We start from the raw sequence: 45,015 nt of genomic DNA on the forward strand, positions 1-45,015 counted from the left end.
TCCGTCAGCATAATGAATCCCCCTCTACAGTTTATAGTATCATATTCGTCTCAAAAAACAATCTAAAACGTTCAAAAACATTCACAATCATTCAGGAAATCGATGAATGATTTACCATCCTGGCAAGCTGCAAAATTGGATGGTTTCCTCTTATGGATGACCGTTTGCCCCATAGCAAGCCGAGAAGCGTCGAAACATCTCATAAACGTTTGTAACCTGCTGCCTCTACGCTATATACTGGTAACTAGGAAACTCTCACAGTATAGAAGAGGTGACATGAATGGACCAACTGAAAGAAGCCTATGAGCGGCTCGGTCTGCCGGAGGATGCAACCAAGGAACAGCTTGACGACCGGTATACGCTGCTCATGCGCCAAACCCGTTCGCATCAAAGGCGGGAGCCGGACCGGGCGGAAGAGATCGAAGCCGAGTTTGCCGAAATCACCAAAGCCTATAAATTCATCCTGGAAGAAGAGAACCGCAAAGCTTTGGAAGAGATGAATCAGAAACGGTACGGCAAATACAAGAGGTTTGCCGGGACGGCGGAGAAAACCGACCATTTCTTCCGTTATTATAAATTCCACGTGCTCGGCGGCATTGCCCTGGTAGGCGTTCTCATTTATATCGTGATCAGCATTTTCAACCATCAGGCAGAGAAGGAACGGCTGGCCAGCCTGCCCCCGGTTGACCTGGAAGTCATGTTCCTCGGTTCTTATATGAGCCAGGATGGCGGACAGGACCTTAAACCGATCGAAGACGCGATTTTGGCCCAATTTCCCGAATGGAAACGCGTAACCGTTAACATTAACTACGTGCCTCCCCTGGATTCCAACAATCCGCAGGATGCCGCCATGCTGCAAAAGGCACTGCTGGTGCTGTCCACCGAACGTCCCGACCTGTATATCATGGATCAAACCGCCTTTGATTGGATTGGCAATCAAGGCATGGTACGCCCGCTCGAAGCGGAAGTCGAAGGCGAGCTGAAGGAACTGCTTACCCCGGAAATGCTGGTGAAGGGTACAAATGAGGAAGACGGCGCGGAGCATGTGTATGCCGTGGATATTATGGGCAGCCCGCTTGGCGAAGAATTGCCCGTCCTGAAGAAAGAAATGTTTGCGGGGATTCGCGAAGGCACGGAACGCGATGCGAATGCACTGCGATTCATTAAGCAATACTTGGAGACGTCCAAGTAACGTCGGACCCCCTCGAATATCGATACAGCCCCTGCTGCTTGGCCTTATGGCCAAACGACAGGGGCTGTTTGCATGACATTATCGATTAACAATCGAGCTCAAGGATGTAAAAGCATGTGTAGCAAATCCTTCGGAAGGTTCGCGGTGAGGGTTATTTACGCGGAATATATAACCCTGTCCGTCAAACTCATCCACAATGTACATCTTCGTGAGGCCCTCGCCTTCGCCTATCATATACACGGATGCATCCTTCAAGACTTTGTGCCTTTCACTGCCCTCAGCTTCATGGACTTTGCCAACCTCCGCAAGCTCCTTCTCCGCCTCAAGCTTGAGTATGTCCGCGTTGTAATCCGAAGGCAGCCTCGTAATCTCGACGTAATAATCCTGGTCCACATTCATGGTCAGCCTGTTGGTTTTTGCATCGAAGGAAAAAATATCGAATATATACAGCGCGTAGCCGTCACCCTCGGCCAGTTTGGCTGTTTTGGTTTCTTTCATGCCCTCCAGCTCCAACTCGAAATCCTTGGTTTCCGGAAGCTGCGCGTTCTCGGAACTCGAGCCGCCGCCTTCGTCGTCCACCGTCAATTTGATGAGGATCAACTGCTTCAAATCTTCCTCGCCTTCAACCGGCTGTTCCCTGTACTCATAGGAGACGGACTCTTCTCCCTGAAGTTTGGATATGATCTGATCCATCCCCTCGCCCAGCCGGAATGCAGTCGGACCATCGGCCGTCTCGATTTCGATCGAATTGTTATCGATTTGACCTACGAAAGTACCGGTTCCTTGCTTAATCTCGTACTTGGGCTCCTCGACCGGATTCGGATCCGCCGGCGGCTGAGAAGTCGGGCCTTCGCCGCTGCATGCCGTCATTGCCATAAGCAGCATAGCTGCGGCAGATGCTGTGATTATTTTGCTCCAACGCTTTCGCTTTGCCATATAACCACCTCCATTATGATTAACGGGAATCCTGGGGTTAATGTTGCACAATTCCCGCTTTTTGGGCGATTCCTTCGCATTCGCGTTCAAAACGACAAGAGCATTTCCTTTTCTGATCAAACAAGGTATTCTAGTAGTAATACAGACTCAAATAGTTGATAAAGGGAGATGTTCATGCCTGGTAAAATTAGAATTTTTGCTGACAGCACCTGCGACTTACCACCTTCGTGGATAGACGAATATAATATCGGCATCGTTCCGCTCTACGTCGTATTCGGAGAACAATCCTTACGGGATGGAGTCGACATTACACCGGAACAGTTGTATGCCAAAGTCGATCAGATCGGCAGCCTGCCCAAAACAGCGGCACCTTCTCCGTCCGACTTCATTGCGGCCTTCTCGCCTTCGATTGAACAGGGTGAGGATATCCTGTTCCTCAGCATTTCGTCAGAGCTTTCTTCCACCTACCAAAATGCGTTGATAGCTGCAGGCGAGCTGCCCGAAGGGCGGGTTACCGTGTTTGATTCGCGCAATCTTTCCTCCGGCATCGGACTGCTTGTTATGAAGGCTGTTCACGCGGCCAATGAAGGCTCGTCCATACCGCAAATTGTGGAGCTATTAAGCCGTACCGTAAACGAAGTGGAGTGCGAATTCGTTGTCGATACGCTGGATTATTTGTATAAAGGCGGACGCTGCTCCGGCATGCAAAACATCATCGGCAGCCTGCTCAAAATCCGTCCGGTGATCAAAGTCGTGGACGGCGGCATGATCCCGGCTTACAAGGTACGCGGCAAAAAAGAAAAGGCGCTGGATCAAATGATTCAGAATGCACTGGCTCAAGTGGATAAGATGGACAATGATCTGATCGTTGTTGTACATACCATGGCCGAGGAGGAAGCCCGTTTCCTGCAGAAGGAACTGCAGGAAAAGACAGGCGCACGACAGGTCAGCATTTCTACGGCCGGCTGCGTCATTTGCAGCCACTGCGGTCCTCAAACCGTCGGACTGATGTATACCAAGAAGCCATCATAAAATTGTTTATATCCGAAGACAGTTCTGCTTTGTTGTTCTCTGCTGCAGGACTGTCTTTTCTGTCCTTCGTCTAAGCAGAACGTTTAGGAACTTATTAAACGAGCGGCCAATAGGTTACACATGTCCATCCTAGACTAAAGTCTAGGTGAAACATTCCCCGAAGGACCGAGGACACCCCATCCCTTGCATGGTATTCTTGGAATAATCAATCTATATAAGGAAAGGAACGAAGTTTGTATGACGAAACGTACAATCTTAGCACCTCTGCTCATCCTGCTTGGCGCATACTTGCTCTTGAACCAAGGCGGTACCGTAGGCGCCGGTTCTATCTTTGCCACGTTCTGGCCTACCCTGTTCGTGATCCCGTTAGGCCTGTTTTTTCATTGGATGTACTTCTCGCTGGTCGGACGTCAGGGAATCGGGCTATTGATACCGGGCGGCATTCTGCTCACAGCCGGTATTGTCAGCCAAATCGCTTCCTTGTTCGACTCGTGGGGGTCGATGTGGCCCGGCTTTATTCTTGCCGTTGCGGCCGGATTGTTCGAGTTCTACTGGTTCGGTTCGCGTAACAAGTGGCTGCTCATCCCGATTAACATTCTGACCGTCCTGTCGCTGCTGTTCTTCGTGGTATTCTCGATCGGACCCGTACTCAATTACCTCTCGGTCGTTCAGCCTGTCATCGCTGTGCTGCTTGTGCTTGGAGGAGCTTGGCTGATGCTCGGGCGTAAGAGGCACGGGTGAGCGCACGATTGCCAAACCGTTAACAACGCATAAAGGCACTCCGAAGGTCGACTAACCTTGGAGTGCCTTTTATTTAGCGGATGCCGCCCATATCCATCAAGAAGATGCAGCGGCGGCTAAGGTTTCATTGCTTTGGAACAGATGATGGACGCTGCGGATATAACGGACGGTTCTCGTGCCGGAGTACATCATGACCGAATGCGTTTCGGCCCGCTGACCCGGCATATATTTAACCCCGCGCAGGAAATCTCCGGCCGTCACGCCGGTGGCTACGAACAGCACGCCTTCCCGTCCCACCATATCCTCCATCGTCAGCAGCTGCTCGGGATGCTTCAATCCCATGCCCTGGCATCGGACGAAATCCTCCGGCGTCTCCGGTATGAGCCGTCCCTGGATTTCTCCGCCCAGGCATTTCAAGGCGGCTGCGGCCAGAACGCCTTCCGGTGCCCCTCCGGAGCCCACGTAGAGATCGACCTCACTGTCCGTGCAGGTCTCGATCGCTCCCATGACATCGCCGTGGCTCAGCAGCTTGATCCTTACCCCGGATTCTCGCAAAGCCCTGATCATCGTGCTGTGACGCTCGCGGTCGAGAATGGACACGGTCATCTCCGACAGCGGCTTGGATAAGATCTCCGATGCTTTTCGAAGGGTAACCTCAATCGGGTCATTCAAACTCAGCTTGCCCGCAAGCTCGGGGCCGACCGCAAGTTTATGCATATAAATATCGGGCGCGTGCAGCAGGGTTCCCCGTGGAGCCGCGGCAATCACGGACAACGCATTGTTCAGCCCGTTCGCCACCGTTTCCGTTCCTTCGAGCGGATCCACCGCCACGTCCATCTTCGGACCTTTGCGATTCCCTACGCGCTCTCCGATATACAGCATCGGCGCTTCATCCATCTCGCCTTCCCCTATGACCACGACTCCATCCATCGCTGCGGAATCAAAATGCTTGCGCATCGCTACCGTTGCGGCTTCATCAGCACTGTTCTTGTCACCTCTTCCTGTCCAGCGGGCGGATTGCAGCGCTGCTTCCTCCGTCACTCTTACAAGCTCCAATGCTAATGAACTCTCCATGATTGAATCCCTCCTTTTGCTATTTTCCTAACCGATGCTGCTTATTTCAGATAATTCATAATCAGTCCTGCGGATTCCTCAATCGCCTTATCCGTGACGTCGATGACGGGACACCCGAGCTCCTCGTACAGCGACAAGGCGTAATCCAGCTCCTCCTGGATCCGCTCCAGGGCTGCATACTGCACCTGATGCGGCAGTCCCATGACCTTTAAGCGCTCGCTGCGGATTTTGAGAAGATGCTCCGGCTCGATCGTAAGCCCGATGATCGTGCCGTTCGTGACCTCTCTGAGCTGGGAAGGCGGCGACATCTCCGGCACGATCGGGAAATTGACCGTTTTGTAGCCTTTATGTGCGAGAAACATCGACAGCGGCGTCTTCGAGATCCTGGATACGCCCAGCAGGATGATGTCCGCCTTCAAAATGGCGCTGACATCCTTGCCATCGTCATACTGGACGGCGAATTCCATCGCGTCCACCCGCCGGAAATAGCTGTCGTCCAAGCGGTGCAGCAGGCCCGGCAGCCGCTTGGGATAGTCGTTGAACGTGTCGGCAAAGGCCTGCATCATCGGCCCCATGATATCCACGGTGCGAATGTTGAGCCGGACGGCTTCTTCCCGCATGACCTCGCGAAGCTCCGGCTGAACGAGCGTATAAGCCACAAATCCTCCGCGCCTTGCCACCTCCTCCATCAATTCGGTCAATTCTTCCTCGTCGCGAACGTTCATATAACGTTTAACCTCTGTATTCGGAAGCTCGAATTGGCGCAGGGTGGCTTGAACAACCGCTTCAGCCGTCTCCCCGATGGAGTCCGAACAGATTGCTATGAAATGAGTTAATGCCTGATTCATCCGATTCCTCCCATTATTCCTCGGCTACCATGTCGAGCAGCATTTTGATAATATTCGTTTTTGTGATCCGGCCGACAACCTTCCAGTGCTCCCCCGGATTTCCCGTGGTGGATGGAACGACCACTGGCAGGCTATCGATTTGATGATTAATGATTTTTCGTGCGGCATCCAGCACCGTGTCTTCCGGCTGCACCGTTGTTACGTTGGCCCGGCGGGTCATGATCAGGCTTACCGGCATGGAGGAGGCCGTCGGGTTGCCAAGCGTTACCTTGAGCAGATCCTTACGGGACACGATACCGGCCAGATGGCCGTCGGCATCGGTAACGATCAGATTTCCCACGTTCTCCAGAAACAAGGATACAACGGCTTCGTGAATCGTCGTGGTCTCACGCACAATCACCGGAACGCCGTGCAGATCGCCAACCTTCATTTTGAGAAGGCGAAACTTTTCCTCCCGGTCGCGCGTTCCCCGCTTTCCCAGAAAGTACCCGACCTTGGGCTTGGCATCAATATAATCCAGAACCACAAGCTTGGATAAATCGGTGCGAAGGGTGGCACGGCTGACATTCAGCATCTCCGCAATCTGATCTCCTGTAATGGGTGCATGTTTTTTTACGATATCGACGATATCCTGCTGCCTTGTCGTCAGTTCGATAGTGATCCCTCCTGCGTGCATTTCCTCTACTTGCCGATATAATACGTCATATATAATATATATGCAACATATTTTCGTCTAAAAATGCATAATAAAGTATCAATAATTTTTGTTATACCCATCAAAAAAGGTTATAAATCCAAAAAAAAGCATGCTTTCAGGAAAATTCCTCCCTTAAGCATGCTCGTTATTCATTCCGCTAATCGCCACGATCATTCAGTTCTGAAAGTCCGTGCCCTTGCATTCCCCTTTTCCGCAAAATCCATAAATGATTTTCACTCCGTCGGTTGGAATCGTGTCCACCATCTCATCGCATCTGGAGCATATGATCAGGCCCCATTCCTCGTTCGCCTTGCCTTTGGCTGCCTCCGGACTTGTTAACGCTTTCATAACATTTCCTCCTCATGTTTATTCACTTTGCTGCAAGGCAGTTCCCGCTTGATTATCAAGGGGTTACAAACGATTCTCCACTTCATGCCAAAGACCGCTAACCAACCTCCTACGCTTCACCCATCCTTTATTTTCCACTATATTCTTAATGTATTGGGCAAGAAATAAAGATATGAGTAAATCATGTTTAATGTAACAAAAAACATGTTAAGTAATTTTTGTGTAATCTTATCTCATCTAAAAGAGAGGGATATCCTTAATTTGGCATGATATGATAATATATACTTCGGATTCCACTAAAAATCGACATTATAGACGGAGGGTTTGGATTGAATAACACATGGCAGCTCATTAAGATAGGAAATACCTCATCCGCCATTGCCGCACTGGGCAATACGGGATGGGCCATCATCAAGGGGATTGCCGCTTCCATCAGCGGCAGCGGGACGATGTTTGCCTCCGCCATGCATTCGGTGGCCGATGCCGTGAATCAGGGATTCGTATTCGTAGGCAGCGTCCTGGCCGAGCGGAAGCCGACCAAGAAGTTCCCCACGGGCTTTGGCAGGGTCATTAACCTGGTCTGCATGGTCGCGGTGATCGTGGTCACCATCATGGCCTATGAAACGATACTGAAGGGCTTCAAGCTGTTAAAACATCCGGAAGAAGCCACGAATTTCTGGCTCAATTTCATTGTGCTGGCCATTGCTGTTATCATTGACGGTTCCATCCTGGTTAAAGCCATGAAAGAAATTATGAAGGAAACCCGCGCCGAAGCATCGGGACTTTCCTTGCTGCCCGCCGCTTTCAAAAATGCCGGCCGCGCCGCCCCGCCGACACGGCTTGTGTTCTATGAAGATATTGTTGCAACGCTTGGCGCCCTCTTCGCGCTGATCGCCATCGTGTTCGCGCATTTCTTCAATTTCCTCATCCTGGACGGAATCGCCACGATCCTGATCGGCTGTCTGATGGTGGGCGTAGCCTTTAAGGTCGGATATGACAACATGGTCGGTTTAATCGGGGTGGCCGCTCCGAAGGACGTGGAAGAGAAGATCTCCGGAATCATTCTTGCCGATCCGGATGTTCGTGACATCAATCGTCTGCGTATTCTGCAGGAAGGCCGTAATTATCATGTGGAAGCCTACATCGAGCTGAAAAAAGGGATGACCCTGGCCGAGGCCGGGCAATCCAAAATGAGAATCAACGCCCTGTTGACCCAGGATCCGAACATCTCGGACGTGACCTTGGGCATACTGGAGGACGACGGAATCAAGCTCTGGAATCCAAGAGAGGATCTGGATCATCCGGGTCAATAAGGAAGAGGCATGCCTCAGGGTCCGTTTGGACCTCGGGCATGCCTCTTTTTATGCGATGCTTAATGATTGCGCTTCAGGAATTCGACCATCCGTGCATAAGCGATCTTTTCGTTGGCCTTCTTCGTAATCCCATGCCCCTCGTCTTCGAACACAAGATACTCCACGTCACGGCCCTTGGCTCTCAAGGCCTCGACGATTTGGTCGGACTCCTCTTTAACGACGCGCGGATCGTTGGCTCCCTGGATGATGAGCATCGGGTTCACCATATCATCCAGATACGTAATCGGCGAATCCTTGATGAAGCGTTCTTTATCCCGTTCCGGATCGCCTATCCAGCGCTCCATAATCGGTTTCCAGTGTTCCGGCACCGAATCGTAGAAGGTAAACAGGTTGCTGACCCCGACGATGTCGATGGCCGCCTTGAAATAATCCGGATTCCGGCCCGCCAGCAGCAGGGTCATATAACCGCCGTAGCTTCCGCCCATCACGAAGAGCTTCTCGCGGCTCGAAATCCCTTGCTCGAACAGCCAATCCATGCCTGCCAAGCAGTCCTTGCGCGGTCCCTCGCCCCAATCCTGCTCCACCAATTTCACGAAGGAGCTGCCGTAACCGGTGCTTCCCCGGAAGTTCGGGCAGAAGATGTGATACCCTTTGGCCAGGATATACTGGAACATGGAGCGGAACTGCTTGCGCTCCGAGGCTTGCGGGCCGCCATGCGGCCAAAACACCGTATAACCGTTGGCCACGTTGTCTTTGGCGCGGAACAGGAGAGCCTCGATCTCCATTCCGTCAAAAGATGGATACGTCACGACATCCGGCGTCACCAAGTCCTCATCGGTCAACCCTGTCAGCACGTTCTTTGTGATCGGGCTCCATGAGCCGCCTGCATAACGGTAAATGTTAAGCGGCTTCACCGCACCCCGGGCGAGCAGGTACAGATTGCCGGACTTCGTGACGTTCAGCTGCTCCACGATGTCCGATGGAAGAGGAATGGAGGTTAACTCACCGCTGTCGAGCGAATAGGCATACAGTCGATCCTCTACCCCTTTTTCCGTAACGATGTACAGGGTTCGTGAATCCTTATGGTAGCGCAAGAGCTGGATGCTCTCCCGGTCGATGCGGCACAGGGGTTCAAACTTCCGCTGCGGGATGTCGTAACGGGCCACGTAAGAAAATTCGGATTCATAGTCTGTTGCAAAAATGACCTGGTCATTGCCGACAAACAGCACATCCCCCGAAATATGCACCTGTTCAGGCGTAGGCGTCAAGCACAGCGGCTCTTCGCCCTCTCGCTTCACGTAACTAACATAGTAGGTGTTGGCATACATTTTCGTATACGCGATGGTTTTCTCGTCGGGGCTCACGGCACACATTTCGGTCGATGTCGCCTCGCCCTCATGCAGCAAATGATCCTCCTTGGTGTCCAGATGATACACGCGCGAATTCAGGAAGGTCGGATTCCCCTTCGACGTGACATAATACAGTCGCTTACCGTCCTCTGACAGATGCACGAAATAATGTTTCTCCTCCGCATCCGCCCCTTCGAACAAAGGCATCGGCTCGCCGCCGTTCCAGCGCAGCGCATGAAACTGATAATTCTCATTCCCGTCGCGGTCAAACGCCGTCAAGATATGCCGCCCTTCCGGGTCCAGCTTAATGAAGCTTGCGATCTGGTCATTGTATGTAAGCGGATAAGGGTAGGACGTCTCCCCTTCTAACTCCATGGCCCATAAATTGAACTTTCCGTTTAGACTGCTGCTGAGTACAAGCCGTGACTCGTCTGCACTGATTCCGAAGGTACGAATGCCATACGTTTGAAAAAATTGCTCCACATCGGGCTTAGGAAAATCGATCATTCATTTGCCTCCCTGACCTCATCTTATTATCCATCGGTTAATAAATGGGTAACTCTTCCAAACCGCTGGATTATTCCCATTATAACGTAAAGCATTCTGGGGGTCACCGTTACATAGTCGGGCAGGTTACTACGTCTGCAGACCGAGATGATGCACAAATTTTGACAGAGGCCTGTATATATTCCCGGCGCCCCCTCTTCTGCCCGCATATCTGCTGCAGGATTCCATATAAATGATAAGAACCATGTTTTTAATGACGAAGGGGGGATTCTCGTGCACCAAGACGAGATCGCGGAACTGGAACGTTCCATTGCGGAGATTACCGAGATCGCTACAGGCTTCGGCCTTGATTTTTACCCTATGCGATATGAGATCTGCCCGGCAGACATCATATACACCTTCGGCGCCTACGGCATGCCTACCCGGTTCAGCCACTGGAGCTTCGGTAAAACCTTCAATAAAATGAAGATGCAGTACGACTTCGGCCTAAGCAAAATCTACGAGCTCGTGATCAACTCCAATCCGTGTTATGCGTTTCTCCTGGACGGCAACTCCCTGATCCAGAATAAACTCATTGTCGCCCACGTCCTTGCACACTGCGATTTTTTCAAAAACAACGCCCGCTTCTCCGTCTCCAACCGCAATATGGTCGAGAGCATGTCCGCCACGGCGGAGCGCATCTCCCGCTATGAGATCGAACACGGCACGGAGGCGGTTGAGCAGTTCATCGACGCCGTGCTGGCGATTCAGGAGCATGTGGATCCCCATATCGTGAGGCCCGATAAACTCGATAAACAGCGCTACACGGCACGGCGGATGCAGGAGCAGAAGGAGGAAGCCAAGCGGCAGAAGCCTCCCGGCCGGTATGACGATTTATGGGAAATGGACGAAGACGGCGACAAACAAACCGATAAATCGCCGGCGGCGCCCAAGCGCTTCCCGCCCGAACCGGAAAAAGACATCATGTGGTTCATTCAGGAGCACTCCGACATTCTGGAGGATTGGCAGCGGGACATTATGAGCATGCTGCGCGAGGAGATGTTGTACTTCTGGCCGCAGATGGAAACCAAAATCATGAACGAGGGCTGGGCTTCGTATTGGCATCAGCGCATCCTGCGGGAAATGGACCTGACCAGTGAGGAAACGGTGGAGTTCGCCAAGCTCAACGCCTCGGTCGTGCAGCCGTCGCGCCACAGCCTGAATCCCTACTACCTCGGACTGAAAATCTTCGAGGATATCGAGCGCCGCTGGGATCGGGAGAAGATGTTTGATGTACGCGAATACGATTCCGATATTTCCTTCCTGCGCAACTATTTAACAAAGGAACTCGTGGAGGACCTGGACCTCTATGTCTTCGAGAAAAAAGGCCCGGAGTGGAAAATCACCGACAAGGCATGGGAGAACATCCGCGATCAGCTGGTCGTCTCCCGCGTAAACGGCGGCTCGCCGTTCCTCGTCGTGACCGACGGCGATCATCTCCGTTCCGGCGAGCTGATGATCAAGCATCTGTACGAGGGCATTGAGCTCGACCTGAAGTATATGGAGCGCACCATCCCTTATGTTTACCGGCTCTGGGGCAAACCCGTGCATCTGCACAGCATCATCGAAGGCAAACCGATTCTGTTCTCCTATGACGGCAAGAAGCTGCATCGACGGTTTATTTAACGGCGGTTGAAGCAGCAAAACAACGGTATAATCACAGCAGCACCCGCGATGAGTAGGATTGCTCCATTCGCGGGTGCTGCTGTTCGTTTACATATAGGCACATCAACCGTTCGCTTCTTGACCCCTGTTATACGCTGACCTTCTCGGATGAGGTTTCGATCTCGATATCGTGCTTCCGAATATCATATTCGTGTTGAAGCGATTCCAAATCATCGGCCAGCTTCTCCATCATTTTCACGAAGGCGGCCAATTCCTGCGAGCTTGCTGCCTGATTACGCGCGTTCATGGACGTTTTCTCCGATTCCTGCTCCACGAGCCCCAGCTTGCGAATAATGCCGCTGACCTTGTCCTGAATCTCATCCATCGCCTTCTTGGAGTTGGTGGCCAGCTTCCGCACTTCGCCGGCAACCACCTCGAAGCCTCTGCCTAACTCCCCGGCATGGGCAGCCTCGATCGCCGCGTTCAGGCCAAGCAGGTGGCTCTGATCCGAAATTTCCCGTATCAAACTTCCCATCTGCTCGATATGCAAAATTTCTTCGCCCAGCTCAGAAGTCAGCGTATGCGCCTTATCCTGCGCCTCCGCCGTTTTCATGGCGTTGTCGGCCATCAGCGCCGCACTCTGATCCAGTTCCACGATCATGGCCGTCAATTCTTGAACCGCGGTTGTAATCGCTTCCAACATTTTTTGCTGATCCGAAGCCAGGTTGCTGATTTTCTCTTTCTCTTTCATTTCGTAAGCTTCCAATACGAGCTGGGAATCCAGGTTAAACATTTTGCTCAGGGCATGCACCACTTGAATCCATTGATCCGGTACGAGCTTCTTCAGTAAATCGGCGGCAATATCCAAATAAACCATGTAGCTTCCAAGGTAATAGTCCGTGGTCAGGCCGATTCTGGAGTGAACTTGTCCGATCTTAATCCGTTCGGCAATATAAGCATCGTCCACTCTTCCTGAAGCAAGCGACATCCAATACACCCGCTGGGTCTCCTTAAGCCGTTCCACGGTCGAGGTGCGTCCGATAATCTGCATCAGCTGCGGCTGCGTTCCGATCTGCGCGTAAAACCGGTCCACGACCTCTTCAACCACCTTCGCAAATACCTCACGATGATTTGCGAGAAGCTCCAATCCTTGCTCGTCCAATCCGATATACTCCAACTGCTGGCGTCTTTTCGGGGAAACATCAATCATTTCGAAAAATCCACTCCTAAATAGGTGATCCATATCACAGGTTCAAGTACTTAGGGTCCATTATAGCCTATATTTACCACCTCGGCATAATCCCAAAGTCCTAATTGTGTGTAGATTTGCACATACAATCGGGCAATCCCCTCCAAACGAGGAGAAGCCACCCGGTTCCACGGGCGGCTTCTTCAGACATTCCGCTTATGCTATTCCTTATTCGGTCTTACCGGTTTAACAGGCTGCCCACGTAACGCAGCAGCTCATTGGCGCATACCGGGCAGTACCCGTGCTCCTCGATCAGCCTGGAGCTTACCTCGTTGATCCGTTTCAGCTGCACGGCATCCGGCGTTTTGGTCGAGGTCGTAATTTTGACGATGTCCTTGAGGTCCGTGAACAGCTTCTTCTCAATCGCTTCCCGAAGGCGCTCATGATTATGGTACTCGAACTTTTTGCCCTTGCGGGAATAAGCCGAGATACGAATCATGATTTCCTCCCGGAACGCCTTCTTTGCGTTCTCCGAGACGCCGATCTGCTCCTCGATCGAGCGCATTAATCTTTCGTCCGGATCCATCTCCTCGTCGGTCAACGGATCGCGGATTTTCGTCCAGTTGCAGAACGCTTCGATGTTATCCAAATAATTCTCGAACAGCGTCTTGGCGGACTCCTCGAAGGAATACACAAAAGCCTTCTGGACTTCCTTCTTGGCCAGATCGTCATACTCCTTGCGAGCGGCGGCAATGAAATTCAGGTAGCGTTCCCGCTCCTCCTTGGCAATGGACGCATGCTGATCCAGCCCATCCTTGATCGCCCGCAGCATATCCAGCGCGTTAATGCACTGAAGATCCTGCTTAATCAAAGCACTGGATATCCGGTTGATGACATAACGCGGATCGATGCCGGACATGCCTTCCTCCAGATATTCGTTCTGCATCTCCTTCAGGTCCGCTTCCTTATAACCTTCAACCTCCACCCCGTCGTACATGCGCATCTTCTTGATCAGATCCATGCCCTGCTTCTTCGTTTCCTTCAGGCGCGTCAAGACGGAGAATATCGCGGCAGATCGAAGCGCGTGCGGCGCGATATGGATATGCTTCATGTCGCTTTGGCCGATCAGCTTCGAGTAAATCTTCTCCTCGTCGCTGACTCGCAGATTATACGGGATCGGCATGACGATCATCCGGGATTGCAGGGCCTCGTTTTTCTTATTGGCAATGAACGCCTTATACTCGGATTCGTTGGTATGGGCCACGATCAGCTCATCCGCGCTTATCAGCGCGAACCGGCCCGCCTTAAAGTTCCCTTCCTGGGTCAGGGAGAGCAAGTTCCATAGAAATTTTTCGTCGCATTTCAGCATCTCCTGGAATTCCATCAAACCGCGGTTCGCTTTGTTTAACTCGCCGTCGAACCGGTAGGCGCGCGGATCCGATTCGGAGCCGTATTCCGTGATGGTGGAGAAATCGATGCTGCCGGTCAAATCGGCAATATCCTGCGACTTGGGATCCGACGGACTGAACGTGCCGATGCCGACCCGGTTCTCCTCGGAGATCAATATCCGCTCGACTTCAACCTTTTCGATATCGCCGCCGTACTCGGTTTTAAGACGAAGCTGGCAGGCCGGGCACAAATTCCCCTCGATTCGGACGCCGAGCTCCTTCTCGATCTCCGGTCTTAGCTCCATCGGAATCAAATGCAGCGGCTCTTCCTGCATCGGGCAGCCGGCGATCGCGTATACCGCTCCCCGGTCGGTGCGGGAATGCTTCTCGAGGCCGCGCTTCAGCATCGTGACAAGCGTGGATTTGCCGCCGCTGACAGGTCCCATAAGCAGCAGTATGCGTTTGCGCACATCGAGCCTGCGGGCTGCAGAATGGAAGTACTCCTCCACGAGTTTCTCGACAGCCCGGTCGAGGCCGAAGATTTCCTGTTCAAAAAACTTATATTTTTTCTGGCCCCCGCTCTCTTCGAAACCGTAGGATTCGATCATGTCATATACACGGGCATGGGCCGTCATGGCTGGAGAGGGATCCTTCTTAAGTATTTCAATGTATTCCCTGAATGTGCCGCTCCACGCCAAACGGTCGCCTTCTGCCCGATACGATGCTATGCGTTCGAAAATATCCATATCGCTACCTCCTATGAGTCTGTTTATGGGGATTGGCTTCCATTCCACAGCGTCATTAGAAAACATTCCATTATCGAAAAAGTGTATTACATACCTATGCGGCTTGCTTGGAATAGTTGACCTTATTTTCGAAGTCACGCGTATGCTTTTTTATCTAACCACCGGTTCATTCTACACTCGGGTACGCCGCGAAAGCAGTCCCCATGCTATACTGAAATTACATTGACGTAACATTAGCAACTTTCGATTAAAAGGAGAGTCATCATGGCGATAAAGCATGAAGCCGAGCTGTACGCTCCCCTGAAGGCCTTTTTTGAATTAAACGGATATGAAGTCAAAGGCGAGGTACGAAATTGCGATCTGGTCGGCATGAAAGACGGCGCCGATGAACCGCTGATCGTGGAGATGAAAAAAACGTTCAATCTGGCCCTGCTGCTCCAGGGCATTGAGCGGCTGAAGCTGACCCCGTACGTATACCTGGCCGTCGAGAAGAGCCGGGCGAAGAAAGGAGCGGTCAACCAGCGCTGGTCCGAGCTGACGGGGCTTTGCGGACGACTGGGATTGGGGCTCATCACGGTCACCTTCTACAAAACCAAGGCGCCCTTCGTCGAGGTGCTCTGCGAGCCGGAGATGGCCGTGCAGAAGGGCCGCACCGCCATTAGGCGCAAGGAACGCCTGCTGTACGAGTTTCGGGAGCGCAGCGGCGATTACAACACGGGCGGAGTGACGAGGGCCAAGCTGGTCACGGCTTACCGCGAGAAAACGCTGCGCGTTGCTGCTGCCATGAATGCAGCGGAAGCGGAGCAGCGCAGCATGCACGAAGCGGCCCCCGATGGGCGTGAGCTCCAAGAAAAAGCTCTCCCTGCAGTGCCGCCCGGCATTTCTCCCGCGGCTGTGCGGGATCGGAGCGGCGTGGGTTCGGCGGCAGACATTCTGCAGCGCAACTACTACGGCTGGTTCCGTCGGGTGAGCCGCGGACGCTACGTGCTGACGCCGGCAGGCGTGCAGGCCTTGGCAGACTATGCCAACGTATTGAAATCATAATGATTGAATATAGACCGGATCTTGAAACCCATACAAATCCGCCAACGAAAAAAAGCTGCGGATTGAGCCTATCAGCCTGGCTCGATCCGCAGCTTTGCTATGTTCAACGCGTTCGTAAAAGGAACTCTTCCATGTCTAATTCCGGGCCGTAAATTCCATCACGGCTTCGCTGATGAGATTCATCCCGAGCAGCAGCTCATCCCGCCCGGGATGCGTAAAATTCAGCCGGATGCACTCCCTGGTTCGATCTGCCGCCGAGCACATCGAGCCCGGAAGGAATGCCGCTCCCTTCAGCAAGGCCGCCCTTAGGAGCGCATCCCCGTCCAATCCTGGGGGCAGCTGCACCCAGAGAAACATCCCGCCGGGCGGTACCGCGTACCTCGAATCCTTCCATGCGCTGCGTTTCAGCAGCTCCACCATCAGCTTGAGCCTCGTTGCGTACTCCCGGTTGAGCATGTCGATATGATCCTCCAGCTTAAAATGCTTCGATTCCAGCAGATGGTGCAGCATCCGCTGGTTGAGCATGCTGGATTGCCAGTCGGCCATCTGCTTCACGGCCGTCATCATCTCGATCAATCGCCGGCTCCCGGCGGCCCATCCCGTTCGAAGCGCGGGGGCTACGGTTTTGCTGAAAGAGCCTACATACAGAACATGTCCTCCCTGCGGCTCTTCGAGCGAGAAGATGGAAGGAATGCGGGGCTTCGCATTCTTGGCATCCGCGAAATGAAGGTCGCCGTACGAATCATCCTCCACGACAAGAAGCCCATGCGAGACGCATAGCTTCAGCACCTGCTGACGCCGTTCCAAACTCCACATGACGCCGGTCGGATTGGTAAAATTAGGCGCGGCCATAAGCAGCTTCGGCTTATGCTGCCGGATCATGGCCTCCAGATGCTCTGGCAGCATCCCGTCATGATCTCCCTCCACAGGAACGATGACGGCACCTTGAAGACGCAGCACCTGAAGCAGTCCGGGGGAGGTCGGGTTCTCCACCAGCACCGGATCCCCAGGGTCCACGTACACCCTGACCAGCAAATCGATCGCCTGCTGGGTGCCTGTCGTCAGCAAAATATGCTGGGGCTGGACGCTCAGGCCTTTCCGCCGGGAGAAGTCCTCGCTCAGCCACTCGCGGAGCGGCCCATAGCCTTCCGCCTCACCGTACTGCAGGGCCAGCGGGTCCTCGGACAGCACCGATGTCGCTGCCTCCGCCAGAGAATGCAAAGGGAATAACTCTTCGGCCGGCAGCTCTTCCGCCAAGGAAATAAAAGAATCCCGCTTCGCAAGTTCCCTGATATCGCGCAGCGGGGATGACAAAAGGGTCTGTGCACGGGAAGCAAAGGAATACTGCATGGAAGTCCCCCCTCTAACCGTTATCAAAACCTCGGTTTTGTATTCAGGAGCCTCTTATATAACCTCTAAAAGGTATTCCTGATATTTATATATTATAACCTTAATCCTGCATTAGGCATAAATTTGCCTGCCTTGGCGGGTATACAGGGCATACTTCTCGATGGCCTGCGCACGGGTGGAAACCCCGAGCTTCACGTATATTTTGCGAAGGTAGTTGTCGATCGAGCGGCGGCTTACCTGAATTTCCATGGCGATTTTGTCGTACGTAATGCCCTGGACGATCCGTTCCATTATAAAAGCCTCCGTCTCGGAGAGCTGGAGCCCGCCTTCGTTCATCGCAGAGGCCGTCAGCGGCCAGATGCCTTGCCTTACCCAGTCGAGCGGCAGCGAGGCAACGCCCTCCCGTAGTCCGGTAATCATATGTATGAGCTGGAAAGTGGATGCCTGCTTGGACAACAGGCCGCTCGCGCCGCGACTGATCAAAGACTGGAGCAAGGGAAGCCCGTCATTATCGGTCATAATGACGACATGGGTCTTCGGTGACAGCAGCTTCATCTGCTCCAACACCGCTTCGGACGTATGATCCGACAAATGATAATCCAATAGTACCAAGTCAGGAAGCAAATCCTCGACCATTCGAAGCCCTTCCGAACCCGAGGATGTCATTCCCTCTACGAGCAGATCCTGCTGCTCTTCCAAAATCAATTTCGTTCCCAGCATGCTTGTAGGTTGACTTCCGACGATAACTACCCGCCAAACCTGATTCATTTTCTAATAGACCTCCTGTATCAACAAACTTGGCTCTCTAGCATCTCTATTAAGTAAGCGCCGTCAATTCCTTGCGTTACCGTCATGCGAATTCCCGTTGTTTGCAGATATGGACAGACGCAAATTCCAGCCGTTATTCGCATAGAAAAAAGGTTAATTAATCCTATAGGCGCAGGGATTATGACGGCATGCATGGCGAATGTCTTATATGTATCCTAATTGATAATCAAATCTATACAGATTGTATCCCACTCTAACTTTCTAAGCAATCTCTTTTTCATAAAAACAAGTGCTATTGGTTCGTCTTTGCGAAAGTAATCCTGACATGATAGAATGATACCTGGAAAAAATGATAGATTTTGAGGGGTGATGAAATGCCAATGTTGGAGCCGGAAAACAATACCCCCTATAAATCCCGTGAGGAAGTGCATCAAAAGGGGCCATCCGCCAAATGGTTCTGGGTATTTTGGATTGTGCTGATCGGGCTGGGTACCACCGCAGCCTACCTATATAGCAATCATTTGAAAGAGCAAGTCGTGGTGCAGCTGCAGCAGGATACGCGCCAGGAGATGGCGGCATTCAAAGCGGAGTACGATCAAAGGTTTAACGAGCTGGTTCAGGAAATGGACGAGATGCAGAGCAAGGTTCAGTCGTTTAATGAGCTTCTGACCTTTACCAAGGATCAGGCTAGCGGCAAGACGGACAACAGCAACAAGCTGTACAGCCAATTAAGCCAAGTCGAGAAACAGCTGAAAGAGCTGGAACGCAAGATGGAGCTGCTGAAGTGAGAAAACTGAAGTATATCCGTCCTAAACAGTTAAACCGCACGTTTATGCTTGCCATTGCACCATTTATCGGGATGCTGCTGTGCATGTGGTTAATTACCGAGCCGCCGCGCCTGTCGCACGAAACCGCGGAGTACATACCGTCGGGCAGCATATCGGAACAATCCGCCGTGATCAAGCAGGATTTGGATCAAGCTGCAGTCTCAGCAGAACAGACGATATCCTCCATTGAAAAAACGGCCAAGCTCTATCGGCAGACGACCGCTACGGTAGGAACCATTCTGCAAACAGCGGAATCACAGGCCGCGCGGCCGGAGCAAATCTATAATCGCCGGATTACAGCCAAACTGGGTGTCCCGATCGAGACGGTCAACAGCGACCGGATTCGAATCGAATTGTACAAGATCAATCCGGGCACCTATCATGGCTATGCGATGAAGGTCAAACTGAAGGATCCTTCCGCAATGAAGATGTCGCTCGGCAGCGAAAGCGGCAGACCCGGATCCGTCGAAACCACGATGCGCGCCGTAAGCCGGCATGGCGCCGTTGCGGGGATTAATGCCGGCGGATACGCTGACGGGAACGGGGGCAGACATCCGCTGAGCACGACCTTTTACGACGGCAAATACGTCTCGGGATTTCAACCGAGCTTTAAGGATCTGGCCTTTGTCGGCCTAAGCAAATCCGGCAAGCTGATCGGCGGCAAGTTCTACAGCCAGAGCGACCTTGACCGGCTCGATCCGATGTTCGGGGCCACCTTTGTGCCGGTGCTGCTCCAAAACGGCAGAAAAACGACGATCCCGGACAAATGGAAAACGACTCCCGGCCGGGCACCACGCACGGTCATCGGCAATTACAAGGACGATCAGCTGCTCATCCTCGTTACCGAAGGATATGATGAGAAGGGGAAATCGGGAGCCACGCTGCAAGAGCTGCAAACCAAACTGAAAAAAATGGGCGTGATCGACGCCTATAACCTGGATGGCGGCGGTTCCGCATCCCTTGTTCTGAACGGACGCGTCGTGAACAAGCCGTCGGACGGCAGTCTGCGGCCGGTACCCACGCACTTCTTGTTTTTCAAATGATAGAGTCGGCACTCATATTCTCGTTTATTTTTTGGCCCAAGGTGGTTATAATAAAGTTAGCTTAGCAGGAGGTGGCATGAATGTCGTTCTCATTAACATTTTGGATCGTCATGCTCGTATTCGCCCTTTATATGGTTGGCATTTGGACCGCGGCATACAACGATGACAAAACCAAAGGCCTGTAAGGCGACTCCCTCGTATATCGGGGGAGTTTTATTTTTTTTCGGACAAAAAAGGCACCGCTCATCAGCGATGCTCAAAAGGAATTTCATCGTTCACATATAAGGACATTAGGCATGTTTAGGAAGCTGCTGCATTTCGGACATGCATTGCGAACAGATATAGCGCTCCTTAAACTCGCTTACGCCGTCCATGGAGCCACAGAAGACGCATTTCGGGCGATAGCGCTCCAATATAATATGGTCCCCCTGTACAAGGATTTCTACGGGATCCCCCTCGTTCATTTGATATCTCTTGCGCAGAGACTTAGGCAGAACGATTCTTCCCAGCTGATCAACTTTACGGACAACACCAGCAGGTTTCATAACGATTGTACACCTCTTTCATTTTCAACAAGTGATTTCTGACACCACAGTTCCAGAACTGATAACAAGGGCCTAGTATAATAGTTCGATAAAAAGTTGTCGAATCCTGCTGGATGTTAAGAATTTCTTAGTTTTTTTCAACATCAACTAGGTATACTGGATGATTTTCCCCAAAAATGCGCGATTTTTCAGCTGTTCTTATTCCATACCCGGGAAATCCAGCTGGCGTAGTGCCTCATATACCATAATCGCCGCGGAGTTGGACAGATTCAACGATCGGACCTTATCCGTCATCGGCATGCGGATGCAATGCTCGGCATTTGCGGCCAGCAGTTCCGGAGGCAATCCCTTGGTTTCTTTGCCGAACACCAAAAAATCCCCATCCTGATATTCGATGTCCATGTAACGCTTGGTAGCCTTCGTCGTAGCGTAGAAATAACGCCCTTCCGGATAGAGCGCCTGCAATTCCTCAAAGGAATCGTGATATTCAATATGTACGGCGTACCAGTAATCCAGTCCGGCCCGTTTCAATGTCTTGTCGTCTGTATTAAAGCCTAGCGGACGGACCAGGTGCAGATGCGTGCCCGTGGCGGCACAGGTTCTGGCGATATTGCCCGTATTCGCTGGAATTTCCGGTTCGACTAGTACGATGTGTAATGCCATGTTGATAAGTCCACCTTTTCTTCTGTTTTATTTTATTCTTATTATAACCGATTCCATTCCGAATTCCCGGGATATCCAGAAATAACCTTCCGCCAGCTTGGCGGAAGGTTATCGTCGTCTGATCTCATGAAATTAGCTGTGGCTGTTCTTGAACTCCTGCATGAATTCCACGAGGGCCTGAGCGCTCTCGTAAGGAACGGCATTATACGCGGAAGCCCGCAAACCGCCGACGCTGCGGTGGCCCTTGAGGCCTACAAAGCCTGCTTGCTCCGAAGCCTTCACGAATTCCTTCTCCAGCTCCTCGGAGGCAAGACGGAACGTAATGTTCATATCGGAACGCACCTCTGCGTTCACGCAGCCGCGGTAGAAGCCTTCGCTGCTGTCGATGGCATCATAGATCAGACCCGCTTTCTTGCGATTCAACGCTTGAACACCTTGGAGGCCGCCCTTCTCCTCAATCCACTTCAGCACTTCGTTGATCATGTAAATGCCAAAAGAAGGCGGCGTGTTGTACAGCGAGTTATTTTTCAAATACGTATTGTAGCGAAGCATAGTCGGCAGATGTTTAGGAGAATCTGTAATCATGTCCTCTCTGACGATCACGACCGCCACGCCGGATGGTCCGAGGTTCTTCTGCGCCCCCGCATACACCATCGCGAACTGGTTCATATCGAATGGACGGCTGAGAATATCGCTTGACATATCACCGATGAGCGGAACGGAACCGGTATCCGGGAATTCCTTAAACTGGGTGCCTTCAATGGTTTCATTGGAAGTCAGATGGAGATAAGCTGCATTGTCCGACAGCTTAATGTCTTGAATGCGGGGCAGAGTCATGTATTTGCTCTCTTCGGAAGATGCCGCCACATGGGTATCGCCGATCAGCTTGGCTTCTTTGATAGCCTTGTCCGCCCAGCTTCCCGTCATCACGTAGTTCGCAACCTGGCCTTGACCCAGGAAGTTCATCGGAATCATGGCGAATTGCGTGCTTGCGCCGCCCTGGATGAACAATACCTTGTAACCGGATGGATTCCCCAGCAGGGACAGCAGGCGCTCCTGCGCTTCGTTATGAACGGCTTCATAAACGGCGCCGCGATGAGACATTTCCATAATCGACATGCCGGTATTTCCGTAATTGACGAATTCGGCCTGGGCGCGCTCCAACACTTCAAGCGGCAATGCAGCAGGTCCTGCGTTAAAATTGTATGCTCTCTTGCTCAAAAGACTCTCCACCCTTTCTCTACTATGAATGCTAATTAACGCTAATCATAGCAACAATCCCATAGACCTTCAAGTGTAATTATTCACATTAAATTGTTCCGGTTACCAGCAGAAGAATTGGTACTTTCTGCTCCAAGATCTCTTTTCTCCGGGGGCCAGGCTTAATCGAACAAACACTTCCGGCGAAATAACGTGTCCGGTCCCCCACAGGGCCATATGCGCAACCGGAAAATCGCTGATCTCCCTTACCCCCGCCCTGCGGGCACTGTGCGTCAGCTCCCATGAATATGGATAATCGCCGCCGTTGAAGCCTTTCATTCTTCCATAAAAGGGCTTATGCGGTCTGGCGGTCCAGCCTATCTCGTTATCCTGGACAGACAGCAAGTCCGAGGTATAGTCAGATTCGACCTCCGTAAACCGGACAGGAACCGGCAGCTTCAGCTTATACTCGGGTCCTACCGCTTCCTCGTTGATCCCTATGAAATTATGGACATACTCCTCCGTATCGATCCTTCGGCTTCCTTCGTTAATAAGCTCGTAATCTATCGTTAATACGGTATCTTCAATCGAGATCTTCTTCACCAATCTTGCTGCATAACCGTTTATGTTCCTGGAACGAACCGTATAGGAGATGTTCGAGTCACCCGAAATGACATCCACATCGAAAGGCTCCGCCGGATACGCATGCTGAAAGTTATACGGGGCCTCGCTGACCCGTTTAAGAAGGCCCACCCCTAATTTAGGAAACCAATCTCCAACTTCGGCCTCCGCGTACCCCATCCCTTCATGGAGTCCGAACTCGTTGCATAACCCGGACCCGGCCTGCGGGTTAAACCCTTCCGCAAACTCATGAACACAGAAGGTATGGCCGCTCTCGGTCAATTTCACCTGGGTGATGAAACCCGTGCGGTCAAAACGCGTGCCTTGATAACGTCCGACTTTCGCTATTTCGACTTCCAATCGTCCGTTCGCTAGTTGATGTCCCACAAACCATCGCTCCATTCATGATGAAGAAGCCCCGGCCGACTTGTCTGCCAGGGCTTCCGAAATTTTTATAAGTGCGGATCAGGCAAGCTCGACGTGTATCAAAGCACGTTCGCTGTCGGATAACGAGGACAGCATGCTGCGATCCAGGTCGACTGCCCTGGGATCTTGACTGCGCAGCTGTATCTTTTCACCGTTCAGCGTAACTGATTGAATCGCATAGCTTCCGTAATCCAACCGGTTTGGATTGCCGTATACGATTTGAAGCTGTTTTCCGGCAAACCCGGTAGTGACCGTGGCGTGGCCGTCGGCATCGAATTGAGCAGACCTTAGTTTCGGTTCCAGGCGAAGATGTCCACGGTTCCCTTTCACTCCAAACACCTCGGTCAGCATGGTGAGCAGCAGCCAGCTTGCCGACCCGGTTAGGTAGGGATACATCCCCCTTCCCTTCTCGTTAATGTACTCGGGAATGCCCGGATACATGCGGCTGCGTTCAAAATCCTGGCTCAGATCATAAATCGAACGCAATACCTCGTAGCCCTCTTGGACAAAACCTCTCTTATAAAGCGCATTGGCGTACATGACGCTCATATGGCTAAACATGGCCCCATTCTCTTTATGTCCGAACGCGAAGCCGAATGCCCGCCCGAGGTTTTGTTGGATCTCGCCAAAGTTCGAATTGAGGCGGTAACCGATGCTAGGGTCTTTTAAGTAACGGTCAACCGACTTCGTGATGTGCCCTACCTGTTCATCGTCCGCAATTCCGCCCATGACGGCAAAGACCTGGCCTGTTAGCGTCATGCGCACGCCCAGGGGATGATCGCCTTCCACGCGGGCGCCGTCATTATTGTAATACCCGTTAAACCAGGAGTACCCTCCTTGGCTCGTGATCCATTCGTTGCAGCGCAAATGCTGAATGAGCCAATCCGCCTTCAGCTTCAAATCCTGCACAACGTCCGCAATGCTGAATTTCCGTTTGTTCCCGGTCACGGACGCCTTGACCGCCTCATAATAGCTATCCAGCAAATTCAGCTTGCCCTGTACGTCCTCGTACGAGACGGGAGCCGTCACCGAATCGAGAAGCACCGCCATTTCCTCCGCTATTTCCACATGCTCGACGCCTTCCGTATCCTGCCACGCCAGCAGCAGATCGCCAAGCTGCATCAAATTGCTGGCATAAAACGCCGTGAAGGCCACGCTCTCCCCTCTGCCCGGAGCAAGGTCCAGACCGTCGTTCCAGTCGGCTCCCTCGAGTTTGATGTTGTTGTGTTCGCCGACGTTAAAGAACGGCACCAGATTTTGAAGCAGCATATGCTCCAGGACCGTACCTTCGTATACCTCGCCGCTGACGGTCAAGAGTCGATTCCCGTGCTCAGGCAGCCACCCGGCGTCCTTCTCCTGGCAGCGTTTTACGAATACGTCGCGGAAATAGGTCTGCGGCTGCTTCAGGAAATCCATATCCCCGCTCTGATCGATGTAAAGCAGCGTGGTCATGAAAGGCCAAGCGCCGTGATCCATCCATACGCGCGGAATGTTGTTCCGATCAGCAACGAATTCGCCCGGCTTCGTGCCGATGATCGTAGCATTGCTTCCGTCAATCCGGACGCCCGCATAGTTATTGAGCAGCAGATACCGAACCTCGGCAGGCTCCATAATCATCAAGGCCAGGCAATCCTGCCACAGGTCGCGCCATCCGCGGCCACCTCGGCCGTAATCATGATAAGGAAGAAAGGAATTCCCGTATAAACGGCGCAGGATCGGCTGCAGGGTAACCCATTTCATCCATAGATCCTGCTGAGGATCACCGGTCTGGAAGAATACCGTATTCAGTTTCTCATTCCAATAGGCTTCGTTCTGCGCAAGCAGCTCATCAAACCGCTTCTCCGATAAATACGTTTCGGACAGCCTTTCGATGTCTGCGCGATCCTTCGCTATGACCATTGCCATAACATAGGCTTTGGATTCACCGGGCCGCAGCTCCGCCTCCGCGAACCGCAGGCCGCCAAGGGCCTCGTACCCTTCCATGGAGTCTCCAGCCTGCGCATATGCCGGCTTATTGGCAATGACGGCCTCAGGCCAATCGAGAGCTCCGCCCTCCCCGATGTATTCCTCGAGCACCGGGAAATGACCGATTGGGGCTGAGCCGTCCCCCTCCGCACCCAGCACGCTGTAGGATACGCGATTGATACGGTGACCCCGTTCGTCAAACGAGAGCACGGGCTGCACTTCGACCCCTTCCCGATGGACGTAAATCCGATGCAGCAGGGATGTCACATGACGATGGTCCCGCAGATCATCCGCCGAACGGCCATACAGCGGAACAGCCGCGGTAGGGGTCAGTTTAAGCGTCTGCTGGCCTACATTGGTCAGCGTTACTTTCATTAACTCGATCTGGTCATCCGTCACCGGCACGAAGTTGGTAACTTCCGTTTGCAGCCCGGCCTCCCCGTTCATCCGCTTCAGCTTGTGCCATAGGAACCCGGCTTCCAATTGGCCCTCTTCTTCCTGATGCATGAACCGGTTCGCATTCTGCTTGGCGGAGTTTCCGGATACGGACCATGCGCCATGCCCGTCGATGTGCACCCAAAAGTTGCGCGCGGACTTGGAATTATGAAGATCCTCCACCGATACCGGCGACATCAAAAACGTATTGTGGCTGCTGGTCATTTCGCCGTGAAGATTCGGCGTGATGGCCGACATCATGCCCGCCTCGTTGACCAAAGGAAAATATAAATAGTTATGAAGTTCAGGATGACGCAGCGTAAAGACGCCCTGATCCCCCTCGAACTTCCATCCCGTTGATTTCATATCGCTTTTTCTTCCCCTCTATGCCTTAGGATTTGACGGCTCCCGCCAGGGCACCGTCCACCAGATACTTCTGTATGAACGTATACAGAATGATCAATGGTGCGGCAACGATCGTAATTCCGCATGCAAGCAGCGGCCAGTTATTCCCGTACTGCCCTCTGAATTCTTTCAGGCCGAACGTAATGGGATAGTTGGACGGACTCGGCAGGTACATGATCGGCCCGACAAAATCGTTCCAGATTCCGATCGCGGTCAGAATGACGCCCGTTGCGATCACCGGCTTCATCAGCGGCAGAATGATCTGGAACAAGTAACGGATATAGCCGGATCCATCCATGCCTGCCGCCTCATCCAAATCGCGGCTGATCGACTTGATGTAACCGACGAACATCATGAACACCACGCCCGTCCCCGTCGTTTTCAGCAGGATATAGCCGAGCTTGGTATCATACCCGAAGAACGAAACGCTTTCCTTGAAGGACAGCATCAATTTATACTGCGCAACCATCGGGTTCGGAAGGAACTGGGACAGCAAAAAGAACATGTAGATAAAGCCGCTCCACATCACGTAACCGCGTGCGACCGGAAACGCCGCAAACAACGATACGATGATGGTCAGCACCGTCGCCGTCACCGTATAGATCAGGCTGTTCGCAAAATAACCCGCGAAATTGCCTTCGGACCATGCCTGGGAATAGTTGCCCCATTCGATGTTCTTCACGATTCCGATCGGGTTGAGCAAGTATTCGTTGAAGGATTTGAGCGATACATTGAAGACGAGCAGAAGCGGAACGACGTACAGAATCAGCAGCAAACCTATGACGGCATAAGAGAGAATTTGCGTGGTTTTGGAATTTCGCATCAATATTCCACCTCTCTCTTACGCGTCTGCCTGACGGCTACGACGACAAACAGGAGAATAATCAGGAACTGGATCACGGACAGTGCCGAAGGAAGGCCCATTTCCAAGCTTCCCCGGAACGTTTCCTTGTACACGTCGTAAGCCATCGTCCTAGTATTGAAACGACCGTCCGTTGTCGCCAATATGATATCGAACGTCGACATGGCGCCGATAATGGATAACAGCATATTCACCGTGAAGGACGGAGCGATCAGGGGGAAGGTGATATGGCGGAAAGACTGCCACTTGTTGGTGCCGTCAATATGACCCGCCTCGTATAAATCCTTCGGAACCGATTGGAGGCCAGCCAGAAAGATCAGCATGGAGTAGCCCATGTACATCCAGATCTGAACGAAAATAATATAACCGAACGCATGGGTAAAGCTGCCGAAGAACATGTCCTGATAGCCGAAAAGAGCGTCATAAAGGCGGTTGACCGGTCCGTTCAACGGATCGAACATCATGCCCCAGATCAGCGCAACCACGGCTACGCCGAGTACGACCGGCAGGAAGAATACCGCGCGGTAGAAGTAATCGCCTTTCAGCCGCTGGTTAATGATAACGGCGATAAACAGGGCGACCCCGTTTTGCACAATCGTCACGACGAACATGAAGATCAGGGTATTTACGATCGAGCGCCACCGCTCGCCCGAGTTCCCTGAGAAGAAGAGCTCCCTGTAATTATCAAGCCCGACGAATTGATAGGTGCTGCCCGGCAGGTTCTTCACATCGGTAAAGGAATAGATGACCGTCAGGATCGAAGGTCCGAAATAAAAAACGATGTATAACGCCATCGGTATCAATAGCAGCAATAACGGTATGAAGCGGTTAAACCCTTTTCCAAATGGATACATCTCTCTCACCTCGCAAATCCATTTCAATGCATGTCGGGGCCTGCTGCACAGACCCCGATTACAGTATGGTTCTTTCTATACAAGTCTCTTTATAATAGAAGAAGTTTTATTTCGGAGCGGCTGCTTCCCATTCTTTTTGCTGAATGTCAGCCAGCTCTTTTGCCGTTTTATAAGGTCCGCCCGGTGCCAGGAATTCCGTGTGAACGCCTTCTGCAGCCAGATGCTCGCCGATATTCTGGCGGTTGATCATCATGATTTCGTACGCCAATTCGAACTCGCCGAGATAAGGAGTCAGTTCATTGTCAATGAAGTCGCTTTCCGTCTGAATGTTGTCCTGCGTCGGAATGAATCCGGCTGCCTTCACGAATGTCGTGTAATTTTCCGGCTCCGAGAAGAATTCAAGCCACTTCAGGGCTCCTTCTTTGTTCGGACCTTTCTCGGCCGCGTACCATGTTACGTCATACTTGCCGACAAAGGAGGCGTTCTTCGCTGCATCCTCGGTGGCCGGAAGCGGGAAGTAACCGAATTTCAACTCTGGATTAGCTGCCGCAACGGTTGGGGCATCCCAAGAGCCGTCAGCCAGCATCGCAGCTTTTCCTGTTGCAAAATAAGAAGGCGCCGTTGCATAATCGATCCCCATGAAGCCGTCGATCATGTAATTGTCTTGAAGCGTCTTCATTTTTTCCAAAACCTCGATGGCTTCTTCATCGTTATAAGCCGTCTCGCCTTTCCACACGCCCTCGATCCATTTCTGCTGGTCTCCGCCGCCCAGGATTTTGGCCTGCAGGGCGAACACCGGAAGTTTCAAAGGCCATACGTCTTTACCTGCTACAACAATCGGTGTGATGCCTTTGGCTTTCAAGTCATCGTTCAGCTTCATAAACTCCGACCACGTTTTCGGAACGCTTAAGCCGTTCTGCTCGAAGATTTCTTTATTGTAGAAGAGACCGGACATCGCAACCTTGCCTGTAGGAACGGCATATACTTTATCGTTATAAGTTCCGGCTTTTTCGATATCGTTTGCGTTATAATTCTTAATGAAGGCTTGGTCGGATAAATCCGCAATCAATCCGGTATCGATCCATTGCTGCCAATCGGGTACTTTAGCGCCCGGCGTCCATTCCTGCGGGGAGAGTCTCATTCCCGACAAATCGGCCAGGACGTCCACGTCATTGGCGGTGATTCTTGCTCTCTGCGCCTGCTTGTATTCGTCATCCGGACCCGTAGTGGTATACTCTACCGTATACTCGGGATACTTCTCTTCAAATTTCTTATTGATCTCTTCAATCGCTTTATTGATGTTATCTTGTTTCCAGTGTAAAATTTTGATGACCTTTTTATCGCCTTTGGCAGGTGCGCCTTGATCGGCTGAATCGCTGCTTCCGCAAGCTGCCAGCGAGAAGGTTAGAGCGCCAGCCAAAAGTAATGCTGATAACTTCTTAATCATTTGTTCGTTACCCCCTGAAATTAAATTGCAATTCATTATGAAACCGGATTCATGTTTCCGCTTTTTCTTGGCCTGTACAATCTTGATGCTACGAAACTATAATTATTAATTTTCGTAATTGAGCGAATTATACCGAAAGCGGTTTCGTAATGCCTATTATTACGCATAATATTTTGTTTGTCAAAGCTTTTTTTATCGTTCCCGATACTTTTTTCTCACCGAACAGAGACAGCCCTTTTTTCTTGATATGACAAGCCTTATGCCTGTTCTCTTTCATTGACTTACCTCGCTAAAGCAGATACACTGATTTACGAAACTGTTTCGAATCCGTGTGGTATAACATAGCAGCCGGATGGTACACCTTGGCTTGGATAAGCCCTTATGCATAGGTGAACCGTCATCATTTCATTGGATCATGGGAAATTCGTTCAAAACACACTCCTTAGTTAGACAGAAAACACGTATCTCATAACTTTTCTGTCCCTAAACATTACGCATAAAGGAAATTCATGATAAACATTAGCGAAAATTAACGAAAATAATGAAATGACATTATAAACAGAATAAGGGGCGTTTCGCATGGCGTTAAACATCAAAACAATCGCTAAAATGGCAGGGGTCTCCGTATCGACCGTCTCCAAAATTATCAACAACTACAGTGATGTATCCGATGAGACCAAAGCTCGCGTGTTGGAAATTATGAGAGAAACGGGATATACCCCTTCCAATTCCGCAAAAACGTTAGCAACCAAAAAATCCAATCTAATCGGCGTCATCTTTGCGGGAAAGCTGAACGTTGATTTTACCCACCCGTTTTTTGTTGAGGTGCTGAATTCTTTTAAGAAGCAGATGGGCGTTCTCGGCTATGATCTGCTGTTTTTTTCGAACGAGAAATTCCAGGGGGAGGATGCCGACTATCTCGGACGGTGCCGCCATTATCAGGTAGACGGCTGCGTCATTATATCCGGCGAGGAAATCGAGCCCTCGATTAAGGAGCTGGATGAGAGCGATATTCCCTGCATCGGGGTGGATATTGAGCTGTTCGGCGAAATGTCGGGTCATATCATGTCCGACAATTACAAGATGTCCTCGAAGGTCGTGGAGCATTTTTATCTCCAGGGCTTCCGAGACTTGGGCTTCATTGGCGGCAGCAAGGAGTCCGAAATCTCCAATATGCGAGAGGCGGGTTATCGCAACGCCATGGAAAGCTTCGGCCTTCCGGCCCGCGCGGAGTGGTTCCTGAACGGGGATGATTTCTATGAGGCCAGCGGATATAAAGCGATGACACGGCTGATTAAGGCAGGAGCCCTGCCCCGCGCCATTTTTGCAGCCTCGGATCAGATTGCCATCGGCGCCATTCAAGCGCTTCAAGAACATGGTCTGAATGTCCCTGACGACATGTCGATCATCGGCTGCGACGATATCGAGGCTTGCAAGTACACAACGCCTAAACTAACGACGATTCGGCAAAACAAAGAGAAAATCGGCCGCTTGGCGGCACTCATGCTCTACGACCTCATCCATAAACAGTCCCCCGTCAGTTCCTTTGTCGTCGAGCCCGAACTCATCGTCCGCGAATCTTGCGGGAGCAACACGCATCACTACGGGTATTTCGGATAAACATCCGGGCAAAGGGGCAGCCAGGGCAACTAGGCTCTTAATGAGCCCCTTGCCTTTCAGAGCCATCTTAGGATTGGTTCCAGTCACGAGTGTATACCGCCAAAAAGAGCCTGGGGCATGATGCCCCAGGCTCTTTTATAATCCTGTTTATTAGATATCGTAGTACAGGGAGTACTCGTGCGGATGAACGCGGATGTTAACCGCTTTGGCTTCGGCACGCTTGAAGTCGATGAAGTTCTCGAGGAATTCTTGCGTGAATACGCCGCCCTCTGTCAAGAACTCATAGTCTGCTTGAAGTGCATCCAATGCCTCGTCCAGGGAGCCCGGTACGCTGCGGATTTCCTTCTTCTCGGCGTCGGACAATTCGTAAATGTTTTTATCGAATGGCCCGTAACCGAGCGCGGTAGGATCGATTTTGCGCTTGATCCCGTCCAGACCGGCCATCAGCATAGCAGAGAACGCAAGGTAAGGGTTCGCTGTGGAGTCCGGTGTGCGGAACTCGATGCGGCAGCCTTTAGGCGTTACGGCAGCAACCGGAATCCGTACTGCGGCAGAACGGTTGCCCTTGGAGAATACGAGGTTAACCGGTGCTTCATAGCCTGGTACCAGGCGTTTGAAGGAGTTGGTGCTCGGATTCGTCAAAGCGATCAAGGCAGGCGCATGGTACAGAATACCGCCGATGTAGTGCAGCGCCGTTTCACTCAGGTTCGCATAAGCGCCTTTTTCGTAGAACAGCGGAGTGTCGCCGTCGAAAATGGATTGGTGAACGTGCATGCCGCTACCGTTATCCCCGAACAATGGCTTCGGCATGAACGTAGCCGTTTTGCCGTATTGGCGGGCTGTGTTATGCACGATATATTTATAGATCAACAAATTGTCAGCTGTTTTCTTCAATGTATCGAAACGGAAATTGATTTCGGCCTGGCCGGCAGTTGCCACCTCATGGTGGTGACGCTCAACGCGAAGACCTGCTTCGTCGAGGAGACGGCACATTTCGCTGCGGATATCCTGTTGAGTATCCACTGGCGCTACAGGAACATATCCGCCCTTAACCCCTACTTTGAATCCCAGGTTGCCGCCTTCTTCCTTGCGGTTCGTATTCCACTGTGCTTCCTCGGAGTCTACGAAGTAGCTGGAGCTGTTCATGGAGCTTTCATAGCGGACTTCATCGAATAGAAAGAACTCGGATTCCGGTGCGAAGAAGGCTGCCGTTCCGATGCCGGCTTCTTGAAGGTATTGCTCGGCACGAGCCGCGATTCCGCGCGGGTCACGCTCATAAGCATCGCCTTCCGGAGTATAGATGTTGCTCATAATGTTAAGTGTAGGGTGTGCTGTAAACGGATCAATATAGCAAGACTCCGGATCAGGCATCATGACCATATCCGATTCTTCAATGCCGCGGAATCCTGGAATAGAAGATCCATCAAACGCTACCCCGTTCACGAAAGTTTCTTCGTCTACTTCTGAAGCCGGCAAGCTAATGTGATGCACCCGTCCCGACAAGTCTACAAAACGAAAATCGACCCACTCAATATTGTTCTCTTTAATGGTTTGCAATACTTTCTCTACCGACATGTCTCTTCCTCCCAATTTCCGAACATTAAGACTTAAACAGCTTAACAATGTTCATAATCTTTCGATTTCTTTTCGTCATTATATGCCGGGAGATAACCTGACGTCAATACCTATGTAAGGTATTTTTTAAAACGATGTCATGTTATCTGACATGAAAAACCAATTAAAGTAAATGCAGCAAAAAGACACCTGCGGTAAAAATGCAGGTGCCTTCTACTATAAATTAGGGGATGGCGAAGCCATTCATTGTGTTCTTACCACTATGCTCAAATATATCATTATAGCATGTAACACGTGTTATACGCGCGCGAATTCAGAAGCAGGCGCTTTGGCCGTGGCAAAGCTCTTCCCTACCAATGGAGCCAGCTTCTCCAAGTCTTTAAGCAGTGCGGCGAATTGGTCCGGGAACAGGGATTGGACCCCGTCGCCTGTCATCGAGTTGTCCGGATCCGTATGCATTTCAATGATAAGACCATCGGCTCCGGCCGCGACGGATGCCTTGGACATCGGTTCGACCAGCTCGCGCCGGCCCGTTCCGTGACTCGGGTCAGAGATGACCGGAAGGTGACTCAATCCTTGCAAAACAGGAATGGCAGATAAATCCAGCGTATTCCGGGTATAAGTTTCGAATGTTCGGATTCCGCGTTCGCAGAGCATGACATTCGGATTGCCGCCGGCCAGGATGTATTCCGCTGCGTTCAGGAATTCGTCATAAGTTGCACTGAAACCTCTTTTCAGCAAAACCGGTTTGCCGCAGGTGCCAAGTTTCCGAAGCAGATCGAAATTTTGCATGTTGCGGGTGCCCACTTGCAGAATATCGGCGTACTCCGCGCAGATATCGACGTATTCGGGCGTCATCACCTCTGTAATGGTCAACAGGCCATGCTTTTGCCCGGCTTCCGCCATCATGATCAGACCTTCGACGCCAACGCCCTGAAAGCTGTATGGACCCGTACGAGGCTTAAATGCGCCCCCTCTTAGCACTTGTCCGCCTGCTGCTTTCACCAGCTGCGCAATTTCATCAATCTGCTGCGCGGATTCGACGGCACATGGGCCGCCCATGACAACCAGATTGCCGCCGCCAATCTTGGTTCCCTTAATATCGATCACCGTATCATCCGGATGGAAATCACGGCTGGCAAGCTTGTAGGACTTGGAGATCTTAACTACATTCTCTACGCCCTTCATTTGGCGAAGATGCTCCGCAAGCTTCGGGTTCACGCTGCCAATCAGGCCGATCACCGTGCGATCCGCCCCCTTCGATACGTGAGCCTGGAGCCCTTCCTTCTCAATTTCGGTAACGATATGCTGAACTTGTTCCTCTGATATTTGATTGGATGTAATGACGATCATAAATAAACCTTCTTTCTGAATGAATTCCAATTTCGATGTTGATTTCAATCCATGGATAATCACTTTCGCACTTGTTCGCTTTTAAGCTTTTATGCTTTTAATCGATAAAGTAAATATACAGAAAAAATCTCCCCTCGTCAAGCCCATTCTTCAGGCCATCACGATCGGGAGATATTCCTCGCCTGTTACATCAGCGTTTTGTTGCGTCCTTCCGCTACGGTTCGCTTCACCAGCGGTATGACAATTCTTACCGTTGTCCCGATGCCGGCGCGGCTGAATAATGTGACCCCATACTCGCTGCCGTAGTGAAGCTTGATCCGTTGATCTACGTTTCGTATGCCGTAACCCGCATTGGTCAGATCCTGTCCCCCTGTATTATCCAGCACGCGGCCGGGCGGGAAACCGACGCCATTATCGATGATTTTGAATTCCAAAGCATCTTCCAGCAATCTGGCCGTGATCCGGATATGAATATAGTCTCCGGTCCACGCATGCTCGAGCACATTCTCGATAAACGGCTGCAAAATCAATTTCACGGTTTCATACCGGACAACCTCGGGCTCAAAATCATAAGTAACCTGCATCCGGTCGTCGTATTTAATCTTTTGAATGTCCACGTAAGCTTGGGCCTGTTCCAATTCATTCTTCACGGATATGATGTTCCGGCCGTCGTTGAGCGACAAACGATAAAACTTCGCCAGGTCCATTACCATGCGCTGCAGTTTATCCAGCATCCCGAACCGCGCGAGGCGGCTGATGGAGGATAGGGTATTGTATAAGAAATGCGGATTAATCTGCGCGTGCAGCGACTCCAGCTCCGCTTCCTTTTTCTGCAGGTCGGCCAGATACACCTCATTGATCAGTTTGCCGATGTTGCTGCCCATATCGTTCAAGGCTGAGGAAATATGCGTAAATTCATCATTCCCCTTAAAGGATACCCGTTTATGGAATTCGCCTTCCTGGAACGAGTCCAGCACGGATACGATTTTGGACACCCGGCGGCTGAAATATCTGGAGACCACGATGCTGACCACGAAGAAGATACCGATGCAGATCAGACAGATCAGATAGGTTAGATTACGTATTTTGACCGTGTCTTTTTCCACGATTTGAGCAGGCACGACGGCAATCAAATCCCAGCCGAGCTGGGGAATGGGCTTCCGAATCAGAAGGTCCCCGTTCTTGCGAAGTTCCTTCTCCTTGAAAACGTTTGTGGATTTTCCCCCTGATGAAAGAACGACCCGGCCCTGTGCATCCGATAAATACAATGCGGTCCCGTCACCGATCTTCTTGTAATCCATGCTTTCAAACAGGTCCGTCATACTGACGTTCATCCGCATGAACCCGATCTCCTGCGGTTTGATGGTCGAACTGATATCCACAAGCCGCCGCAGCAAGGATATGCGTCCGTTGCTCACATCGTCCTCAATCTGCTTCCACTGCAGGGTTACGCCGTAATTTTCTTCCTTCGGATATAATTTATACCAGGACCGTTCCTCCAGCCTGTCATATTGATAAATATCAAACAGACGTTTGTTGGAGTCCAGCGGGTCCGTATACGTATAACTGTCATAGATCTCCCTAAGGTCGTCGTTGCGCAGGTAGATCGATAACCAGATCCTTCGGTTCGCCGTGCTTACCGCGGTCTCCAGCTTCGGAATCAGCACGTTGATCGTGGTGTCATAGCTTATCCAAGCGCTTTCGGTAAAACGCAGACGGCTGTTAAAGGTCGTATCAAAATAAAGCATATCCGATATCCGGATCATGTCCTCCATCTTATACGATATGTTCTCGCTCATCTGATGAAGCGTGCCCTGAATGTTGTTATACGTCTGCTCTCGGGTGGACTTCACGAAGACCTGATTCGCAATCTGACCGACAAGCAGCACCGGTATAATGATAAATACGCAGTACGAAAACATTAACTTGTATCCGAAAGGTATCTTGACCCGTATTCGTTCGAATTTCCCCGCCATAGCCTGTTTGACCCCATATCTAATCTGAATTTTGCTAGTTACGAGTGCTTGCGCCGGTATTCCAGAGGCGTCATTCCATACATTTCCTTAAACTGCCTGCTGAAATAAGGCAGATACTGATAACCTGTCTGTGATGCAATTTCATATATTTTGAGCTTGGTCGTCTTGAGGAGATCCCTGGCGCGCTCCATCCGGAGCTTGATTACATAATCGCTAAAGTTGTGCCCGGTTTCTTCCTTGAAGAGCACCCCGAGATAATTCGGTGAAAAAGAAAACCGGTTCGCCATATCCCGCAGCGTAATATTCTCGTGCATGCGAGCCTGGATATTCTCTATAATCTCTTCGACCAGCCTGCCATTCTTGGTTGATTTGCGGTTCTTGAGCATTTCCGAAATTTCCATTGCCTTCATGCGGAGCCATGAGAAAATATCATCCATCGTTTCGAATTGAAGCAGAATATCCAGGTTTTTGAGCTCCAGTCCTGCCATACGATATAACTCTTCGTTCATCGCTTGGAGATGTCCTTCCAGCTTCACCATGATATACACGGCCAAATTGCGTATGGTGAACTTGGATCGGATGCTGGATGCCAGCAGTTGAATCGCTTCCAGTTCGTCATAGATACGAACGATATCATACTCCGTCATGGCTGTAAATAAAGCATCCAGACGGATGTCGAGGCTTTTTACGTCTTCCCGGTCCTCGGTCGGCACCTCGCTGTACAGGATCCATTTGCCCTTGCCCCGGAACATCTTATAATCCAGCGCGTCCAAAGCCTCCATGTACGACGTGTGAAGCTGCTCCAGCTGATGGACGGCCCTGCCTTCCCCGACCGTCATCGAATAGTTATATTCCCGTTTTAATTCCTCCAGCAGGGCTTGAATCTCTTCCTTGCCCCGGCCCCCGTTAAGGAGTACGGCCGTTCGCTGATCGGTTACCTTGCATATATATTCAAAGCCGCGCTGTTCAAGCCGTTTATGCAGTCTCGTGAAATACTCCTCTATGGCACTCAGCTTTTCCTCGGAATCGAGCGAGCCGGTTCGCCAGGTGCTCACATTATCAAGCTCCAGCAGAATGACGCAGACCGGCCAATGAAGCTCTGTCAGCCGGTACTCCCGCTTGATAATGTCCAGGATGGCTCCGTCATAGGGCCGCTGAAGGATTTGCAGGAGATACTGATTTTTGAGGATGGGGATCATCTGCTGGTAAGCTTCCTCCGTCTCCTTGCGTTCATGAAGACGATCCAGCTCCATTCTAACCTTCGTTAATGCATCGATCAGCTCCTGGTCCTCCATCGGCTTTAACACATAACTGCATGCGTTCAAAGCAATCGCCTGCTTCACGTAACCAAAGTCCTGGTAACCGCTTACGAAGATAATCCGGAGCTCCTCCTGCAATTTCAGTGCCCGCTGAGCTAGCTCAAGCCCGGTCATGTTCGGCATGCGTACATCGGTAACGAGGATGTCGACCTTCTCACTTTCGAGCACCTCACAAGCAGCAAAGCCGTTATTGACCGAATCGATCACTTTCATTCCGAGATCTTCCCATGGAATAAAGCTTTTCATGCCCTCTAGGTCCAGTATTTCGTCGTCTGCCAGCAGCACTTTATACACGGGTATCATCTCCCCCATAAATTCCGATAAGGGTATACTGCATAAGCAGCATACCCTTCTTGGTTTAAGCAAAAATTAATTATTGGCCTTTCATTTTAGCAACGTTTTCTTGCCATTTCGTTGTTTTGAATGCAAGCAGCTTATCGTATCCTGCAGCTTGAGCATCGGCTTCAGCCTTGTCGAGGATTGCCAACACTTCGGCATCATCCTTCGCGTACAGGGCTTTCGCTCTGGATTCCGTAAAAATATCTTCTACGCGTTGACGAATAATTCCTTCCTCGCTGTCCGGGGCCGGATCGAGGTTAATGTACTCCGTAGCATTGGCTTGAGTTTTCCAAGTGACTTCATATTGCCAGCGAGTCGACCAGTTGCGCTGCTCTTCCGGCAACGTGCTCTCGTATTTCGCTTTCGCTGTATCAACAAACACGGTGTTACCATTCCAGTGAAGATTCGTTGTGATGGCTTGCAGCTTGCCGAGACCGGCAGCATCCGTTACATATTTCTCGGTGAACTTCGGTGTTACGCCATCCTCTTCAAATCCGTCCCAATATCCTCCTGGAGGCCCCCACATGAGAACGCTTTGGCCTTCAGGACCAGTGTACCAATCCAAGAATGCGAAAATCGCTTCGGGATCTTTAGCGGATTTCGTAATGACGCTTACGTTCCAACCCAATTGCGTATAAGTACCAGGGAAGATCTTGTTCTTGTCCAGGCCTTCCTTGTGAATCGGCCAGATCATGAAGTAACCGGCTTCCGGATCCTTCGCCGTCAATTCAGCGTGGGCGTTCATTGCATTTTCCGTCGGGCTCGAAGCGGCATACACAGCAACGCGTCCCGTGTTCACTTTTTCTTTGACTTGGTCAGCCGTTTGGGTCATGGCATCCTGAGAAATCAATTTCTCGCGGAACAGCTTCGCGGAATACTGCATCGACTCGCGGAAAATCGGATCCGTAAAGATCGAAGTCAGCTTATCGCCGTTAGGCACACCGCGGATGCTGATCCAACGAGTCAGAGCGTTTTCTGCGAATGCAGAGTACAGCACCTCGATACCTTGACCTTGTACGTGCGGCTCATAAGGAACCACTTGATCGCCGTATTTCGCTTTGACGGCTTTCAGGTATTCATACAGATCATCCGTCGTTTCCAGCTTCGGCTCGCCAAGCTCTTTGTAGATCTTCTTGTTTACAACATAACCTGCATTACCGTTCGGTTGGTTCGTATACCAGTTCGGGAACTGATACAGCTTGCCGTCCGGAGAGCGAAGCATGTTCAGACCTTCGTCGCCCATCCACTCTTTCAGGTTAGGATATTTATCAAGATATTCATCGAAAGGTACGAGCATATCGGCTTGACGCAGCTTCTCTACGTCCGGACCACGGTCCATCCACATCACATCCGGAAGCTCCGTGGATGCGATCATGGTATTGAATTTTTGCTGTGCGTTACCTTGCGAATGGATCGCGTTGACGGTTACCTTCTTGTTCTCTTTAATCCATTTCGAAGATTCGTCTTGTCCCCATGGCGGCATGGTGTACTCGTTATAATGGCCGTAGAAACTGAACTCAAGCGGTGTTTCGCCAAGCACAAACTTGTCGGATGCCTCCGTTGGAGGCGTGCTGGTTCCGTTTTCGCCTGCAGGCGCCGGATCCGCAGTCTTGTTTCCACCGCCGCCGCCGCATGCAGAAAGCATCAGCGCTGCCGCAAGCAAAGCCGTCATGGACGTGGTCAGCGATTTCTTTCTCAACCTCATTCTCTAATTTCCCCTTTCGTTTTTACACTTGATATTTATGTCTAAAGCTTAAGGCTTCAAACAACACGCTTTGTTTTCCCTACTCTTTCAGGGAACCTACCAGAACACCTTTAACGAAGTGCTTCTGTACGAATGGATACACCATAATAATCGGAAGCGTTGCCACCATCATGGTTGCCATGGACAACGACTTGGAGGTTACGCTTTGCATCCGGGAGAGCACCGCCTGCGAAGCGGAATCCAGGTTGCTCATCTGTTCAGACATAATATTGGAGTTCAATATTTGACGAAGCATGGTCTGAATCGGAAGCAAGTTCTCGTTATTGATGTAGATACTCGGCAAGAACCATTCATTCCAATGGGAAACCGCCGTAAACAACGATAATGTTGCGATGACCGGACCGGACAGAGGCAGAATGATCTTAAAGAAAATGCCCCAGTTGCCGCAGCCGTCGATTTTGGCGGACTCTTCAAGACCGCTTGGGAGGCCGTTGAAGAATGTCCGGAAGATGATCATATTCCACACGCTTACCAAACTCGGGATAATGAACACCCAGAAGGAATCCATCAGCCCCAAACCGCGAACGAGCATGAACGTCGGGATCAAGCCGCCGCCGAAATACATCGTAACGATACACATAATCATGTAGTATTTGCGGCCGATCAACTCCCGCTTGGTCATCCCGTAAGCGAAAATGGAGGTTACCAGTATGGAGGAAATCGTTCCGATCACGGTACGAAGCACCGAAATCTTGAAACCATTCAGCAACCGGTTATCCTGAAACACGATGCCGTAATTCTCAAGCGTAAAATCACGGGGCCAGAAGGTAACGCCCCCCATTGCCGTATCTGAACCTGAGTTAAATGAAATGACTAGTCCGTTCCAAAACGGATAAAACGTTACAAAGGCCAAGAATGCCAAGAAGATATAAATGATGACCATCATCACTTTGTCGCCAAATGCTAGACGTACCACTATTACCCGCTCCCTTCCTCATAATGATCTCTTACCATAAGCTGTTTCCTGATTTGCGTGCAATCAAGTTGGCAATCGTCAGAAGCATGACGCTGATCACCGCTTTAAACAAGCCTACGGCCGTTGCATATGAGAATCGGGAGTTTTCGATACCTATTCGATAGACATATGTGTCGATAACGTCGGATACCTCTCGCAATACCGGGTTCTTAGCCAAGAGCAAGATGTCTTCGAAGCCTGCAGTCAGCAAGTTACCAATGGCAAGAATCATGAAAATAACGACGACCGGCATGATCGATGGAAGCGTAATCGTGAAGATCTGCCTGAATTTGCTTGCGCCATCCATGTCAGCCGCTTCATACATGTGCGGGTCAACCCCGGCAACCGCCGCCAAGTATACGATGGAGGAGAATCCAATCTCTTTCCATACCCCTGTCGTTACGAGAATTCCCCAGAAATATTCCGGTAGCGACAGGAAGTTGATCGGCTCTTCGATCAAATTCAGCTTCTGCAGCAAAATGTTCACGCTGCCGTTATCCGTTGACAAGAGCGAAATCGCAAAGCCTGAGACGATAACCCAGGACAGAAAGTGCGGAAGATAACTGACCGTTTGCACCAGTCTCTTGAAGAACATATGCCGAACTTCGTTCAGCATAAGCGCCAGCAGAATCGGTGCCGGAAATCCAATAAGAAACTTGAGCAAACTGATGACGATCGTGTTTCTCATGACCGTCATGAATTCCGGCGATTCAAAAAACATTTCGAAATGCTTGAATCCGGCCCACGGGCTGTCGCCCATCCCCTTGAAAATGTTAAAGTCTTGGAAAGCCATTAAAATACCGTACATCGGTATGTAGCTAAACACAAAAACGAGTGCCAGTGCAGGAAGCACCATTAACTGTATATCCCATTGTTTAGCAAAGCGAAGCAATAAGCTTTCCTTCTTCCGTTTCGGAACAGGTTCCTGTTCTACGGATATTTGCGCCATGTCCAACCCCCCGTGTGTTCTATGCCATGAAGTTTACCTGATGTCTAACATTGTAGAATAAACGATCGAATATAAACATTTGCCTATTCAACGAAAAATGATAGTATTCAATCGAGAATGAAACGCTTACACGGCATGGAATATTTGCGAGGGTGAAACGCTGGGTGCGATTCTTTTCCATAAACGTTAAAAAGACCCACCGCAAACATCATTGCGATGGGTCTGAAAAATAAGCTTGTGATGGCATTAACTATGATTTGCTCTTCACCCGAACAGGCGGAAGCAATTTACTCATATTCACCGTACGCTTGATCTCCCAAGTTTCCGGCTGATCATGTTCATACTGTTCCAAATAGGCGATGACTTCCTTCGTGATCGGAGTCGGTGTTGATGCCCCTGATGTAACTGCCACTTTGCCTACTCCTTCAAGCCATTCGCGTTTGAGTTCGGTCACATCGCCAATACGGTGGGCCGGTACTCCTGCTATCTCTTCGGATACCTGAGCAAGACGGTTCGAGTTATTGCTGCGAGGATCTCCTACCACGATCACTAAATCCGCCTGACCGGCTTGTTCGGCTACCGCTTCCTGACGCACCTGCGTTGCAAGACAAATTTCATTATGAATCTCCGCTCCCGGGAATTTATCGAGCAAGCTCTTCATGATATGCTTGATGTCCCATTGACTCATCGTGGTCTGGTTCGTGATGATGATTCGGGATGTTTTTACCTGAAGCTGTTCAATTTCTTCTTCCTTCTCGATCAGATGCACGTGTTCCGGTGCGATCCCGATCGCCCCTTCCGGCTCGGGATGCCCCTTCTTCCCGATGTAAATGATCTCATATCCGTCGGCTGCCTTATCCCGGATCAGATCATGGGTTTTCGTCACATCCGGGCAAGTGGCGTCGAGCGTGGTCAGCCCTTTATCCCGCGCAAGCTTGCGTACTTCGGGAGAGACCCCGTGTGCGGTAAAAATAACGGTCCCGCTCTCCACCTGGCTCAGGATTTCCATCCGATTCGGACCGTCCAGGGTAATGATGCCTTCGTCCTCAAAGGATTGCGTGACATGGCTGTTATGCACAATCATGCCCAATATATAAATAGGCCGAGGAAGGTCCAGATTCTGCGCCGCCTGACGCGCCAAGACCATGGCGTCGACGACACCGTAACAATAACCTCTCGGTGATATTTTCAAGACTTCGATGATCCCCACCTGCTTTCCGTAGTAATACATAAGCGATCTAGTCTATTATACCCTATTCCAGGGGAGGAGCAAAGACGACGGGGAGCCAGACGATAAAGGTGCTGCCTTCCCCTCTTCGGGTAACGACCTCGACAGAGCCCTTATGCTCATCGATGATCCATTTGGCGATGGACAGCCCGAGTCCGGTTCCGCTCGTGATGCCTCTCGACTGATCCGCACGGTAGAATCGTTCGAATATGAACGGAACCTCATCCTTATCCATACCGATTCCCGTATCCGAAATCCGCAAGCCTACCTGACCTTTGTATAGAACAACATCCAGACTAACCTCACCCTCAGGCGTGTACTTGAACGCATTCTCGATAAAAATGAACAGCATCTGCTGTAAATAATCCTTATTTCCTTCCACATAAACACCGTTCAGGACAGACAGCTCTCCGACATGCCATTCTGCGGTTTTCTCCAGGAAATGAGCGCGCCGTGCAACCTCTTCAACCAACGGCTGGAGCGGCACCGGGTCCAGCTCAAACGTCTGGCCGGTATCGGCCCGCGCCAAGGACAGCATATCGTTCACCAGCCGGCTCATCCGCTTCGCTTCATCGGATATATCGCCTACCGCTTCGACCGAGATCTGTTTGATCATTTCCTCGTCCATATCCGCTCTCTCGCCGGGAGCAACCGTCCACATCTTCTGCAGAAGATCCACATTCCCCCGGATGGTGGTCAGCGGGGTCCGAAGTTCATGGGAAGCGTCAGATACGAAGCGCCGCTGGGCCGCATAGGCATCCTCAAGCTCTTTATAGAAGCTCTCCGTCCTCTCAAGCATCCCGTTAAACGTGCCGATTAACTGACCGATCTCGTCCTGAGGCCCGTCGTATTCGATCCGTACGCTAAGGTCGGTGCCTTTTTGGATCTGCTCCGCTGCCTCCGTGACCTTGCCGATCGGTTTCATGGATTTCCGGGCTAGGAACAATCCTAGGGTTGAAGCGATCACGAGTGTCGCTGCCGAGCCCATGATGAGGATGGATTGAAGCCGGTCCAGGGTTTGCTCGATGGTGCGTGTGTTTGCACCAACTTGTAGCCATCCCACTAGCTTACGTGAAACTTGTTCAGATACAGGGGCTTCGTATACGAGAAACGAGTTACCGTTTACGCTAACCCTTTTAAATACAGGTTTATTTGTTTTCAACGCTTTTTCTACAGAAGGTAAATCAAATTGCAAGTTATTTATGGCCATATTTTCGGACTGTATAAGCTTACCGTTATAAAAGGTATAGTTTTGCCAATAGAGATCAGCATCCTCCAGCCTATTTACCGAAGAACGGTTGAGTTGAACATCCCATGCGCTTGGATCGAAGCCAATTTTATCAGCTTGCTGCTCAATCCGCTGCTTTAACTCCTCATACGTATACAAATGGACAAACCCATATACCGCCGAGCTGAATATCAGCAGTGTCACGAACAAAATGCCGGTATACCATGCTGTCAGTCTTAACCGAATGGACATGCTAGTTATCTCCTCTTAAAATATAGCCGGCTCCGCGGATCGTCTGGATCAGCCGTTTACCTCCATGTTCCTCGGTCTTCTGCCGGAGCATGGCGATATAAACCTCCAGCACGTTCGACTCCCCGCTGTAGTCATAGCCCCATATTTTATCCATAATCAAATCGCGGGACAGCACCCGCTTCGGGTTTTGCATAAACAGGTGCAGCAGCTCGAATTCCTTGGCAGTGAGCTCCAGTCTCTGCCCGCCGCGAATGACTTCCCTCGCATCCGTATCCATCACGAGATCCTCGAAGGTCAGTCGGTGGTTAGAAGTATCATCTCCGGTTTTACGGCGCAGCAAAGCCCGGACGCGGGCAAGCAGTTCCTCCAGCGCAAAGGGTTTGACCAGATAATCATCCGCTCCGGTATCCAGCCCCTTTACCCGGTTCTCCACTTCATCCTTTGCCGTCAGCATCAGCACCGGTATCGTGCTTCCGCCCTCCCGGAGTCTGCGCAGCGCTTCAAATCCATCGACCTGAGGCATCATCACGTCCAGAACGACGACATCCGGGTCCTCGCTCAATATCACTTTCAATCCTTCTGCTCCGTTGGATGCGGTCAGGACGTCATAGCCCTCAAACGCAAGCCCTCTGCGCAGCATGGAAATAATCTTCTCATCATCATCTACAATCAATATCCGGGATCGCATAGCGGCATCTCCTCTATATTCTTAGCGTTATATTTAGTACGACGTTACAATCCCATTATATCGGTCGCTTCAAGGACAAGACAAGCGGAAGGGAACGGTCCCTTCCGCTTGTTGTCACGCCTATCCAGGGTTACGGCTGCTGTTGCTGTTGCTGCTGTTGTTGGGTTAGATCAAAATCGTTCTTGTCGCCGATCGTCAGCGCTAAGTCCATGTTCTTGCCGTTACGCACCACATTCAACGTGATTTTGTCTCCTACCTTCTTCGATTGAATCAATTCAATCAGGTCCTGCGCGGTCGGATACTTGGTAC

38 protein-coding genes (1 of these 38 only partly in view) are annotated in these 45,015 nt (G+C 51.1%); 9 read left to right on the forward strand and 29 right to left on the reverse strand.

Annotation, left to right across the window (positions count from 1 at the left end):
* Positions 1–11, reverse strand: partial view of a DeoR/GlpR family DNA-binding transcription regulator gene (locus tag RB298_RS27820; protein ID WP_096776392.1) — the 5' portion only. Its footprint begins 739 nt before the window's first position; only the first 11 of its 750 coding nucleotides appear in the window; it begins with the start codon at positions 9–11; its stop codon lies beyond the left edge, outside the window.
* 269 nt (positions 12–280) lie between these two features.
* Between RB298_RS27820 and RB298_RS27825 the strand changes: the two genes are divergently transcribed.
* Positions 281–1,192, forward strand: a complete 912-nt coding sequence (locus RB298_RS27825) for a J domain-containing protein (protein WP_486049601.1) — start codon at positions 281–283, stop codon at positions 1,190–1,192.
* Between the two features lie 78 nt (positions 1,193–1,270).
* On the opposite strand, the gene RB298_RS27830 is transcribed toward RB298_RS27825, so the two are convergent.
* Positions 1,271–2,128 (reverse strand): hypothetical protein, encoded by an 858-nt coding sequence (locus tag RB298_RS27830; RefSeq protein ID WP_486049603.1) that lies wholly within the window; start codon positions 2,126–2,128, stop codon positions 1,271–1,273.
* A 174-nt stretch (positions 2,129–2,302) separates the two neighbouring features.
* On the opposite strand from RB298_RS27830, the gene RB298_RS27835 reads away from it, so the two are divergent.
* Entirely contained in the window at positions 2,303–3,160 is an 858-nt protein-coding gene (locus tag RB298_RS27835; RefSeq protein ID WP_015737093.1) for a DegV family protein, read from the forward strand.
* A 237-nt stretch (positions 3,161–3,397) separates the two neighbouring features.
* A complete protein-coding gene (locus RB298_RS27840; protein WP_009595848.1) occupies positions 3,398–3,901 on the forward strand; it encodes a hypothetical protein in 504 nt (167 codons plus the stop codon).
* Positions 3,902–3,997: 96 nt separating this feature from the next.
* On the opposite strand, the gene glpX is transcribed toward RB298_RS27840, so the two are convergent.
* From glpX to RB298_RS27860, 4 genes are all read right to left on the reverse strand, one after another.
* Positions 3,998–4,975, reverse strand: coding sequence for a class II fructose-bisphosphatase (glpX, locus tag RB298_RS27845; RefSeq protein WP_009595806.1), 978 nt, complete (start codon positions 4,973–4,975; stop codon positions 3,998–4,000).
* A gap of 41 nt (positions 4,976–5,016) precedes the next feature.
* On the reverse strand, positions 5,017–5,823 hold the full coding sequence (locus RB298_RS27850) for a pyruvate, water dikinase regulatory protein (RefSeq protein ID WP_009595762.1): 807 nt from the start codon (positions 5,821–5,823) through the stop codon (positions 5,017–5,019).
* Between the two features lie 13 nt (positions 5,824–5,836).
* The gene (locus tag RB298_RS27855) at positions 5,837–6,499 is read right to left on the reverse strand and encodes a helix-turn-helix transcriptional regulator (protein ID WP_009595798.1); all 663 of its coding nucleotides are present in this window, start codon (positions 6,497–6,499) and stop codon (positions 5,837–5,839) included.
* Between the two features lie 195 nt (positions 6,500–6,694).
* Entirely contained in the window at positions 6,695–6,868 is a 174-nt protein-coding gene (locus RB298_RS27860; protein ID WP_015737095.1) for a GapA-binding peptide SR1P, read from the reverse strand.
* A gap of 329 nt (positions 6,869–7,197) precedes the next feature.
* Between RB298_RS27860 and RB298_RS27865 the strand changes: the two genes are divergently transcribed.
* Positions 7,198–8,181 carry a cation diffusion facilitator family transporter gene (locus RB298_RS27865; protein WP_486049607.1) on the forward strand — a complete coding sequence of 328 codons (984 nt, stop codon included), beginning with the start codon at positions 7,198–7,200 and terminating at the stop codon, positions 8,179–8,181.
* A 59-nt stretch (positions 8,182–8,240) separates the two neighbouring features.
* Here RB298_RS27865 and RB298_RS27870 read toward each other — a convergent pair whose 3' ends face one another.
* Positions 8,241–10,037 (reverse strand): S9 family peptidase, encoded by a 1,797-nt coding sequence (locus RB298_RS27870; RefSeq protein WP_486049608.1) that lies wholly within the window; start codon positions 10,035–10,037, stop codon positions 8,241–8,243.
* A gap of 273 nt (positions 10,038–10,310) precedes the next feature.
* Here RB298_RS27870 and RB298_RS27875 point away from each other — a divergent pair, with 273 nt between their 5' ends.
* Entirely contained in the window at positions 10,311–11,702 is a 1,392-nt protein-coding gene (locus RB298_RS27875; RefSeq protein WP_096776397.1) for a SpoVR family protein, read from the forward strand.
* Positions 11,703–11,829: 127 nt separating this feature from the next.
* Here RB298_RS27875 and RB298_RS27880 read toward each other — a convergent pair whose 3' ends face one another.
* Positions 11,830–12,891, reverse strand: coding sequence for a globin-coupled sensor protein (locus RB298_RS27880; protein WP_192570769.1), 1,062 nt, complete (start codon positions 12,889–12,891; stop codon positions 11,830–11,832).
* 217 nt (positions 12,892–13,108) lie between these two features.
* Positions 13,109–15,004, reverse strand: coding sequence for a PrkA family serine protein kinase (locus tag RB298_RS27885; protein ID WP_096776399.1), 1,896 nt, complete (start codon positions 15,002–15,004; stop codon positions 13,109–13,111).
* Between the two features lie 264 nt (positions 15,005–15,268).
* Between RB298_RS27885 and RB298_RS27890 the strand changes: the two genes are divergently transcribed.
* Positions 15,269–16,048 (forward strand): DUF2161 family putative PD-(D/E)XK-type phosphodiesterase, encoded by a 780-nt coding sequence (locus tag RB298_RS27890; RefSeq protein ID WP_486049611.1) that lies wholly within the window; start codon positions 15,269–15,271, stop codon positions 16,046–16,048.
* A 135-nt stretch (positions 16,049–16,183) separates the two neighbouring features.
* Here the strand turns inward: RB298_RS27890 and RB298_RS27895 are convergent, their stop codons facing one another.
* Positions 16,184–17,398, reverse strand: a complete 1,215-nt coding sequence (locus tag RB298_RS27895; protein WP_096776401.1) for an aminotransferase-like domain-containing protein — start codon at positions 17,396–17,398, stop codon at positions 16,184–16,186.
* A gap of 111 nt (positions 17,399–17,509) precedes the next feature.
* Positions 17,510–18,166, reverse strand: a complete 657-nt coding sequence (locus RB298_RS27900; protein WP_009595829.1) for a DNA-binding response regulator — start codon at positions 18,164–18,166, stop codon at positions 17,510–17,512.
* Positions 18,167–18,546: 380 nt separating this feature from the next.
* On the opposite strand from RB298_RS27900, the gene RB298_RS27905 reads away from it, so the two are divergent.
* The gene (locus tag RB298_RS27905; RefSeq protein WP_009595774.1) at positions 18,547–18,954 is read left to right on the forward strand and encodes a hypothetical protein; all 408 of its coding nucleotides are present in this window, start codon (positions 18,547–18,549) and stop codon (positions 18,952–18,954) included.
* The gene (locus tag RB298_RS27910) at positions 18,951–20,036 is read left to right on the forward strand and encodes a phosphodiester glycosidase family protein (RefSeq protein WP_015737103.1); all 1,086 of its coding nucleotides are present in this window, start codon (positions 18,951–18,953) and stop codon (positions 20,034–20,036) included. Before RB298_RS27905 ends, RB298_RS27910 begins: the two co-directional genes overlap by 4 nt.
* Before the next feature lie 290 nt (positions 20,037–20,326).
* Here the strand turns inward: RB298_RS27910 and RB298_RS27915 are convergent, their stop codons facing one another.
* The 8 genes from RB298_RS27915 to RB298_RS27950 form a co-directional block, all read right to left on the reverse strand.
* A complete protein-coding gene (locus RB298_RS27915) occupies positions 20,327–20,581 on the reverse strand; it encodes an AbrB/MazE/SpoVT family DNA-binding domain-containing protein (RefSeq protein ID WP_009595823.1) in 255 nt (84 codons plus the stop codon).
* A 198-nt stretch (positions 20,582–20,779) separates the two neighbouring features.
* Positions 20,780–21,244: a tRNA (uridine(34)/cytosine(34)/5-carboxymethylaminomethyluridine(34)-2'-O)-methyltransferase TrmL gene (gene trmL / locus RB298_RS27920; protein ID WP_036659940.1), complete on the reverse strand. Its 465-nt coding sequence runs from the start codon at positions 21,242–21,244 to the stop codon at positions 20,780–20,782.
* 132 nt (positions 21,245–21,376) lie between these two features.
* Positions 21,377–22,465, reverse strand: a complete 1,089-nt coding sequence (gene serC, locus RB298_RS27925) for a 3-phosphoserine/phosphohydroxythreonine transaminase (protein WP_096776402.1) — start codon at positions 22,463–22,465, stop codon at positions 21,377–21,379.
* 102 nt (positions 22,466–22,567) lie between these two features.
* Entirely contained in the window at positions 22,568–23,452 is an 885-nt protein-coding gene (locus tag RB298_RS27930; protein ID WP_096776403.1) for a hypothetical protein, read from the reverse strand.
* A 78-nt stretch (positions 23,453–23,530) separates the two neighbouring features.
* Positions 23,531–26,257, reverse strand: a complete 2,727-nt coding sequence (locus RB298_RS27935; RefSeq protein ID WP_486049616.1) for a GH36-type glycosyl hydrolase domain-containing protein — start codon at positions 26,255–26,257, stop codon at positions 23,531–23,533.
* Between the two features lie 25 nt (positions 26,258–26,282).
* Entirely contained in the window at positions 26,283–27,119 is an 837-nt protein-coding gene (locus tag RB298_RS27940) for a carbohydrate ABC transporter permease (protein ID WP_009595751.1), read from the reverse strand.
* Entirely contained in the window at positions 27,119–28,012 is an 894-nt protein-coding gene (locus tag RB298_RS27945; RefSeq protein WP_009595691.1) for a carbohydrate ABC transporter permease, read from the reverse strand. The genes RB298_RS27940 and RB298_RS27945 overlap by 1 nt, the downstream gene beginning before the upstream one ends.
* A 106-nt stretch (positions 28,013–28,118) precedes the next feature.
* Positions 28,119–29,459: an ABC transporter substrate-binding protein gene (locus RB298_RS27950; protein WP_009595768.1), complete on the reverse strand. Its 1,341-nt coding sequence runs from the start codon at positions 29,457–29,459 to the stop codon at positions 28,119–28,121.
* 579 nt (positions 29,460–30,038) lie between these two features.
* Between RB298_RS27950 and RB298_RS27955 the strand changes: the two genes are divergently transcribed.
* On the forward strand, positions 30,039–31,079 hold the full coding sequence (locus RB298_RS27955) for a LacI family DNA-binding transcriptional regulator (RefSeq protein ID WP_375121747.1): 1,041 nt from the start codon (positions 30,039–30,041) through the stop codon (positions 31,077–31,079).
* 150 nt (positions 31,080–31,229) lie between these two features.
* On the opposite strand, the gene glnA is transcribed toward RB298_RS27955, so the two are convergent.
* The 10 genes from glnA to RB298_RS28005 form a co-directional block, all read right to left on the reverse strand.
* Positions 31,230–32,654 carry a type I glutamate--ammonia ligase gene (gene glnA, locus RB298_RS27960; protein ID WP_009595727.1) on the reverse strand — a complete coding sequence of 475 codons (1,425 nt, stop codon included), beginning with the start codon at positions 32,652–32,654 and terminating at the stop codon, positions 31,230–31,232.
* 297 nt (positions 32,655–32,951) lie between these two features.
* Positions 32,952–34,007 carry a 3-deoxy-7-phosphoheptulonate synthase gene (gene aroF / locus RB298_RS27965; RefSeq protein ID WP_213579613.1) on the reverse strand — a complete coding sequence of 352 codons (1,056 nt, stop codon included), beginning with the start codon at positions 34,005–34,007 and terminating at the stop codon, positions 32,952–32,954.
* Positions 34,008–34,192: 185 nt separating this feature from the next.
* Positions 34,193–35,983 (reverse strand): sensor histidine kinase, encoded by a 1,791-nt coding sequence (locus RB298_RS27970; protein ID WP_096776406.1) that lies wholly within the window; start codon positions 35,981–35,983, stop codon positions 34,193–34,195.
* A gap of 38 nt (positions 35,984–36,021) precedes the next feature.
* The gene (locus tag RB298_RS27975) at positions 36,022–37,596 is read right to left on the reverse strand and encodes a helix-turn-helix domain-containing protein (RefSeq protein WP_096776407.1); all 1,575 of its coding nucleotides are present in this window, start codon (positions 37,594–37,596) and stop codon (positions 36,022–36,024) included.
* A 79-nt stretch (positions 37,597–37,675) separates the two neighbouring features.
* Positions 37,676–39,346, reverse strand: coding sequence for an extracellular solute-binding protein (locus RB298_RS27980; RefSeq protein ID WP_213579614.1), 1,671 nt, complete (start codon positions 39,344–39,346; stop codon positions 37,676–37,678).
* A 79-nt stretch (positions 39,347–39,425) separates the two neighbouring features.
* Positions 39,426–40,322, reverse strand: a complete 897-nt coding sequence (locus tag RB298_RS27985; protein ID WP_009594306.1) for a carbohydrate ABC transporter permease — start codon at positions 40,320–40,322, stop codon at positions 39,426–39,428.
* A 31-nt stretch (positions 40,323–40,353) separates the two neighbouring features.
* Positions 40,354–41,310: an ABC transporter permease gene (locus RB298_RS27990; protein ID WP_009594311.1), complete on the reverse strand. Its 957-nt coding sequence runs from the start codon at positions 41,308–41,310 to the stop codon at positions 40,354–40,356.
* Positions 41,311–41,560: 250 nt separating this feature from the next.
* Positions 41,561–42,511: a 4-hydroxy-3-methylbut-2-enyl diphosphate reductase gene (locus tag RB298_RS27995; protein ID WP_096776699.1), complete on the reverse strand. Its 951-nt coding sequence runs from the start codon at positions 42,509–42,511 to the stop codon at positions 41,561–41,563.
* A gap of 52 nt (positions 42,512–42,563) precedes the next feature.
* On the reverse strand, positions 42,564–44,018 hold the full coding sequence (locus tag RB298_RS28000) for a sensor histidine kinase (protein WP_015737117.1): 1,455 nt from the start codon (positions 44,016–44,018) through the stop codon (positions 42,564–42,566).
* A gap of 1 nt (position 44,019) precedes the next feature.
* Positions 44,020–44,706, reverse strand: a complete 687-nt coding sequence (locus tag RB298_RS28005) for a response regulator transcription factor (protein ID WP_009594308.1) — start codon at positions 44,704–44,706, stop codon at positions 44,020–44,022.
* Between the last annotated feature and the right edge of the window lie 309 nt (positions 44,707–45,015).

Source organism: Priestia sp. BR_2 (assembly GCF_041954005.1).
Classification (GTDB): domain Bacteria; phylum Bacillota; class Bacilli; order Paenibacillales; family Paenibacillaceae; genus Paenibacillus_AQ; species Paenibacillus_AQ lautus_A.

Excerpts from the sequence above, each read along its gene's own strand:
- RB298_RS27955 (WP_375121747.1), top strand. The coding sequence starts at position 30,039 with ATGGCGTTAAACATCAAAACAATCGCTAAAATGGCAGGGGTCTCCGTA.
- RB298_RS27850 (WP_009595762.1), bottom strand. The coding sequence starts at position 5,823 with ATGAATCAGGCATTAACTCATTTCATAGCAATCTGTTCGGACTCCATC.
- glnA (WP_009595727.1), bottom strand. The coding sequence starts at position 32,654 with ATGTCGGTAGAGAAAGTATTGCAAACCATTAAAGAGAACAATATTGAG.
- RB298_RS27970 (WP_096776406.1), bottom strand. The coding sequence starts at position 35,983 with ATGGCGGGGAAATTCGAACGAATACGGGTCAAGATACCTTTCGGATAC.
- RB298_RS27840 (WP_009595848.1), top strand. The coding sequence starts at position 3,398 with ATGACGAAACGTACAATCTTAGCACCTCTGCTCATCCTGCTTGGCGCA.
- RB298_RS27900 (WP_009595829.1), bottom strand. The coding sequence starts at position 18,166 with ATGAATCAGGTTTGGCGGGTAGTTATCGTCGGAAGTCAACCTACAAGC.
- RB298_RS27935 (WP_486049616.1), bottom strand. The coding sequence starts at position 26,257 with ATGAAATCAACGGGATGGAAGTTCGAGGGGGATCAGGGCGTCTTTACG.
- RB298_RS27855 (WP_009595798.1), bottom strand. The coding sequence starts at position 6,499 with ATGCACGCAGGAGGGATCACTATCGAACTGACGACAAGGCAGCAGGAT.
- RB298_RS27905 (WP_009595774.1), top strand. The coding sequence starts at position 18,547 with ATGTTGGAGCCGGAAAACAATACCCCCTATAAATCCCGTGAGGAAGTG.
- RB298_RS27895 (WP_096776401.1), bottom strand. The coding sequence starts at position 17,398 with ATGCAGTATTCCTTTGCTTCCCGTGCACAGACCCTTTTGTCATCCCCG.
- RB298_RS27940 (WP_009595751.1), bottom strand. The coding sequence starts at position 27,119 with ATGCGAAATTCCAAAACCACGCAAATTCTCTCTTATGCCGTCATAGGT.
- trmL (WP_036659940.1), bottom strand. The coding sequence starts at position 21,244 with ATGGCATTACACATCGTACTAGTCGAACCGGAAATTCCAGCGAATACG.
- glpX (WP_009595806.1), bottom strand. The coding sequence starts at position 4,975 with ATGGAGAGTTCATTAGCATTGGAGCTTGTAAGAGTGACGGAGGAAGCA.
- RB298_RS27835 (WP_015737093.1), top strand. The coding sequence starts at position 2,303 with ATGCCTGGTAAAATTAGAATTTTTGCTGACAGCACCTGCGACTTACCA.
- RB298_RS28005 (WP_009594308.1), bottom strand. The coding sequence starts at position 44,706 with ATGCGATCCCGGATATTGATTGTAGATGATGATGAGAAGATTATTTCC.
- RB298_RS27860 (WP_015737095.1), bottom strand. The coding sequence starts at position 6,868 with ATGAAAGCGTTAACAAGTCCGGAGGCAGCCAAAGGCAAGGCGAACGAG.
- RB298_RS27990 (WP_009594311.1), bottom strand. The coding sequence starts at position 41,310 with ATGGCGCAAATATCCGTAGAACAGGAACCTGTTCCGAAACGGAAGAAG.
- RB298_RS27890 (WP_486049611.1), top strand. The coding sequence starts at position 15,269 with ATGGCGATAAAGCATGAAGCCGAGCTGTACGCTCCCCTGAAGGCCTTT.
- RB298_RS27870 (WP_486049608.1), bottom strand. The coding sequence starts at position 10,037 with ATGATCGATTTTCCTAAGCCCGATGTGGAGCAATTTTTTCAAACGTAT.
- RB298_RS27880 (WP_192570769.1), bottom strand. The coding sequence starts at position 12,891 with ATGATTGATGTTTCCCCGAAAAGACGCCAGCAGTTGGAGTATATCGGA.
- RB298_RS27915 (WP_009595823.1), bottom strand. The coding sequence starts at position 20,581 with ATGAAACCTGCTGGTGTTGTCCGTAAAGTTGATCAGCTGGGAAGAATC.
- RB298_RS27825 (WP_486049601.1), top strand. The coding sequence starts at position 281 with ATGGACCAACTGAAAGAAGCCTATGAGCGGCTCGGTCTGCCGGAGGAT.
- RB298_RS27950 (WP_009595768.1), bottom strand. The coding sequence starts at position 29,459 with ATGATTAAGAAGTTATCAGCATTACTTTTGGCTGGCGCTCTAACCTTC.
- RB298_RS27885 (WP_096776399.1), bottom strand. The coding sequence starts at position 15,004 with ATGGATATTTTCGAACGCATAGCATCGTATCGGGCAGAAGGCGACCGT.
- aroF (WP_213579613.1), bottom strand. The coding sequence starts at position 34,007 with ATGATCGTCATTACATCCAATCAAATATCAGAGGAACAAGTTCAGCAT.
- RB298_RS28000 (WP_015737117.1), bottom strand. The coding sequence starts at position 44,018 with ATGTCCATTCGGTTAAGACTGACAGCATGGTATACCGGCATTTTGTTC.
- RB298_RS27830 (WP_486049603.1), bottom strand. The coding sequence starts at position 2,128 with ATGGCAAAGCGAAAGCGTTGGAGCAAAATAATCACAGCATCTGCCGCA.
- RB298_RS27945 (WP_009595691.1), bottom strand. The coding sequence starts at position 28,012 with ATGTATCCATTTGGAAAAGGGTTTAACCGCTTCATACCGTTATTGCTG.
- RB298_RS27980 (WP_213579614.1), bottom strand. The coding sequence starts at position 39,346 with ATGAGGTTGAGAAAGAAATCGCTGACCACGTCCATGACGGCTTTGCTT.